Origin of the sequence: Micromonospora sp. CPCC 205554 (genome assembly GCF_036902745.1) — a bacterium.
Taxonomy (GTDB): domain Bacteria; phylum Actinomycetota; class Actinomycetes; order Mycobacteriales; family Micromonosporaceae; genus Micromonospora; species Micromonospora tulbaghiae.
Genome location: NZ_JBAKHP010000001.1, coordinates 55,689 through 112,171, shown reverse-complemented (window position 1 = coordinate 112,171; position 56,483 = coordinate 55,689). Strand labels below are relative to the sequence as shown.

Below are 56,483 nucleotides of genomic sequence, written 5' to 3'. Positions count from 1 at the left end.
CTGCGCGACCGGCTGCGTCGGCGCACCACCGAGCGGGAGGTTCGCCAGGTCATCTCGGACACCCGTGACCGGCTGACCGACCTGGTGCCGCAGATGCAGGAGATCACCGGCCCGGAGGGCGCGCTGAACCGGGCCCGCGAGGCCATCGACAGTGTCTCCATGGTGCGCGTGCTGCACGGCAGCGAGGTCGGGCAGGCGCTCGCCGAGGCGCGGCGGCACACCGACCAGTGGAGCTTCAAGGGCGGCACCGGCACCTTCCTGCGCGCGGTCACGCTGCCGGACTGCCTGGAACACGCCCGGCGGCGCAACGCCACGCTCACCGTCGCGATCGAGATCATCGACCCGACCGACGAGGAGGTCTGCGAGCGGTACGCGCGGTTCCGGCGCAGCCTCGACCCGGACGCGCCGGGCGAGCCGTGGACCGTCGACCGCACCCGCAAGGAGTCGTACGCGACGGTGCTGGCCGCCTGCTGGCACCTGCAACGTTCCGGCCTGCTCACCGTCGACGTCCGGCTCTCCGCGCAGATGACCACGTTCCGCTACGACCTCTCCTCCTCCTGTGTCGTCATCACCCAGGAGAACCCGCAGACGCCCGCGCTGCGCGTCGACCGCGGCGAGGTCTACTACAACCGTTTCAACATCGAGCTGGACTACAGCCGCCGGCAGAGCCGGCGCGTGCCGATCGAGGCGGCGGCCCAGGTCAAGCTCGACGACGAGCCGTCGGTCGAGCAGGTACGGCGGTTGTTCACCGCTCTCGGCCTGACGCTGCCCCGGTCCTTCGGCGACCGCGAGGTCGCCGACATCATCGGCAAGGCCGTCCAGGCGAGGAACCCCTACTCATGACCAGTTACGCCGACCTCGAACGGGAGATCGACCGGGGCACCCGGCCGGAGATGCTGCGCGGCTGGGTGCTGGACGTGCTCGGCGACGTGGCCGACGGGCGGCGGCCGCTGCGCGCGGTCCGGCACCCGCTCGGCTTCACCTGCCTGCCCGTGGAACGCGACGGCCCGGACGGCATCTGCGTGCACGCCTGGCCGGCCGACCCGCCGCCGGTGCGCCCGACCACCTCCACCATGCACTCGCACAGCTGGGACCTGCTCAGCCACGTGCTGCACGGCACCGTCCGCAACGAGCTGATCGAGGTCGACGACGCGCCGGCCGACCCGTCCTGGCGGATCTACGAGGTGCACAGCCTCGGCGAGGTGGACGAGATGGCCGCCACCGACCGGCTGGTCACCGCGATGACCGCGACGGTGGAGACGCACTCGGCCGGCGACTCGTACGCGCTGCGCGCCGGCGGCTTCCACACCTCGGAGGTCGACGCCGGTGAGCCGGCGGTGACAGTGGCGCTCGGCCGGACCACTCCCGGCGCGTGCGACCTGAGCCTCGGCGCGGTGGACGGGCGCAGCCACCGGGTACGCCGGGACCGCTGCGACGCGGCGGAGACCGCGCGAATGGCGCGGGAGATCGCGCGACTGGTGGCACGGGGCTGACTGGCTGGAGGAGCCATGGACGTGGAGCCGAGCAGAGGCGGGCCCGACCTGCGCGACGCGCACCGGTTCGCGGTGGAGGCCGCGCAGGCGGCGGGCCGCCTGCTGCGCCGGGGCACCCGGGGGGAGGTGCACGCCCGGGCCAAGAACGACACCGGTGACCTGGTCACCGACCTCGACCTGGCCGCCGAGCGGCTGATCGTCGACCGGATCCGGGCCCGCTGGCCGGAGCACGGCGTGATCGCCGAGGAGGGCGGCGAGTACGCCCCGGACACCACCTGGGCGTGGCTCGTCGACCCGCTGGACGGCACCAACAACGTCGCGATCGGGCTGCCCGCGTACGTGGTCGGGATCGCCCTGTGCGACCGCGGCTCGCCGGTGCTCGGCGTGGTGCACGATCCGGTCGCGGGCCGTACCTGGTCGGCGGTGCGCGGACGGGGCGCGTTCGTGCACGCGTCCGGCCCGGCCGCGCGGCCGCTGCGCGCCGCGCACCGCCCGGTGCCGTCCGCGCCGGTGCTGGCCTGGACCCAGGGGCACGAGGTACGCCGGGACGACAGCACCGCCCGGGCGCTGAAGGTGGTGCTCGACACCAGCGCCCGCCGGGTGCTGCAACTGTGGGCGCCGCTGCTGTCCTGGGTGATGCTCGCCCGCGGCGACATCGACGGCATCGTCGGCTACCGCCCCGAGGCGGTCGACCTGCCCGCCGGGATGCTGCTCGCCGCCGAGGCCGGCATGGCGGTACGCGCGCTCGACGGCGGCACGTTCGACGACCGGTACGGCTGCCCGCCCGACCGGCGCAGCTTCGTCGCCGGGCCACCGGAGACCATCGACCGGCTCGTCAAACTGGTCACCGCGGCACAGTGGATCGAACCGCAGGTGCGCCGGCTCACCCCGGTCGGCCTCGGCTCGGTCGGCTGGTGAGCCGGGTCCGCCAACCTCGGCCGGATGGCCGCCAGACAACTCAAGCTCGGGCTCCGGGTCCGTGACCTGGACCGCTCCCACCGGCTCTACCTGCGACTCGGCTTCTACGGGCTCGACCCGGACGGCTACGAGGTCATGTTCGAGCAGTTCCACGCGCCGACGCGCCCCGACGCCTGACCGGTGGCGAAGGTCGCCGCGGCGGGTCAGGCGGCCCGCCGCGACGGTGCCCGGTCGGCCAGGAAGTCGGCCCAGGTCCGTACGCCCCTCGCGGCGCCCGGCCGGGCCAGGTTCGCGCCCTCCCGGTACGCCCGCCCGGCCCGCCCGGGAAGGCGCACCGGCAGCCGTGCCCGGCGCTTTCCGGTGGCCGCCAGGTAGCCGGTCAGCAGGTCACCGATGCCGTACGTGTCCGGCCCGGCCAGGTCCGGCACCAGCCCGGCCGGTGCGCCCAGTGTCAGCTCGGCCAGCCGGGCCGCCACCTCGGCCGCGTCGACCGGCTGCAGCCGCAGCCCACCCGGCACCGGCACCACCGGCAGCCTCGTCATCGCCGCCAGCATGGTCAGCACCAGGTCGTGCACCTGCGCGGCACGCAGCACCGTCCACGGGATGCCGGAGTCGGCCACCGCGCGCTCGGCGTCGAGCTTGGACCGCGTCCAGGCCAGCGGTACCCGGTCGGCGCCGGTCACCGAGATGTGCACCAGATGCGTCACAGCGGCCCGGCGCGCGGCCCGGACCAGGTTGGCGGTGGCGCGGTCGTCGCCCTTCGCGCCACCGGCCAGGTGCAACACCGTGGACACCCCGCGGACGGCGTGGTCGAGGTCCGCGCCGCCGATCAAATCGGCGGTCACGTGGGTGACGCCGTCAGCGGACCGTCCGCCGCGCCGGCTGAGCACGCGCACCGGGTGCCCGGCGGCGCGCAGCAGCGGTACGACGTGCCGGCCGATCGTGCCGGTGCCGCCGGTGACCAGGATCTGTGGGTTCATCGTCCCGCCTTCCGTCGTCGGTGCTGCCGTATCGACCCGCGCCGGCCCGCCGACGTGACGGGTGTGATCGCCGTCACCTTCGGTCACGTCGCCGGCCCCCGGTGGGTCGAGACGGTGTGCGGGAGGGGAGGCTCAGGTGATGGACACCGGGCTGGCGGAGCGGTTCGAGCGGGAGCGGCCACGGCTGCGCGCGGTGGCGTACCGGCTGCTCGGGTCGCTCACCGACGCCGAGGACGCGGTGCAGGAGACCTGGCTGCGGTTGTCCCGTACCGATCCGGCAACTGTGGACAACCTGGACGCCTGGCTGACCACAGTGGTCGCCCGGGTCAGCCTCAACACGCTGCGGTCCCGCGCCGCCCGCCGGGAGGACCCGCTGGACGTACGCCTGCCCGACCCGGTGGTGGACACCGACGCCGACGATCCGGCGAAGGCCGCGTTGCTCGCCGACTCGGTGGGGCTGGCGCTGCTCGTGGTGCTGGACACGCTGACCCCGGCCGAGCGGCTCGCGTTCGTGCTGCACGACATGTTCGGCGTGCCGTTCGACGAGATCGGCCCGCTCGTCGACCGTTCACCGGCGGCGGCCCGGCAGCTCGCCAGCCGGGCCCGCCGCCGCGTACGCGGACAGGCCCCCACGCCCGATCCCGACCCGGCCCGTCAGCGCGCGGTGGTGGACGCCTTTCTCGCCGCCGCCCGCGACGGCGACATCGACGCGCTGATCGCGGTGCTGCACCCGGACGTCGTGCTGCGCTCCGACGCCGGGAGCGCCCACGCCCGCCACACCGTCGTGCTGACCGGCGCGACGACCGTGGCGGCGCAGGCGACCACGTTCGGCCGGCTGTTCCCGCACGCCCGGCCGGTGCTCGTCAACGGCGCCGCCGGGGTGCTGGTGGGCGCCGGCGACCGCCCGCTGTCGGTGATGGCGTTCACCGTCACCGGCGGCCGGATCGCCGCGGTGGACGTGATCGCCGACCCGCGCCGGCTGGCCGCGCTCGGCCTCGCCGGGTGACCGTAGGTCGCGGACCCTCTCAGTCACCCAGCGTCAGGTTGGCCATGTCGACCACCGGCCGGAAACCGAGCCGGGCGTAGAGCCGGTTCGACACCGGGTTGGCCTGGTCGGTGAACAGGCACACCCGCGCGCCCTCGGCGGTGAGCAGCCGGCACACCTCGGCGACCGCGTTGCCGGCCCAGCCGCGTCCGCGCTGCTCGGGTGGTGTGTAGACCGGTCCGACGCGGGCCACGCCGAACGACGTCGGGTTGGCGGCGGTGAGGTGCACGGCCCGGCCGGACTCGTCGGTCCAGAACCAGACCCGGCCGTCCCTGATCCGGCGCAGCAGTTCGGCGCTGTCGGGCGTCTCGTGGGCGCTCGTCCCGCGCGGGCGGCCCGCCTGCTCGTCGGCGTCGGCCATGAACGCGCCGGACCACGCGGCGACCAGGCCGACGTCGTCCGCGGTGGCGGTCCGCAGCGCGCCGGGCACCGGTGCGGGCGGCGTGAGGCGGTCGAGCAGGTGCAGCCGGGTGTGCTGGGCGACCTCGACCCGCCCGCCGTCGAGGCGGGCCACCTCGTCGGCGCAGGCGCGCGCGGCGGGCAGCGCGCCGTTGACCGCGCGGACCCGTTCGCCGCGCCGGTGCCACTCCCGGGCCAGCGCCACGGCGGCCTCGCGCGGCATCGGCAGCAGGAACGGCGGTCGCGGCGGGAACGGCGCGGCACGCATCGCTGCGCCCACCACCGCCCCGGAGGCGTCCCGGACGACGAGCCACCAGTCGTCCTCGGGCAGCGGGACGCCCTCGGCGCGGCGGGCCGCCATCCGGCGCGCGACGGTGGCGACGACCGTGCCGACCACCGGATCGGCGCTCAGGTACGCCTCGGCGGCGGCGAGGAACTCGCCCGGGTCGGCGCAGAAGTGCAGGGTGGGCGCGGCGGTCATGCGGGCCACGGTAGCCAGCCGCCGGGACCACGCCGTAGCGGTTTTCCCGCCCCGGCTCAGGGAGCGATGCGCAGCCGGCGGATGTGGGTGTCGTCGAAGTCCTCGAACCGGAACCGCAGCCCGGCGAACGGGCTGCCGGGGAAGTCGCCGCTGATCGTGGCGGTCACCACCGTCCCGGCCGGCGTCTGCTCGACGTCGGTGATCTCGTACGACACGAGCGGCGTGCCGCTGCGCCAGGCGCGGATCTCGTCGACCCCGCGGTGGGTGCGTCCCTCGTCCTCGACCACCGCGTCGTCGGCGAACAGCGCGAGGTAGGGCTCCTTGTCGGCCTGGCCGGCGAGCGCGAAGTAGCGGCGGACGATCTCGGGCGTGTCGCTCATGGTCGTGATGCTAGGCGCCGGGACCGACAAGAAGCGCCGTAACGGTGGCGGTGGTGGCGAGTACGGCGAGCGCGGCGCTGGTGGCCACGAACCGGCCCAGCGGCACGGCCACCCCGGCGGCCCGGCAACGCTCGTACCAGATCAGGGTCGCCAGCGACGCCCACGGCGTGGCCAGCGGGCCGACGTTCGTGCCGATGAGCAGCGCCAGCAACTGGGTGTGCCGGTCGGCCGCGATCACCGCCTCACCGGCCAGGTACGCGGGCAGGTTGTTGACCACGTTGCTGAACAGCGCGCCGACCGCGCCCGCCCGAAGTGCCCCCTCCGCGCCCGGGTCGGCGCCGATGAGCGTGCCCATCACCGTGTCCAGGCCGTACCGGCCGATGGTCTGCACCACCAGGAACAGCCCGGTCACGAAGACCAGCAGCCGCCACGGCACCAGCGCGAGCCGCAGCCGGTGCCGGGCACGCACCGCGAAGCCCGCGACCAGGATCGCGGCGGCCACCCCGGAGGCGACGCCGATCTCCACCCCGGCGAGGATCCCGGCGACGAACAGCAGGCAGGCGGCGAGCGCGGTGCGGTAGAGCACCCGGTCCGGCGGCACGTACGGCGGCGGCGGGACGAACGGGTCGACCCCGGCGCGCGCCGGACGCCAGTACCACCACCACAGCAGCAGCGCGGTCACCGCGACGGCGACCAGTTGCGGCCACCACATCCGCGCCGCCCACGGCACCGGGTCCAGGTCGACCCGGTCGCTGGCCAGGATGTTCGTCAGGTTGGACACCGGCAGCAGCAGGCTGGCCGTGTTCGCCAGCCACACGGTGGTCATCGCCAGCGGCGTCGGCGGCACGTTCAGCGCCCGGGCCAGCGCGATCATCACCGGCGTGAGCAGCACCGCCGTGGTGTCCAGGTTGAGCGCGATCGTGGTCACCGAGGCGAAGCCGACGCAGAGCCAGAACAGGGCCCGGAAACTGCCCCGCGCGGTCACCGCCACCCGGGTCGCCAGCGCGTCGAACACCCCGGCCACGGCGGTCAGCTCGGCCAGCACGACCACCGTGCCGAGGAAGATCAGGATCGGGACGATCCGCCGCATCGTGCCCTCGGCGTCGGCGCGGGGGAGCAGCCCGGTGAGCACGCACGCCACCCCGAGCACGGCCAGCCCGACCGCGATCCAGTCCAGCACGTGCAGGCGGCCCCAGCGGGAACGGTCGGGCACGGCGTTCGGCGGATCGCCGGGGGTCTCCACGAGGGATGATCCTCGCACACGCCGACGCGGGCGGAGGAGCCCGACGCGGTCGCGATCCGAGCTGCCGAGGGTGTCGATCTGTTGACCGTCGGTGGCCATAATGACCATGTGGTTGTAGGCGCGCACCCCACCCGGTCCGACCGCCCCATCGATTTCTTCATCAGCTACTCGCCCGCGGACGAACGCTGGGCCACGTGGCTGGCGTGGGAGTTCGAGGCGGCCGGCTATCGCACGCTGTTGCAGGCGTGGGACTTCGTGGCAGGCACCAACTTCATCGACTTCATGGACCGTGGCGTCCGTGAGGCCGAGGTGGTGGTGGCGGTGCTGTCCGAGCGCTACCTGCATTCGACGTACGGCAAGCTGGAGTGGCAGGCCGCGCTGCGCGCCGACCCGGACGGCACCGGCAACAAGCTCGTCACGGTACGTGTCGAGGACTGCCCGATCGACGGCCTGCTCGCCACCATCACCTATGTGGACCTGGTCGGCGTGGACGACCCGGTGCAGGCCCGCAACCGGGTGCTCGACCGCATCCGGGAGGCGCTCGACGGCCGGGCCAAGCCGATGCGGCAGCCGGCCTTCCCGCACCACCCGGCCGACCCGCACGGGGTGCTCGCCGCGCCCGCCGCCGGAGCGCCCGCGCCCCGCCGCGCCCGGCGTACCCCGATCAACCCGCCGCCGTTCCCGCCGGCCGCGGCGGCGCCACCGACCGCCCGGGACACCGTGACCGTGCTCCAGGTCGCCGGGCCGCGCTTCGGCCGGGGCGTGATCACCCCCGGCGCGCCGGTCACCCCGGGCGAGGTGCAGGAACATCTGATGGGCGACCTGACGCTGCTGATGAACGACGGCGTGCCCCGGCCCGACCTGCTCGTCGTCGCCGGCAACCTCACCGAGTCGGGCAGCCCGCGCGAGTTCTCCGACGCGCTGAGCTTCCTCACCGGCCTGCGGGTGCTGCTCGGGCTGGAACCGCACCGGCTGGTCGTGGTGCCCGGCCCGCGGGACGTGACGATGGCGGCGTGCCGCGCGTACTTCGCCACCTGCGAGGCCGACGACGTCGACCCGCAGCCGCCGTACTGGCCGAAGTGGCGGCACTACGCGCGCCTGTTCGACGACCTCTACCAGGGACTCGACGACCGGATCTTCGACAGTGAGCAACCCTGGACGCTGTTCCCGGTGCCCGACCTGCGGGTGGTGGTGGCCGGTCTGAACTCGACCATCGCCATCACCCATCGCGAGGAGGACCGGTACGGCTTCCTCGGCGAGGCGCAGTCCAGCTGGTTCGCCCAGCGGCTGCGCCACTACCAGCAGTCCGGCTGGCTGCGGCTGGGCGCGATGGCACACGCGCCGGGGGCGCGCAGCCCGTACGCCGACGAGGTGCCGCCGGACCCGGTGTCGCTGCGCGACCGGGGCTCGGTCAACCGGTTGGTCGGACCGATGCTCAACCTGCTGCTCTCCGACGCGGCGCCGTCGGCCCGGGTGGACCCGGTGGTGCCGCTGGCCGCCGCGCCCCGCGACGGCCGGGCGCAGGTGCTGCGGCTCGGCGCCGACGGGATGACCCGCTGGGTGCTCGGCCGCGACGACCGCCTGGACGGCGGCGCGGCGACCGCCGTGTCCTGGCCGCACGCGGAGGCCACCTTCGGCGCGTCCGGTCCCGCGCAGGTGCCCGATCCGCGCCGCCCGGCCGCCGTCGAGGGGGCCACCCAGGGCGTGGCGGCGGCCGCCGCGCCGGTCGCCCCGGTGCAGCGGCTGCTGGACCGGCTCGCCGAGGTCTGCGAGGCCCGCTACGACCGGGTGGTGGTGCGCCGCGTCGGCACCGACCCGCCGCACCTGTACATCAGCTACCGCTCCGACGGCGTGGTGCGTCAGCAGCGCGTCGGCGCGCACGTGGGCACCCCCACCGCCGCCGACGTGGACGTCTTCGCCCGCCGGGTGCACGCCACCGACCCGGACATCGCCTCCGAGCTGGTCTACGACGGCGACCGGGTGCCGCGCGGGCTGGCCGAGGAGGCACAGCGGCGCGGCGTCCGCGTGCTGCACCTGACCGAGTTCCAGGGCCTGCTCGACCTGCGCGAGTACGTCGCCGCGCAGACCGCCCGGCTGCAGGCCGACCGGCTCTACCCGCCCGGGCAGTACGTGCCGCAGCGCTACCGCCACCTCGTCGGCGCCGACCAGCGCGTCCGCGACGACGTGGTGGACGAGCTGCTGGAGACAGTCTCCGCGCCGGACGGCCGGTTCGTGCTGGTGCTCGGCGACTTCGGCCGGGGCAAGACGTTCGCGTTGCGGGAGGTGGCCCGGCGGCTGCCCACCGCCGCGCCGGACCTGATCCCGATCCTGGTCGAGCTGCGGGCGCTGGACAAGGCGCACTCCGTGGACGGCCTGGTCGCCGCGCACCTGGCGAACCACGGCGAGCAGGTGATCGACCTCAAGGCGTTCCGCTACATGCTGCGCCAGGGCCGCATCGTGCTGCTGTTTGACGGGTTCGACGAGCTGGTCGCCCGCGTGACGTACGACCGGGCGGCCGACCACCTGGAGACGCTGCTGCAGGCCGCCGAGGGCAACGCGAAGATCGTGGTGAGCAGCCGGACCCAGCACTTCAAGACCAACTCGCAAGTGCTGACCGCGCTCGGCGAGCGGGTCGGCCTGCTGCCGCACCGGCGCGTGCTCGCCGTGGAGGACTTCACCCCCGGGCAGATCGAGGCGTTCCTGCGCAACCGGTACGGCGGCGACGAGCGGGCCGCCCGCGAGCGGATGGACCTGCTCGCCGGCGTGAAGGACCTGCTCGGGCTCTCCCGCAACCCGCGCATGCTCGGCTTCATCGCCAACCTGGACGAGGGGCGGCTCGCCGCCGTGGCCGGGGCGGGCGGCACGTTCAGCGCCGCCGCGCTGTACCGGGAGATCCTGGAGTCCTGGCTGGACTTCGAGGAGCGCCGTACCCAGGGCATCCCGGGCGCGCCGGTGAGCCTGCGGCGGCCCGAGCTGTGGCAGGCGGTGAGCCGGCTGGCGTTCCAGCTCTGGGAGAGCGGCGAGGCGTACCTTCGGCTGGCCGAGCTGGCGGAGTCGACCGGCCAGCTCGCCGGGCGGGCCGACTCGCGGCTGTCCGGCCCGCAGGCGGCGCACGCGGTCGGCGCGGGCAGCCTGCTCGTCCGCACCGACGACGGGCTGTTCGGGTTCATCCACACCTCCGTGATGGAGTGGCTGGTCGCCGAGGGGGTGGCCGAGCAGCTCAACCGGGGCGAGGAGCCGGGCGCGCTGGCGGTTCGGTCGCTGTCCGCGCTCGCCGTGGAGTTCCTCGGCGACCTGGCCGACCCGGCCCGCTGCACCGCGTGGACCGCCCGGGTGCTCGGCGACGAGTCGGCGGGCGAGACGCTGCGCGCCAACGCGCTGCGGCTGTCCGCCCGGCTGCGCCTGCCCGACCGGGCCGACCTGCGCGGCGCGGTGCTGCGCGGCGAGGACCTGTCGCACCGCGAACTCGCCGGGGCCGACCTGACCGGTGCCGACCTGACCGACGCGCGGCTGGTCGCCACCAACCTGACCGAGGCGCGGCTGGAGCACGCCCGGCTGCGCGGCGCCCGCCTGGACCAGGCCCGCCTCGCCGGGGCGGACCTGCGCGACGCGGAGATGGCCGGCGCGCGCCTGTTCCGTACCGACCTGCGGGGCGCGCGCGTCGCCGGCAGCAGCTGGCACCGCACCGCGCTGATCGACGTCAGCGCCGACCCGGCGCTGCTGCGCGCCCCGGAACTGCGCGGCGCCGTCGTCGCGCCGGGCCGGCCGGTCGCGCCGGGCCTGGCCCCGCCCGCGGTGGGCGTCGGCTACGGCTTCGAGGTGGGCCGGCTGCCGGTGCCGGTGGCGTACAGCCCGGACGGCGCGGTCCTCGCCGTCGGCAGCGACGACGGGGGTGTGCTGCTCTGCGACACCGCCACCGGGCTGCCGGTGCGCACGCTCCAGGGACACCGCTCCCGGGTGTACGCCGTCCGCTACGACGCCGCCTCCCACCAGCTCGTCACCGGCTCGGCCGACCTCACCGTACGGCTGTGGGACGCCGACCACGGCGACGTGCGGCACGTCATCGAGGACGTCTTCACCGGCTGGGTGTGGCCGCTGCTCACCGACGGCCGCCGGGGCCGCCTGGTGGTCGGTGACGCCGCGGGCGTGGTGCGGCTGTACGACACGCGCGGCGCCCGGCTGCGCCACGAGTGGCCCGGCCACTCCGCGCCGATCTGGGGCACCTCGTTCAGCCCGGACGGGCGGCGGGTCGTGGTGGCCGACAGCGCCGGCACGGTCCGCGGCTGGGACATCCCCACCGGCAAGCTGGCGTTCGAGGTGCAGGAGCCGGAGGTGGTCTACCGGGTGGTGCACTCGCCGGACGGCCGGCTGCTGGCCGCGGTCGGGCAGCACGGCCGGATCTGGATCCGCCGGGCCATGGACGGCGAGCTGCTGCGCGCGCCGCGCGGCCACGAGGCCGACGTGTACGCCCTCGACATCCACCCCGACGGCACGTTGATGGCCACCGGCGACACGCACGGCGCGCTACGGCTGTGGGAGACCGAGACGGGCCGGCCGGTACGGGTGCTCGGGCGGCAGCGGGGCGCGATCTACAGCGTCCGGTTCAACGGCGACGGCAGCCTGCTCGCCACCGCCGCCAGCGACGGCGCGATCCAGCTCTGGGACACCGACGACGGGCAGGTGCGGCACGAGCTGACCCGGCACCGCGGCTCGGTCTGGCCGGTGGTCTGGCGGCCGGACCAGAACCAGGTGGCGACCAGCAGCAACGACGGCACCACCCGGCTGTGGGACGTCCGCGGCGGGCAGCTCCAGCACACGCTGCGCGGGCACGGCCGCCGCGTCACCGCGCTGTCCTTCCGCGACGACGGCGAGGTGCTGGCCGCCTGCGGCAACGACGGCGTGATCCGGCTCTGGGAGCCGCGTACCGGGCGCCTGCTGCGGCAGCTCGCCAGCCCGGCCGACCGGCTGCTGTCGGTGGTGTTCTGCCCCGAGGAGCCGCTCGTGGCCACGCCCAGCGGCGACGGCGGCGTGCACCTGTGGAACACCGACACGGGCGCCGACGAGCGCGAACTCAACGTGGACACCGACCACGTCTGGGCGGTCGCGTTCAGCCCCGACGGCGACGCCCTCGCGACCGCGAACGACGACGACACGGTACGCCTGTGGTACCGCCGTACCGGCCGGCACTTCGCCACGCTCACCCCGCACCGGGGGCGCGTGCGCACCGTCGCGTTCAGCCCCGACGGCGAGACCATCGCCACCGGCTGCGACGACCAGACGGTACGGCTCTGGGACGCCGCCACCGCCACCTGCCGGCTCACCCTCGAACACCACACCGACCGGGTCTACTCGGTCGGCTTCAACAGCGAGGGCACGCTGCTGGCCAGCGCCGGCAACGACGGCACGGCGGTGATCTGGGACGCGGTCACCGGCGAGCGGCGCCTGGTGCTCACCGAACACGACGGCCGGCTCTGGTCCTGTGCGTTCAGCCCGGACGGCAACCTGCTCGCCACCGCCGGGGACGACCTGGTGATCCGGCTCTGGGATCCGGTGACCGGCCGGCTGCACGGCACCCTGGCCGCGCACACCCGGCGCGTCTGGTCGGTGCACTTCAGCCCGGACAGCAGCCTGCTCGCCAGCGCCGGTGACGACGGCACGGTACGGCTGTGGGACGTGGCCGACCCGGAGCACGCCCAGTTGCGGACCACGCTCATCGGCCTGCCGGACGGGTGGGCGGCGGTCAGCCCGGACGGCCGGTACAAGCTGGACGGCGACCCGGGCGGCCAGTTCTGGCACGTCATCGGCACGTGCCGCTTCGAGGTGGGCGAGCTGGACCCCTACCTCACTAAGGTCCGCCGCCTGTCCGTGGACGCCCCCTTCTGACCTTCGCGCCTTCCGCCGGGGCAGGCGGGGGAGGCGTTGGGGTGGCAGGGCCGGTCCAGCGGACCTCGCCGTCCTGCCACACCTCCGTCGGGACCAGTCCGCAGGCCGTGGCCACCGCGGCCGACGCGCGGTGGTCGGGATGGATGTGGGCCATGAGGGTACGCACACCGCGCCGCCCCAGCCAGACGGCCATCCCGCGGGCGGCCTCGACGGCGATCCCGCGGCCCTGCCACTGTGTTCCCACCACCCAGGCGATCTCCGCGACCGGTCCCGCGACGGCCGGCGCCGCCTCGTCGAGGTGCCGGTGCCCGACTGCCCGCGCGCCCGCCGTGGCGGTGTCCGCCACCGTCCCGTGTGGCGCGGTGACCGTTGCCTGGACGAAGCCCGCCAGCCGGCCGTCGTCCCGGAGGTGGATGACCCAGTTGCACCACGACTCGGCCGGGTCGGGCGAGCCGGCGACCAGCCGTTCGTAGCGGGCCCGCAACGCCGCCGGGGCGGCGGGCTCGCCGCCGATGAACGTGTGCAGCGCCGGGTCGGCGAGAACCGCGGCCATCTCTTGGGCGTGCTCGACGGCCAGCGGCAGCAGGATCAGCCGTGCGGTGGGAATGGTCTCCGGCGTGAATCCGCTCGTCGACGTCGGCGCGCCGGTCAGTTCATCCATGATCGCGCTTCCAGGGAGATCGACGGTCTGGTCTCGCGGGAGCGAAACGGACCTCACGGTATCCCGGCCCGCAACGCCATTCGTGCCTCCCGGGGACGGCCGGCCCCGCTGATCTTGAAGTTTGTGCCCGGACGGATGGGACATTCGCGTCACCGCTCGGGCCGAAAGTGCAAGATCGCGGGGGAGGGGGCGGTGCGGGCGGGGCGGGGAGGGACGCCGGGGCGGGCGGGTGTGCCGCCCGCCCGCCCCGGCCTCGGGGGTGCCGGTCAGCGGCGCCACTTCTGGTTGGCGGCGCCGGTGCAGTCCCAGATCTGCAGCCGGGTGCCGTCGGCCGAGCTGGGACCGGTGGCGTCCAGGCACTTGTTCGCCTGGGGGTTCACGATGTCCCCGGCCGCGCTGAACACCCACTTCTGCGCGCCGGTGCCGTTGCAGTCGTAGAGCTGCACCTTGGCGCCGCTCGCGGTGGACCCGGCGGTCACGTCGAGGCACTTGCCCAGCGCGCGGACCGAGCCGTCGGCGTTCCAGGTCCAGCGCTGCGCGGCGGTGCCGTTGCAGGTCCAGAGCTGCACCGGGGTACCGTTGGCGGTACCGGCGCTCGCCACGTCGACGCATTTGTTTCCGTACCCGACGATCTGTCCCCCGGTGCCCCCGCCGCCGTTGTCCCAGGCCTGCACCCGGACGTAGTCGACGGTCATGGTCTGCGGGAACGTGGTGCTGCCGTCCGGCGAGCCGGGCCAGTTACCGCCCACCGCCACGTTCATGATCATGAAGAACGGGTGGTCGAAGACCCAGCGGTTGCCGCCGATGTCGGCGGGCGTCTTGCGGGAGTACGCCACGCCGTCGAGGTACCAGGTGATCGAGTCCGGCGCCCAGTCCACGGCGAACGTGTGGAAGGCGTCGGCGAGCGCCTGGCCGCCCGGGAGCGAGGTGGACGCGCCGACGCCGCTGCCACCGGAGTAGCCGGGGCCGTGCAGCGTGCCCCAGACCGTCGACGGCGCGTAGCCGACGTTCTCCATGATGTCGATCTCGCCGCTGCCGGGCCACGGGTTCGTGCCGATATCGTTGCCGAGCATCCAGAACGCCGGCCACAGCCCCTGGCCGCGGGGAACCTTGATGCGCGCCTCGAACCGCCCGTACGCCTGGGCGAACGTGCCGTTGGTGAGCAGCCGGGCCGAGGTGTACTGGCAGCTTCCGTACCAGCAGGAGTAGCCGGCGGGGTTCTCCTTTCGGGCGGTGATGACCAGGTTGCCGTTGCCGTCGAGCGCGGCGTTGCGGGTGCTGTTGGTGTAGTACTGCAGCTCGTTGTTGCCCCAGCCGCCGCCACCGATGTCGTAGCGCCACTTGCTCGCATCGGGGGCGGCGCCGGCCGGGCCGTTGAAGTCGTCGGACCAGGTGATCGCGCCGGGGGCGGCGATCGCGGGGGAGTGCGGGACGACGGCGAGGGCGGCGGTGAGGCCGACCGCCGTCGCCGCCAGTGCGGCGAGGGTACGGATGGTGCGCACGGGGCGCCTCCTGCGGGGGTGGTGGCCGTTACCGTCACGGCGGCCGGCCCCGCCCAACGGTTAACAAACCATACAAATAGACTTCGATGAAGGTATGAACGAAGTCGGTCGATGTCAAGAGAGCGTTTCCCGCTGGCGCTCCGATGTGGGCTCCGGTTCGCGCTGCCGCACCACGGTGGGCCGGCGCATGTCCCGCCACGGGCCGCCCAGCAGCGGCGTCAGCACCACCAGCAGGTAGCAGGCGCCCATCACGACGAGCGTGGACGTGGGGCCGAACCGGTCCGCGGCGAACCCCGCACCGATCGCGCCGGCCGGCATGGCCGCCCACGCGCCCGCGCCGATCACGCCGTACACCCGGGCCCGCATGGCGGGCGGCACCCGCTCCAGCTCGACGGCGCCCATCAGCGGATTGAGCGAGCCGGCGGCCAGCCCGGCCACCGCGACCACGGCGACCACCACCGGCAGCGGCGGCGCGGCGGCGAGCGCCCACAGTGGCGGCGCACCGCACAGCACGTACGCGGTGACGAACGTTGCCCGGCGGGGCAGCCGGTGCCCGATCGCGCTGAACACCAGCGAGCCGACCAGCGCCCCGCCGCCCATGACGCCCACCAGCAGGCCGAACGCGGCCGGTCCGCCGAGTTCCCGGTCGGCGACCACCGGCAGCAGCACCTGGCTCTTGGCCGCGTCGAACAGGTTGGTCACCAGCACCAGCAGGACCATGGCGCGCAGCAGTGGCTCGCGGACCAGGAAGCGCAGCCCGGCGGCGAACTGCCGCCAGTAGCCGCCGGTCTCCGGCTCGCTCTCCTCGCCGGACGGGCTCAGGCCGCGCGGCACCAGCAGCGCCACCACGAGCGCCGACACCGCGAACGTCACCGCGTCCACCGCCAGCACCGGCAGCGCGCCGAACACGCCGACCAGCAGGCCGGCCACCGGCGCGCCGATCATCCGGGCGCCCCGCGAGGTCGCCTCCGCCCAGCCGACCGCCCGCTCGATCGGCACGCCGGCCGCCTCCGCCGCCTCCGGCAGCAACGCCGTACGCGCGGTCTGCCCGGGTGTGTCCAGCAGCCCGCTGACGAAGACCAGGGCCAGCAGTGCCGGGAACGGCAGGCCGACGGTGGAGTGCAACAGGGGTACGGCGGCGATCGTCACGCCGGAGACCACGTCGGCGAGCACGCTGGACCGCCGGTAGCCGATCCGGTCGACGAGCACGCCGCCGAACGCGCCGCCGAGCACCACCGGCGCGGTGGCGAACGCGCCGGCCAGCCCGGTGGCCGCCGGTGAGCCGGTCTCGGCCAGCACGTAGAGCGGCAGCGCGATGAGCGTGAGCACGTTGCCGGTCAGCGAGACGGCGTGCCCGATCAGCAGTCCGGCCAGGGGCCGGCGGTCGCGGTTCACTGCGGCCCCCGGTAGGCCTGCCAGATCAGCGTGACCATCTCGGCGCCGGCTCGGCCGGGTGCGCCGCGCTCCTGCCAGCGCCGGCCCAGCGCGGACAGCTCGTCGCGCAGCTCGACCAGTTCCTCCGGTGTCAGGCGCAGCACGATGTCGCTGCTGGTGGTGCCGCGGACCCAGGCCGGGTCGAGGCTCGCCTCGGAGTCCAGGTACGCCTGGTAGCGGTCCACGTAGCGCTGCATGGCGGCCTGGCGCAGCAGGTTGCCGGCGAGCCGGCGCTCCGGGTCGTCGAGCAGTTCGAGGGGATCCCAGTCGGTGGTGGCGTGTGCGGCCCGCCACCACCGCTCGCGCCGGTCCCGCGCCAGGTCGGGGGCCTCGGTCACGAAGCCGTGCTCGGCCAGCTTGGCGACGTGGTAGCTGACCGAGCCGACCGCCTCGCCGGTCCGCTCGCTGAGCATGCCGACCGTCTGCGGGCCGCGCAGGCGCAGTTCGCCGAGCAGCCGCAGCCGGGTGGGATGGGCCAGTGCCCGCATGGCCCGCGGGTCGCTCACGCGCCGGTTGCCGGTTCCGTCCGTCATACCGACAGGCTAGACCTACAAGAGATGATGTACAAGAACCCTTGTATTCATCGGGCCGCCTGCGGCGTGTGCCGGTACAGGTCGCGCAGCAGGCACACCTCGGCCAGGTGGTGGATCACCTCCCGGTTGATGTGCAGCACGAGCGTGGCCATCGGGACGTCGGCGAACGGCCCCTCGGCCGGACCGCAGGGGCGCGCCAGGCCTTCCTCGCCGAGCGCCTCGACCCCGGCGGTCCAGGCCGCGTACTCCTCGTCGAGCTGGGCCAGCGCGCCGGCCGCGGTCGGGGAGTAGGGGAACGAGCCGTAGTCGGTGGGCGCGCGGCCGAAGTGCGACGCGTTGCGCATGGCCAGCACGCCGACGACGACGTGAGCGAGCCGCCAGGCGATGGTGGTGAACGGCGGCGGGTCCGGCTGCGGCATCGAGAAGTCGATCGCCGGAGTGCCGCCGTCGCCGCGTGGGCGCAGGCTCCAGCAGCCGGGGACCGGCTCCCAGAGGTATTCGGCGTCGGTGAGCCCGGCGAGGCGGTCGCGCACCTGGTGGGCCCAGTGCCAGGTGAGCTGCTCGCGGAGCAGCGGGTTCCAGGTCAGGTCGGTCATGTGGGCCAGCGTGCCACCGGCCTGGGACAGAAAACGGCGGCTCAGCCCCGCCGCGCCGCCGTCCGGCCCTTGAGGCGGCGGCCCATCTCCCGGGCGATCTCCCGCTCGGCGTCCCGCTCGGCGAGCGCCTGGCGCTTGTCGTACGACCGGCGGCCCCGGGCCAGACCCAGCTCCACCTTGGCCCAGCCGTCGGCGAAGTACATCGACAGCGGCACCAGCGTGACGCCGCCGTCGCGCAGCTTCTCCAGGATCCGGGCGATCTCCACCCGGTGCAGCAGCAGCTTGCGGGTGCGCCGGGGCGCGTGGTTGGTCCAGGTGCCGAAGCCGTACTCGGCGATGTGCAGGCCGTACAGCATGATCTCGCCGTCGCGCTCCTGGGCGAACGCGTCGACCAGCGACACCCGCCCCTCGCGCAGCGACTTCACCTCCGTGCCGGCCAGCACGATGCCCGCCTCGTACGTCTTGAGGATGTCGTAGTCGTGCCGCGCCTTCTTGTTCGAGGCGATCAGCTTGCGCCCGTTCTCCCTGGCCACGCGAGCAGGGTACCCGCCGGCGGCGGCTGCGGTCCGGTCGCCGGGCGCGCCGCGGTCACCCAGCCGGTGGTGATCAGCAGCAGCGCCGCGCAGTAGGTGACCATCACCAGCAGGCCCCGCCCGGGCAGCTCGATCCCGGTCGCGCCCACGCCGATGAGCAGGTCGGAGACGAGGAAGAACGCGCCGCCCGCGGCGACCCGCGCGGACACCCCGGTCGCGGCGGCGGCCATCAGGCACAGCGCCAGGCTGTAGCCGAGCACCGGCAGCCGCAGCGGCCCGAGCATGCCCCACAGCAGCGCGTTCGCGCCGGCCCAGGCGAGCAGGTAACCGGCCCACGCCACGACCGGCGCGCGCCGGTGCCGCACGAAGGCGGAGATGAACGCGAGCTGGGTGACCAGGAAGAAGCCCATGCCGGCCAGGAACGCGGTGTCACCGGGCAGGAGCAGGGCGACGTCGCCCGCGGTGGCGGCGACCAGGCCGACCGCCACCGCGTCGATGCGGCGCCGGTGCGCCCAGAGGTACGCCAGTAGCACCGGCGCGAGCAGCGGCTTGGCCAGCCACTGGAGCACCGTCGAGTCCAGCGCGACCCCGACCAGTTCGACGGCGGCGACCAGCCCGAACACCAGCAGCAGCCCGGAGCGCCTCATCGGGCCGGCTGCCAGCCGGGACGGCCGAACAGGTAGCCGAGGCGGTGCCGCCAGCAGTCGGCCCGGCGTACGTCGGACCAGATCGCGGCGAACTCGTGGGTGGCCACCCGCAGCGGGTTGTAGGTGCCGATGTTCTTGGTGAGCCCGTAGCGCGCGGTGGCGCGCTCCGGCTCGAACGTGCCGAACAGCCGGTCCCAGATGATCAGGATGCCGCCGTAGTTGCGGTCCAGGTATTCGGTGTTCGAGCCGTGGTGCACCCGGTGGTGCGACGGCGTATTGAAGATCCACTCGATCGGCCGGGGCAGCACCTTGATCCGCTCGGTGTGCAGGAAGAACTGGTAGAGCAGGCTGACCGACTGCTGGAGGAAGATCATCCACGGCGGGATGCCGAGCAGCGCCAGCCCCAGCCAGAACGGCAGCGAGGTCATCGGCGTCCAGCTCTGCCGCAACGCGGTCGAGAAGTTGTAGTAGACGCTGCTGTGGTGCACGACGTGGCTCGCCCAGAGCACGCGTACCTCGTGGTGCGAGCGGTGGAACCAGTAGTAGGCCAGGTCGTCGGCGAAGAACAGGATCACCCAGGTCCACCAGTCGCCGGGGGACAGGTGCACCGGCGCGACGGTCCACAGCGCCGCGAACAGGCCGACGGTGAGCAGCTTCCACGGGAAGCCGATGATCTGGCTGCCCAGCCCCATGGACAGGCTGGTGGTGGTGTCCCGCAGCTCGTAGCCGCGTTCGTCGTCGTCGGGCAGGAAGCGGTAGGAGACCGCCTCGACGACGATCAGGAGCAGGAACGCCGGGACGGCGTACAGCACGGCGGGGATCATGCGCGCGCTTCCCTTCCGGGGGTGGGGGTGGTGGGGGTGGTGACCGGCGCGGTCAGCAGCGCCCGGGCGTGCCGGGCCGCCGCCGCGCCCTGACCGGAGGCGACCGACGCGGCGAGCCGGCGGTGACCGGCCACGTCGAGCAGTTCGGCCGCGCGGGCGTCCGGGGGGACGTCGCCGACCGCGAACGTGCCGGCCACCAGGCTGTTGAACGCGAGCTGGTAGGCGGTGTTGCCACTGCCGCGCACGACCAACCGCCAGATGGCGATGTTGGCCTCGTTCATCCGGTCCAGGTCGGGAGCCAGGTCGCCGTACTCCTCGGCGGCCCGCACCAGGGCGGCGACCACCGCCGGGTCCGCGCGCTCGGCGCAGAGCCGGGCCGCGTCGATCCCGACGCAGGCCCGCATCTCCAGCATGTCGCGCACCAGCGTCTCGACCGGGAGTACGTCACCGGAGCGGGCGAGGGACAGCGCCAGGTCAAGCCCGGCGTGGACCCGCCAGTCCAGCACCCGGGTCGCACCGCCCTGGCTGACCCGGACCAGGCCGAGCTGTTGCAGGCGGCGCAGCGCCTCCCGGACCGCGTGCCGGTTGACCGCGAACGCGCCGGCCAGCTCCCGCTCGCCGGGCAGTGTCTCGTCCGGCGCGTAGCGACCGGACACGATCGCGTCCCGGAGCCGGCCGAAGACGTGGTCGGAGACCGACACACGGGGCGCGGGATCGAAGGTCATGCGCAGCAGTGTGGCCCCGAACACATCAACCCGTCAACTGGTTGTACCAGTGAATTTCGAGGGCGGCGGCCGGTGCGTGCCGTCCCGGTCACCCCTCGTATCCTTTCCGCCGTAGTGCCCGCCAGAGGGAAGGGAGTCGGTGTGAGCGACGGGGTCGAGACGCTGGAGTTCCAGGCCGAGGCCCGTCAGCTGTTGCAGCTGATGGTGCACTCGATCTACTCGAACAAGGACGTCTTCCTGCGCGAACTGATCTCGAACGCGTCCGACGCGCTGGACAAGCTGCGACTGGAGTCGCTCGTCGACAAGGACCTGTCGGCCGACACCTCCGACCTGCACATCGAGATCGAGGTCGACAAGGACGCCCGTACGCTCACCGTGCGGGACAACGGCATCGGCATGACCCGCGACGAGGTGGTCGGCCTGATCGGCACCATCGCCAAGTCCGGCACCGCCGAACTGCTGCGCAAGCTGCGGGAGTCCGCCGACGCCGCCGCCTCGCAGGAGCTGATCGGCCAGTTCGGCGTCGGTTTCTACGCCACGTTCATGGTCGCCGACAGGGTGACGCTGCTGACCCGCCGCGCCGGGCAGTCCGGCGGCACCCGCTGGGAGTCCACCGGCGAGGGCACCTACTCGATCGAGGAGGTCGGGGACGCACCCCAGGGCACCTCGGTCACGCTGCACCTCAAGCCGGTCGACACCGAGGACAACCTGCACGACTACACCGCCGAGTGGACGATCCGCGAGATCGTCAAGCGCTACTCCGACTTCATCTCCTGGCCGATCCGGATGACTGTCGACAAGCCCGGCGAGGACGGCGCCACCACCCGCGAGGAGCAGACGCTCAACTCGATGAAGGCGCTCTGGGCGCGCTCGCGGGACGAGGTCGACGAGGCCGAGTACAAGGAGTTCTACCGGCACGTCGCGCACGACTGGGCCGACCCGCTGGAAACCGTCCACATGCGCGGCGAGGGCACGTTCGAGTACGAGGCGCTGCTGTTCCTGCCCTCGCACGCCCCGCTCGACCTGTTCTCCCCGCAGGGCCGCCGCGGCGTGCAGCTCTACGTCAAGCGCGTGTTCATCATGGACGACTGTGACGCGCTGATGCCCAACTACCTGCGCTTCGTTAAGGGCGTGGTGGACGCGCACGACCTGTCGCTCAACATCTCCCGGGAGATCCTCCAGCAGGACCGGCAGATCCGCGCGGTGCGCCGCCGGCTGGTCAAGAAGGTGCTCGCCACGCTCAAGGACATGTCCGCCGAGTCGTACCGCACGTTCTGGACCGAGTTCGGCGCCGTGGTGAAGGAGGGTCTGCTGGAGGACCCGGACAACACCGAGACGCTGCTGGAGCTGGTCCGCGCCGCCAGCACCCACGACCCGGCCGAGCCGACCACGCTGCGCGCGTACGTGGAGCGGATGAAGGACGGCCAGACCGAGATCTACTACGCCACCGGCGAGAACCGGGCCACCATCGAGAACTCGCCGCACCTGGAGGCGTTCCGCGCCAAGGGCTACGAGGTGCTGATCCTCACCGACCCGGTGGACGAGGTGTGGGTCGAGCGGGTCGGCGCGTACGACGGGAAGACGCTGCGCTCGGTCGCCAAGGGACAGGTGGACCTGGAGACCGAGGAGGAGAAGGAGAAGGCCGAGGCGGAGCGCCAGGAGTACGCCGACCTGCTCACGTTCCTCGGCGGCGCGCTCGCCGACAGCGTCAAGGAGGTGCGCCTGTCCACCCGGCTGACCACGTCGCCGGCCTGCGTGGTGGGCGACGCGCACGACATGACGCCGACGCTGGAGAAGATGTACCGGGCGATGGGCCAGGAGGTGCCGCAGGTCAAGCGGATCCTGGAGCTGAACCCGGCCCACCCGCTGGTCACCGGGCTGCGCAAGGCGCACGGGGAGGGCGGCGACACCGCCGCGCTGACCGAGACCGCCGAGCTGCTGTACGGCATGGCCCTGCTGGCCGAGGGCGGCGAGCTGGCCGACCCGGCCCGGTTCACCCGGATCCTCGCCGACCGCCTGGCCCGCGGCCTGTAACTCTCTCCCGACCGACGCCGGATCCCGGTACGCACGTCCGCGTACCGGGATCCCCGGCGCGTTCGGTCAGGGGAGCGCGGGGTAGAGCGCGGCGACTCCGCCGGACAGGCCGGCCTGGACCCGGCGGGCGACGTCGTCGGCGAGAATCTCGTAGCTGTCGGACTCGATGCCGTCCACGGCGAGCCGGGCGACGTCGGCCGGGTCGGCCTTCGGGCCGGGAACGGCGGCGGCCATCTCGGTGTCCATGTAGCCCACGTGCAGCCCGGCGACCCGGACACCCCGACCGGCCAGTTCCAGGCGCAGCGCGTTCGTCATCGACCACTCGGCGGCCTTCGCGGCGCCGTACGCGCCGACGCCGGGGAACGTGAACCAGGACAGCGCGGACAGCACGTTCAGGATCGTCCCGCCGCCGTTGGCCGCGATCCGGGGCGCGAACGCCCGCACCACCGACAGCGTGCCGAGATAGTGCGTCTCCAGCTCCAACCGGATCTTGTCGAGGTCGCCGTCGAGCAGGTCGGTGCCGGTGCTCACGCCGGCGTTGTTGACCAGCAGCGTCACGTCACCGGCCCGCTCCGCGGCGGCGGCCACCGACGCGGGGTCGGTGATGTCGAGGCGTACCGGGGTGACGCCGGGCAGGTCCACGGTGTCCGGGTTGCGCGCGCCGGCCCAGACGGTGGCGCCGCGCGCGGCGAGTTCGGCGGCCAGGTGCCGGCCGAAGCCGCGGTTGGCGCCGGTGACCAGGGCGGTGCTTCCAGCGATCTTCATGTCTCGCTCCGAGAGGTGGTGGGGAAGGGAGGTCAGGCGGACAGCAGGCCCGGACCGGGCAGGACGGCCAGCTCGCCGGGGGGTACGTCGTGCCCGGCGTCGCAGCGCAGCCGGGCGTGCACCGCGGCGCCGCACTCCTCGTGGGCCACCCGGACCGCCGGGCCGGCCTCGTCGGCGGCGTACGCGTCGCCCCACTGCCGCAGCGCGACCAGCACCGGGATCAGGTCGCTCCCCTTCGCAGTGAGCACGTACTCGTCACGGGTGCGCTGCCCGGGCTCGCGGTAGGGACGCCGGTCGAGCAGCCCGTCGGCGACGAGCTGCTTGAGGCGGGCGGCGGCCACCGGCTCGCTGACACCGACCCGCCGGGCGAAGTCGTCGAAGCGGCGGGTGCCGAACGACGCCTCCCGCAGCAGGAGCAGCGTGGTGCGGTTGCCGACCACCTCCAGCGCCCGGGCGATCGAGCAGTTGGCGGTGGACCAGGAGTCACGCTGCGCGAGGAGGTCCGTCATGGCGTCGACGGTACCCACCTGACTTAGGAAAGCAAAAGTCAGCTACCTCACAGCTGGCCGGGGAAGAATCCGTGCCGGGCCAGCGGCTCCACGATCTGGTGCTCCTCGTACGACAGGTGCGACAGCAGCGTGTCGGTGAGCAGGTCCACCGCCTCCTGGAGGCCGGTGAAGTCGCCGGGCCGGCGGACCAGCTCGACGAGCGCCCGGTCGACGCTCTCCACCACCCCGTGGATCACCACGTGCTCCTCCTCCAGGCGGTCCAGCACGGCGGCCAGGCCGGCCTCGGAGCGGCGCAGGTGCGGGAAGATCGAGGCGTCCTCCAGCCCGTGGTGCTGGGTGACCATCGTGCAGTACGCCGCGCAGTACGCCCCGAGCGTCCAGTTGTTCTGCCGCATGGTCATCTCGTTGAGGGCGGCCCGCGCCCGGCCCGGCGAGACCGAGCCCCGCTTGACCTGTTCCAGCAGGTCGCGCACCTGGGCCAGCTCCTGGCGCAGGTGGTCGTGCACGTCCACCAGGTGCTGCCCGGCGGCCTGTCCCCGGGCCGGGTAGACGTGTCCGTCCGGCGGCGGCGGGGCGCTCGGGCGGGTGGACTCGTCCCAGGGGCGGCGCGCGCTCAGGCGTACCCCCGGGTCGGGGGTGGGGGTGACGCCGAGCGTGCTCGGGCCGCCGGCGGTGGTCTGCTCCTCGGCGGCCGCGCGGGCGCCGTCGCCGGGCGTGGCGCGCTCGGCGGCGACCAGCTCCCGCACCGCGGGCGCGACCTCCTGGCCGAATATCTGGATCGCGCGCGGCTCGTCGCTGCCGAGGATGAACGTGGTGATGCCGTGCTCCAGCGTGAGCCCGGCCAGCTCCTCCACCCACTGGTCCGGCGGCCCGGCCAGGAAGCCGGCCGACGAGCGGGCGAACGTGCCGGTCACGTTGAGCATGCGGCGGATCGCGGCCGGGTCGCGCCCGGCGGCGTGGGCGCCCTCGTCGACGAGCGCGTTCAGGGCGGGCAGCTCGTCGGGGCCCTTGGGCAGGTAGGACAGGGACGGCAGCCAGCCGTCCGCGGCGCGGCCGACCAGGCGCAGCATGCGCGGCTTGTACGCGCCGACCCAGATGCCCACCGGGTGCGCCGGCGCCGGCCCGCGCTTGGCGCCGACCACCCGGTAGTGCTCGCCGTCGACGCGGATCATGCCGCGCCGGTCGGTGTCCCAGACCTCGCGGATCACCCGGATCGCCTCGTCCAGGGCCTCGACGGCGGCCCTGGGGGACAGGCGCCGCCCGCCCGCGGCCTCGATCGCGTCCCAGAACGCGCCCGCGCCGAGTCCCAGCTCGACCCGGCCGCCGGTGAGCAGGTCCAGGCTGGCGATGCTGCGCGCCAGCACCACCGGCTGGCGCAGCGGCAGGTTGAGCACGTTGCCGGCCAGGCGGATGCGCTCGGTGGCCGCGCCCAGGTAGGACATCAGCGTCCAAGTGTCCAGGAAGCCCGGCTGGTACGGGTGGTCCTGGAACGTGACCAAATCCAGCCCGACCTGTTCGCAGAGCCGGGCGAGCGCCACCACCTGGTCGGGCTGCCCGGCGGCGGGGGTGAGGAAACCGCCGAAGGTCAGCTCGTGTCCGTGATCGGTCATCCGTCCCGCCCTCCCGTGATCTTGCCTGGCCCTGCCACCGTAGCGCCGCCGCCGGTAGCCCGGCCGGGTGAAGAGCATCACAAGAAGTGGACGATCGTCGCAAAACGTCCCTAGCGTCGGTTTCGTTCGCAGACGCGGACACCGCGGGCCGGAAACGCCAAATCCCGCCGCCGGCCCCGGTAACCGAACCTCGTGCGGGAGCGGGGGAACCACACGTTCCACGGTGCATCGTCACCTCGGGGTGAAGCCGCCACCGGCGGCCGGGCTCCTCGGCCCGAACCCGACAGCTCACCTCGTCGGCGTGGAGGAATCCACATGGCAACTGAATACTCAGCCCGAAGCCGCCGTACCGCTCTCGGAGCGGTTCTGGCCGGCGCCGCCGTCGGCGCCGCGACCCTGTTCGGCCCGGCCGCTCCGGCCAGCGCGGGCGTCAACTGGGACGCGGTCGCGCGTTGCGAATCCGGCGGCAACTGGAAGATCAACACCGGCAACGGCTACTACGGCGGGCTCCAGTTCTCCCGCGCCACCTGGAACGGCTACGGCGGGCAGAAGTACGCCGCCCGCGCCGACCTGGCCAGCCGGTCCGAGCAGATCGCCGTCGCCGAGAAGGTGCTGCGCGGGCAGGGCATCGGCGCGTGGCCGGTCTGCGGCAGGAAGGGCGGCTCGGCGAGCGCCGCGGCGACCCGGTCCGAGAAGGCCACCCCGCGCAAGGCCGCCCCGAAGCGGGCCGCCCCCCGCAAGGCCGCGCCGGAGCGGCCCGCGACGAAGGTCGCGCCGCAGCCCGCGACCGGTGCCGGGACGTACGTGGTCCGGCGCGGGGACACGCTGTCGGAGATCGCCGTGGCGCAGCGCGTCGACGGCGGCTGGCGTGCCCTGCACGAGCGCAACCGCGCCGTGGTCGGCGACGACCCGGGCCTGATCTTCCCCGGTCAGCGGCTGCGCCTGCGCTGACAGCGGTCCGGAGAACGCCCGGCCGGTCCGTCCGGCCGTCCGCCCGTGCGCGACACGCCGCGTCGCCGGTGTCCGGCCTGCTCCCGGCGCCGGGGCGCGGCCCGCGACGGCCGGTGACCGCGATTAGTCGGAGCCTGTTGCTAGGGTCACGGTGCTCGGCTAAGACGTGAAGAAAGCGCGGAAATGACCAACGACCCGTTCTCGGCGGCCGCGAGCCTCGACGAGCTGCTGACCCGCACGCAGCAGGCGCTCACCGCGATGCGCTCCCGGGCCTCGGCGCACGCCGACGGCGAGCCGGGCGACCTGCTCCGCGCCGAGGGCACGGCCGCCGGCGGGCGGGTCCGTGCGGTCGCCGTCCAAGGTGGCCGGCTGGATTCCGTGACGATCGACCCGGAGCTGGCCGGCGAGCCCTTCGACGTCCTCTGCGGACACCTCGTCACCGCCGCCAACGCCGCGCTGTCCGAGCTGGACGCCCAGGTCAGCGCATCGGCGCGGGCCGACGCCGACGCGCTCGCCGCCCGGCTCGGCAGCATGGGCGACCAGGCCGAACTGTTCGGCCGCGCGATGCACGAGGCGGCCGCGCGGATCCACCGCGACCGCGGCACCCCGTCCCGGGCCGGGCGCCCGGCCTGACCCGACCGCACACGCCCCGGCACGACGAGGCGCCGCCCCGGCGCGCGGCTCCGGCCACTCGCGGCGCGGCACCGGTCCGGCACGGCACCGGCCCCGCACGCGGCACCGGCCTGACACGGCGAGGCGGCCGGCCGCCGGGAGGACGACGACCGGCCGCGCACGCCACGGTCAGCTCAGGATGACCGCGGTGTCGTCGACGACGAAGGACGTCTGCAACGAGCTGTCCTCCACGCCGCTGAACGAGACGGTCGCCGTGGTTCCGGCCAGCGACGAGATGTCGAAGGACCGCTGCACGTAGCCGGTGGCCTTGTTCAGGTTGGAGTAGGTGGCCAGCGTGGTGCCGCCCGCCTTGACGGTGAGCTTGTCGTACGCGGTGCTGGTGGTCGACTCCGCGCTGTCGATGTGCAGCCAGAAGCTCAACGTCGCCCGGCATCCGGCCGGGATCGTCACCGACTGGCTGAGCGTGTCGGTGTGCGACGAGCCGTACCCGTCCAGCCACGCCTTGTACGAGCCACCGTGCGCGGCCTGGCCGCTGTCGGTGGTGATGACGCCGGACGAGGCGCTCCAGCTCACGTTGCCCGACTCGAAGCCCGGGTTGGCGAGCTTGTTGCCGGAGCAGCCGCCCGACGGCGGGGTGGTCGTGGTGCTCGGCGTGGGCGTCGGGGTGCCGCCGGCGCAGGTCGGGTCACCGGACTGGGCCGGCACGCTCACCGCGTCCCAGGCCGCCTTGACCGTGTTGAACTCCGCGCAGCCGCCCGGGTAGAGGTTCTTCGCCGCCTGGAGCGTCCAGGTGCGGTACTTCAGGTACGACGAGGACGAGGTCTTCAGCAGCATCGCGTTGTACATGATCTTCATGGCCTTCTGGATGCCGAGGCCGGTCACGCTGCTGCCGTTGCAGGTCGAGCTGGACGGCTGCCCGTTGGTCGGGCTGCTGCCGTTGGCCAGCAGGTAGAACCAGTGGTTGCCCGGGCCGGCCGCGGCGTGCACCTCGGTCGACGGGATGCTGCTGGAGTAGCAGTTCGGGTCGCCGAGCGCCGACGGGTTGTACATGTTGCGGATCGGGCCGGAGCCGACCAGGTTGATCTTCTCGCCGACCAGGAAGTCCGGCGCGTCGTAGCTGGACGGCTCGTTGGCGAACCACTCGGTGGCCGCGCCGAACGTGTCCGCCACGAACTCCTGCGTGCCGCCGCCGGAGATGCCGCCGGGGGTGTTGTCGTCGATGCCGTGGCCGATCTCGTGCGCCACCACGTCCAGCGAGCTGATCCACTGGCCGGCGGTGTTCTTGCCGATCTGCACCTGGCTGCCGTCGTAGTAGGCGTTCTGGTCGTTGAGGCCCACCCGGATCGGCCAGTATCCGCCGTTGCCGTTGGCGCCGTTGCGGCCCAGCCACTGGGAGAGCATCTTGTGCTCGGTCTGCGCGGAGAACAACGCGTCCACGCAGCCGGTCTCCTTGTTGGTCGCGGTGCCGTTGCCCCAGACGTCGTCGGAGCCGCTGAACGTGGTGTTGTTCGCCGCGTCCTGACAGCTCAGGTTCGTGACGGTCGGGTCCTTCATGGTGTACGTGGAGCCCGACTGGGTGGTGTTGAGCGTGAGCGGGCTGGGCCCGTTCCAGGCGCCGGTGCCGGTGCCGCGCACCACGTGCTCCTGCTTGCGCAGGACCGCGCCGGTGCGGGCGTCGACGTCGACTGTGAGCCGGCTGGGGCCGTCCGCGCCGGTGCCGCGTACCGTGGTCTCCCAGGCCAGCGCCGGTGCGGCACCGAGCGTGTAGACCACGAGCGTGGTGCCCTCGACCGCGTTCACGGTCGTGAGCTGGGCGCGCGCCGTCTTCGCGGCGGCGTCCCGGGTCAGCGCGGGCGTGGTGGCGAGGGCGCCGATGGGCCGCTGCTGGGCGACCGAGGCGTACTTGAGGTTGCCGGCCGCGTCCGTGGCGAGCACGAAGTCGCCACCGACCACCGGCAGGCCCTTGTAGGTGCGCTCGTAGGGCACGTACTGGGTGCCCTCGGAGGAGATGACCGGCTTCTGGACGAACGCGTCGTCGGAGCCGGCCTGCAGGTAGGCGGGGCGGTTCGCGACCAGCGCGCGGGCCGAGTCGGCGGCGGTCGCGCGGGCCTGCGCCGGGTCGGGGGCGGCGGGTCCGGGCGGCGCGGCCTGCACGGCGGCGGCGGTCCCTGCGGCGAGCAGGCCGGCCGCGGCCGCGCCGGTGAGCGCGGCGAGGCGAGGTGAGAGTTTCACGGGGGTTTGCTCCTGTTCTACAGGCGCGCCGCACGGAGCCCGGTGGGGACGGGCGGCGCGGTGGTGCGAGGCAGGGTGACGGCCGGTCACCGGAGCTGCCGGCGTGGCTCCGGGTCGACAGATCGACCGTCGCGATCCGCCGGGGGTCGGCGGCTCGCTGGTGCACGATCACACGCCGCGCGAGCCCGGAGCAATGGGTGACCTGGGCAACGACTGGCAGTCGGGCGTGTCGCCGCGCGCGTCGATTCAGGCAACCATGATCTTCAATAGGCGCTGATCAGGGCGAATATCGCCGACGGTGGATGAGCGGCGGTGCAAATTGCGGACGTTGCCGCTGTGTGCGAATGGCGCGCATAGACGCGAGGCCGCCGCGCGCGGCCGGGCGGCGGCCGAGCCGCCGCCCGGCCGGTCAGCGCGGGCCGCGGGTACGTGTCGGCGACACGGTGGGCAGCGGTGGCAGCGACGGCGTCAGCGTCGGCCGCGAGGTCGGCCGGCCGGTCGGGTCCGGGCTCGGGCTCGACCGGCTCGGGCTCGGGCTCGGCGACTCCGACGGCGAGGGTGCGGCGGTGGTCGGCGGCGGAGCCGACCGGGTCGGCGCCGGGGTCTCGCCGGGGAACGTCGGCTCGCCGAACCGGTACTTGCCCGGGTCGAGCTTCATCGCCGCGGTGGCCCGGGTCATGAACTGCCGCCAGATCGGCGCGGCGCCGGTCGAGCCGTACACCTCGTAGCTGCCGCCCTTCGTCCGCAGCGGCTTGCCGTCGGTGGTGCCCAGCCAGACGGCCGAGGCGAGCGCGCCGGTCCAGCCGACCATCCAGGTGTGCACGTTCTGCGTGGTGCTCTGCCCGGCCTGCCACGTGCCGGTCTTGCCGGCGGAGTCCCAGCCGTTGCCCAGCTCGGCGGCCCGCACCCGGCGCAGCGTCCAGTCGAGCTGGTCGATCGCCTCCCGGTCCAGGCCCAGGTCCGTCGTCCGCAGCTGCTCCGTCCACACCTCCTCGTCGTCCTTGGTCACCGATCGGACGAAGTGCGCGTCCGCACGCTTGCCGCCGGCCGCGAACGTCGCCATCCCGTTCGCGTGGTCCTGCACGGTGATGCCGTACTGCCCGATCCCGACCTCGGTGGAGAACCGCTTCGCCACCTCGTCGGCGGGATCGCTGCGCAGGTCGACGCGCTGCGGCCGGGGATTGCCCCGGACCGTCTCCCACATCGACTCCACGCCGGCCTGCCGGGCCATCTCGATCACCTTGTCGGTGCCCAGCTTCTCGGTCAGCTCGAAGTAGGTCACGTTCAGCGAGGCGACGGTGGCCTCCCAGAGCGCGCAGTCCGGCTGGCAGGGCGCGCGCTCGGCGTTGCGGATCGGCCCGGCCGCGCTGCCCCTGGTGCGTCCCGAGGCGGGGAACTCCTTGGTGTCCGGCGAGTCGAACCGCTGCTTCACCGAGATCCCGTCGCGTACGGCGGCGGCCAGGTCGTACACCTTGAACGACGACCCCGGCGGATGCTGGCCGAACCCGCGGGTCTCGCCGTTCTCGTCGTAGTACCAGCCGGCGTAGTCCGCACCCGAGCCGTTGTCGCCGCCGTAGTAGCCGAGCACCCGGCCGGTGCCCGGCTCCACCGCCACCAGCGCCGCCTGCCAGTTGCGCGGCTGGCCGCGTACCGCCTGCGGCGCGGTGTCGCGGCGGATGTCAGCCGCCGCCTCGGCGGCGTCCTGCACGCGCTTGTCGATGGTGGTGACGATCCGGTAGCCGCCGTCGCGGATCACCTCGTCGGGCTTGCCGCGGAACGGCTCGGTCTCGCGCAGTTCGGCGAGCACGTGGTTGACCACCAGGCCGGTCGGCCGGTCCAGGTCGGACCGGCCCGCGTCCTTGTCGATCGGCCGGACCGTGTCCGGGTACGCGAGATCCGCCGCCTGCTGCGGCGTCAGGTAGCCGAGCTTGACCATGCCGTCGCGGATGTAGTTCCACCTGTCGATCGAGTTCTGCTGGGCCAGCGCGTTGCGGCGCGGGTCGTAGCCGGGCGAGCCCTCCGGGTCGGCCGGGTCCGCCTCCGGCTGCTTCACCATCGCGCAGAGCACCATCGCCTCGGCCGGCGTGAGCTGCCGCGCGGCGGGCGCGTCCCGGCGTACCGTCTTGCCGAAGTACGTCTGCGCGGCCGCCTCGATGCCGTACGCGCCCCGCCCGAACGGCACGGTGTTCAGGTAGAAACCGAGGATCTCCTCCTTGGAGTACGCGTCGTCGAGCTTCCACGCGATCACCGCCTCGCGCAGCTTGCGGGAGTAGGTGACCCCGCGCAGGTCCGCGGCGATGCGCGCGTACTGCTGGGTGAGGGTGGACGCGCCCTGCCGCTGCCCGCCGCTGATGTTGGCCCAGGCCGCCCGCAGCACACCCTTGACGTCGATGCCCTGGTTCGTCCAGAACGTACGGTCCTCGGCCGCCACGATCGCCTGCTTCGCCGAGTCGTTCATCTGGTCGTACGGCACGATCGTGCGGTTCTGCGCGCCCAGCTTCGCCATCGGCGTGCGCCCGTCGGCGTAGTAGACGGTGGTGGACTCGGGCAGCTTCAGGTCGCTGGGCGTCGGCACGCTGTCGAAGTAGTAGCCGCCGGCGACCAGCCCACAGCCGGCCAGCAGCGTGCAGACCGCGAGGACGACCAGCAGACGCCGCCGCTTGCGCCTGGGGCGCACCTGGGCCGCGCCGCCCGGTTCCGGGGTGGATCCGCTGTTCCGCACGCGTTACCTCCGACTGCTCGGCTGAGTCGTGCCCGGCTCGCAGGCTAACCGAGCTGCGCCGACGGCACCGGCCGACGAACCCGGACGGTGTGGCGCGGGTTCGGGCCGGGGCGGACGGCTGCCGCCCCGGCCCGGGGGCTCACCAGGTCAGCGCGCCGCCCACCCGGCGGCCCGGTCGTCGCGTTCCCGGCGGGCGGCCCGGCGGGAACGCCACCTGTCGTTGCCGCCCGCGTGGAACGGCGCCGACCGCCACAACGACCGCACCGGCGTGCCGTCCGGGGCGGCGAACGTCTCCCGTTCGGCGTAGCCGAGCCGCCGCAGCAGCTCCTCCTCCTGCTCACCGGCGCACGGGTGCGCGTACGTGGGCAGGCTCAACGTGTCCATCCGGCGCTGCGCGGCGGACAGCGCCTGCGTCGCGCCGCCCCGGGGCGCGGCCAGCAGCGCCAGATGGTTGTGCGGCTCGGCCGGGCGGCGTGCCGCCAGTTCCGCGCCGAGGCGGCGGAACCGGTCCTCGTCCGGTCCGGCGGCGCCGGCGAGACGGTCGGCGTACCGGTGGGGAGCGGGGATCGGGCGGTAGCGGTGGAACCACACGGTGGCGGCACCGCCGTCGGGCAGCAGGAACGCGTCGCCGAACAACAACGCGTGTTCGGTCCAGATCCGCGCCACGGCGGCGAGGACCGGCAGGCGGCGGGACGTGTCGGGGACGAGCCAGGCGGCCAGCGCGGTGGGCGCGAGGGCCTCGGCGACGAGATCGGCGATCCGGCCGATGTCGCACCACCGGGCGCGGACGACGGGCAGGGCTGTGCTCATGAACGGGCTCCTGTTTTTCCAGGCGTGATCGGGTCGGTTGCGGGCGCCGGACGACAGTCGGCGGCGCCGCCGCGGCATGCGGCAGTCGGGCGGGACGCCCGTGCTCCGGATCGGAGATGGTGCCTGTGGAGTCCGCTCAGGCGGGTCTGGTGCCGGGGCGCGACGTGCGGGACGGCGGCAGCGGGTCGGCCGCCGGCCGCGCGTACCGCTGGGTCGGCGCCGGCAGCCGCCAGCGGTTCGTGTCCGCGTCGGCCGGCTCGCTGTGCACGGCGCCCGCGCCGTGGGTGACGCCGTCGCGCGGCAGCGGCAGGGCGGGCGTGGTGGTGACGTGCACGGCCGGACCGACCGCCGCCGGCGCCCGGCTGCGTACCGGGTCGGCCCACCGCGTGCCGACGACGGCGAGAGTGCGCGCCGCCGGGGCGGCGAGGACCGGCCCGCCGAGGCGGGGCGGCGTGTCGTGCGCACGCCCGGGAGCCGGTGCCGGCGTCGCAGCCGGGTCGGCCGGGGTGACCGGGACGCCCGGATCGGCCGGCCCGGGCACGGGCTCGCCGGGTGCCGAGGGTGATCCGGGTTCCGGCGCGGCCGGGGGATCGAGCAGATCGGTCACCGGGCTGAGCGGGTCGAGCACCGGGTCCAGCGGGTCGAGCACCGGTTCCAGGCCCCGCCAGACCGGGCCGAGGATCGGGCGCAACGGCTCCACGACCGGGGACAGCAGGTCCGCCACCGGGTTGAGGACGCCTGCCTTCACCGGGTCGGTGACCGGGCTCAGGCCCTCGGCGACGGGCGCGAGCAGGTGGTCGCGCAGCGGGTCGGTGACCGGGCGCAGGCCGTCGGTGACGGGCATGAGCACGTGGTCCCGGACCGGTGTCACCACCGCCTCGACCACCCGGCCGGTGACCGGCGCCGTGACGGACGGGCGGCCCGGTGCCGGCTCGGCGGGCGCGGCCGGAACCGTCTCCGGCGCCGCCGGTTCGGCCGCGGCCGGTGCCACCGAACCGGCCTTGCCGGGCGCTGCCGGCTCTGCCGGGCCCGGCGTCGGCGAGGTGGCACCCGGCGTCGGCGCGGGCGCGGCGGAGTCGGGGGCAGGCGCTGGTGCGGCGGGCGTCGCCGGCTCCGTCGCGGCGTCGCCGGAGCCGGACGGGGGCGCGCCGCCGTCGTCGGTTCCGGACACGGGCAGGCCGAGCACCGTCCCGAGCGTGTCGGTGAGCACCCCGACGGTGGCCGTCAGCGGACCGGGCGGCTCGCGGTCGGCGGCGTGGGCGGCCGAGCCGGATGCGGCCTCGTGGGCGCCCCAGACGACGGCCACGGCGCCGAGCAGCAGGCCGAGGCGCAGCGTGCCGCGCGCCATCCACCCGGTCCGTTCCGACATCCCGCACCCTTCGGACCCGTGCCCGGCGGCACGGATCGACGCCCGCACTGTACCGAACGTGGCGGCCCGGGCACAGTACGCCGTTGATCCGAATCGGGCGCGTCGCGCCGGGCCACAGGCGTGGGATCCGCGGTGTCCGGGTACCAGCCGGGCCATGGACACGCGCACTGCCGAACGCCCGGACACCGCCCCCGCTCCCGCCGCGCCCCCGGCCGGTGTGGTCGCTGTCGTCGCCCACCGGAAGAAGACGTTCGGGGGTGGGCTCGACGAGCTGCGCGCCCGGCTCGTGGCCGCCGGGGTCGGGCGGCTGCTCTGGTACGAGGTGCCCAAGAGCCGCAAGGCGCCCAAGCGGGTGCGCGCGGCGCTGGACTCCGGCGCCGAGCTGGTGCTGGTGTGGGGCGGCGACGGCATGGTGCAGCGGTGCGCCCACGCGCTGGCCGGCAGCGGCGTGCCGATGGGCATCCTGCCCGCCGGCACCGCCAACCTGTTCGCCGTCAACCTCGGCATCCCGGTCGACCTGCCCGAGGCGGTACGCATCGCCCTGCACGGCCGCCGGCGCGAGCTGGACCTGGGCCGGATCAACGGCGAGCACTTCGCGGTGATGGCCGGCGCCGGGTTCGACGGCGACCTGATCCGCGACGCCGACCGGCAGCTCAAGGGCCGGTTCGGCCGGATCGCGTACGTCTGGACCGGGCTGCGGCACGTGCGCGGGGAGTGCGTACGGACCCGGATCCGGGTCGACGGCGCCGACTGGTTCGACGACGAGGCGAGCTGCGTGCTGTTCGGCAACGTCGGCACCATCACCGGCGGTATCCCGGCCTTCGACGACGCCCGCCCCGACGACGGGGCGCTGGAGGTCGGCGTGTCCACCGCCAGCGGCGCCGTGGACTGGGCGCGCACGCTGGGCCGGATGGCCGCCGGGCGCTCCGAGGAGTCGCCGTTCGTCCGGATCACCCGGGGCCGCAAGATCAAGGTGCGGTTCGACGCGCCGAAGACGTACGAGCTGGACGGCGGCGCCCGGGGCAAGGCGAAACGGCTCAAGGTCAAGGTCGTGCCGGGCGCGTTGACCGTGTGCTGCCCGGACCCGGCGGACTGACCGCGCCCGGGCCGGGGCAGGATGCCGGAATGCGCGACGACATCCGCGACTACCTGGCCGAACTGGTCCGCCGCTCCCGGGACGTACTCGGTGACGACATGGTCGGCGCGTACGCGGCCGGATCGGTCGGGCTCGGCGCGTACCAGCCGGGACGCAGCGACGTGGACGTGGCGCTGCTGGCCACCGGGCCGCTGCCGGAGGCGGACAAGCGCCTGCTCGTGGACCGGCTGCGGCACGAGTCGCTGCCCTGCCCGGCGCGCGGCCTGGAACTCGTCGTCTACCGCCGTGACGTGGCCGCTTCCGGCACCCCCGAGCCGGGCTTCGAGGTCGAGCTGAACACCGGCGCCACCATGCCGTTCCGCGCCACCTACGACCCGGCGGACCGGCCCCCCGCCGACGGGCGGTTCTGGTACGCGCTGGACCGCAGCATCCTGCGCCAGTCCGGCCTGGCGCTGCTCGGCCCGCCCGCCGCCGAGGTGTTCGCCGACCCGTCACCCGAGGCGCTGCGCGCGCTGCTGGCCGACGCGCTGCGCTGGTGGCTGGCGCTGCCCACCCCGCCCGGCGACGAACCGGCCCCCGGCGCGGAGGACGCGGTGCTCGGGGCGTGCCGGACGCTGGTGCGCCACCGCGACGGCGTCTGGCTGGGCAAGGTCGACGCCGGGTTGCGGGTCGCCGCCGACGACCCGGACGCCGCGCTGATCCGGGCCTCGATCGCGGCCCGCCGGGGCGGTACGCCGCCGTCCGGTCCGGCCGCCCGCGCGTTCCAGCGGCGGGTGCTGGACCGGATCACCGCGGACTGAGCCCGGCCGTGCGTGACTACTGTGGGCCGGGGAGGTGCGGTGATCATGTTTGAGCTGAGCGCGTCCGCGCGGGCCGGGCTGGAGTCGGTGGTGCCCGGCGGTGTGGCGACCCGGGCCGCGGACCGGCTGAGGATGGCCCACGACGCCTCGCACTACCTGCTGCATCCCGGCGCGGTGATCACGCCGCAGGACGCCGGTCAGGTGGCCGCGCTGCTGGCGTACGGCCGCCGCACCGGCACCGCGCTGACGTTCCGTTCCGGCGGCACCAGCCTCAGCGGCCAGGCGGTCACCGACCGGCTGCTGGTCGACGTGCGGCGGCACTTCCGCGACCTCACGGTGCTCGACGACGGGCGGCGGGTGCGGGTGCAGCCGGGGGTGGTGCTGCGGCAGGTCAACGCGCGGCTCGCGCCGTACGGCCGCAAGCTCGGCCCCGACCCGGCCAGCGAGTCCGCGTGCACGGTCGGCGGTGTGGTCGCCAACAACTCCAGCGGCATGACCTGCGGGACCGAGTTCAACACGTACCGGACGCTGGAGTCGCTGGTCCTCGCGCTGCCCAGCGGCACCGTGCTGGACACCGGCGCCCCCGACGCCGACGCCCGGCTGCGCGCCGCCGAACCGGAGCTGCACGCCGGGCTGCTGCGGCTGCGCGACCGGGTACGCGGCAACACCGAGTCGGTGCGCCGCATCCGCGCCCAGTACGCCATGAAGAACACCATGGGCTACGGCGTGAACGCGTTCCTCGACCACGACGACCCGGCCGGCCTGCTCACCCGGCTCGTGGTGGGCAGCGAGGGCACGCTCGCGTTCGTCGCCTCGGCGACGTTCCGGACCGTACCCGTGCACCGGCACGCCGCGACGGGCCTGCTGGTCTTCGACTCCCTGGGCGCGGCGACGGCCGCCATGCCGGCGCTGGTGGCCGCCGGGCCGGCGGCGGTCGAGTTGCTCGACGCCGCCGCCCTGCGGGTGGCCCAGCGTGACCCGAAGGCGGACGCCGCGCTGCGCGGCCTGGCCGTGCGCGGGCACGCCGCGCTGCTCGCCGAGTGGCAGGAGTCCGACCCGGAGGCGCTCGCCGACCGGGTCGCCGACGCCGGTCCGGTGCTCGCCGGTCTGCCGTTGAGCGCACCGGCCCGGCTCAGCGGCGAACCGGCCGCCCGCGCCGCGCTGTGGCACATCCGCAAGGGCCTGTACGCGGCCGTGGCGGGCGCCCGCCCGTCCGGCACCACGGCGCTGCTGGAGGACATCGCCGTGCCGGTCGAGGCGCTGGCCGGCACGTGCGCGGCGCTCGCCGACCTGTTCGACCGGCACCGGTACGCCGACAGCGTCATCTTCGGCCACGCCAAGGACGGCAACCTGCACTTCATGCTCAACGAGCGGTTCGACGGTGGCGAGGCGCCGGCGCGCTACGCCGACTTCACCGAGGAGATGGTCGACCTGGTGCTCGGCCACGGCGGCACGCTCAAGGCCGAGCACGGCACCGGCCGGGTGATGGCCCCCTACGTGCGCCGCCAGTTCGGCGACGAGCTGTACGAGGTGATGCGCGAGCTGAAGACGCTCTGCGACCCGGACGGCGTGCTCAACCCGGGGGTGCTGCTCAGCGACGACCCGGAGATCCACATGCGGCACCTCAAGACCGTGCCGGCGGTGGAGGAGGAGGTGGACCGCTGCGTCGAGTGCGGCTACTGCGAGCCGGTCTGCCCCAGCCGCGACCTCACCACCACGCCCCGGCAGCGCATCGTGCTGCGCCGGGAGATCGCCGCCGCGCAGGCCGCCGGCGATACCGCGCTGGCCCGGGAACTGACCGACGACTACGACTACGACGCGGTGCAGACGTGCGCGGTCGACGGCATGTGCGCCACCGCCTGCCCGGTGCTGATCAACACCGGTGACCTGGTGAAGCGGCTGCGCGCGCGGGAGCACGGCCGGGCGGCGGGGACCGCCTGGCGCGGCGCGGCCCGCCGCTGGGGCGCCGCCACCCGCGGCATGGCCCGCGGGCTCGACCTGGCCGGAGCGCTGCCGCCCACGCTGCCGGAGGCCGCCACCCGGGCCGCCCGCGCGGTCCTCGGCGCGGACCGGGTACCGCGGTGGCAGCGGGACCTGCCGCGCGGCGGCACCCCGCGCCGCCCCCACCCGGCCGACGACCCGGACGCCGTGTTCGTGCCGTCCTGCCTCGGCACGCTGTTCGCACCCGCCGAGGGCGGCACCGGCGTGGCCGCCGCGCTGCTCACGCTCGCCGAGCGGGCCGGTGTACGCCTGCTCGTGCCGGACGGCATCGGTGACCTGTGCTGCGGCACCCCCTGGTCGTCGAAGGGACTCACCGACGGCTACCGGGCGGTGCGCGACCGCGTGCCGCCGGTGCTGCGCGCGGCCTGCCGCGACGGCGCGCTACCCGTGGTCAGCGACGCCGCGTCCTGCACCGAGGGCTTCGAGCGGCTGCTCGACGGCGCCGGGGATCTGCGGGTCGTCGACGCGGTCGCGTACACCGCCGGCACGCTGCTGCCCCGGCTGACCGTGCGCCGCCGGATCGGCTCGCTCGCGTTGCACCCGACCTGCTCGTCGGTCCGGCTCGGCCTGGACGACGCGCTGCTCACCGTGGCCCGCGCGGTCGCCGACGAGGTGGTGGTCCCGGAGGGCTGGCAGTGCTGCGGCTTCGCCGGTGACCGGGGACTGCTGCATCCGGAGCTGACCGCGTCGGCCACCCGGGCCGAGGCCGCCGCCGTCACGGCCCGGCCCTTCGACGGGTACGCCTCGGTGAACCGCACCTGCGAGATCGGGCTGGCGCGGGCCACCGGGCAGCCGTACCGGCATCTGCTGGAGCTGCTGGCCGAGGTGACCGCGTGATGCGCAGCTGGCGATTCGCCGCGCTGATGCTGGTCGTCGGCGTGGCGGTGGCCGCCGGCCAGGACACGCCGGTGTCGGCGACGGTGGGGTTCCTGGCGTTCGCCGCGCTGGCGGCGGTCTTCTCGCCGCTGGCGTTCCCCCGGTCGCTGACCGCTGCGCAGGCGCGTCGGCGCAGCGCTGACGACGGCCGGCCGGTGATCTACTGGCGGCCCGGCTGCACGTACTGCCTGCGGTTGCGTCTCCGGCTGGGCGGGCGGGCCCGGCGCGCGTACTGGGTGGACATCTGGCGCGACCCGGAGGCCGCCGCCGCCGTCCGGGCGGTGACCGGCGGCGACGAGACGGTCCCCACAGTGGTGCTGCCGGACGGGGCGGTGGTGAACCCCGACCCGGCGTGGTTGCGGACGCGGCTGCGAGCCTGACCGGGCGAACCCCGGCTCGGGGCCGGACCGGGCGAACCCCGGCACGGGGCGGCCCGCCGGGCATACCGTGCGGAGAGGGCGTCGCGGACGGCGCCCGCGGAGGGGGAACGATGCCGGCCGGGATGTTGTCGGGGCGGGTCGCCGTGGTCACCGGTGCCGCGCGGGGGATCGGCCGGGCCGCGGCGGTGGCGCTGGCCGAGGCGGGCGCGGACGTGGCCGGGATGGACGTCGCCGGGCCGGTCAGCCCGATCCTGGACTTCCCGCCCGCCACGCCGGAGGACCTGACCGAGACCGGCCGGCGGGTGACGGCGGCGGGCGCCCGCTGGTCGCAGCACGTGGCCGACCAGCGCGACATCGGCGCGGTACGCGCGGTGGCCGAGGCGGTGCGACGGGAGCACGGCGGCGTGGACGTGCTGTTCGCCAACGCCGGCATCCAGGCGTTCGCGCCGCTGCTGGAGATGACCGACCGGCACTGGCACGACCAGATCGACGTGAACCTCACCGGCGCCGCCAACGTGCTGCGGGTCTTCGCGCCGCTGCTGGTACGCCGCGGCGGCGGCCGGATCGTCGTGACGTCGTCCACCCAGGGGCAGCACGGCACCACGAACGGGTCCGCGTACTCGGCGTCCAAGTGGGGACTGATCGGGCTGGTCAAGTCCGCCGCGCTGGAACTCGGGCCGCACGGCGTGACGGTGAACGCGGTGATCCCGGGCCTGGTCGACACCGCGCTGACCCGCCACCGGGACCGCTACGCGCAGGCGCTCGCCGAGGCGGGGAAGCCGGCCTCCGGTGACCTCGCCGAGGTGGAACAGGCGGCGGTGGCGGCGCTGCGGGCGAAGACGCCACTGGGCGTGCCGTGGGTGGAGCCGGAGGACGTCGCGCCGCTCGTGGTGTTCCTCGCCTCCGACGCGGCCCGGATGGTCAGCGGCACGTCCTTCGCCGCGACGGCGGGCGACAGCGCGCACGTGACCGCCTGACCGCACCGGGCTGCCGGCGAGGGCGGTCGCGGTTAGTCTCGGGCGATGCATCGATCGCGGTTGTACGCTCTGATCATCGACGCGCCGCAGGACGAGGCGGGGGAGGCGGCCGCGTTCTGGTCCGCCGCGCTCGGCTCGGAGCTGCGCACCGATCCGGCCGAACCGGAGTTCACCGGCCTGGCCGACGTGGTGCCCGGGCTGGTCACCGCCGTGCAGTCGGTCGACGACGCGCCCCGCTACCACCTCGACATCGAGACCGACGACGTGACGGCCGAGGTCGAGCGGCTGCGCGGGCTGGGCGCCACGCCCGTCTCCCGCTGGGGCGACTGCCACGTGCTGCGGGCGCCGGGCGGGCACCTGCTGTGCGTCATCCCGGTGGCGAGCGACAGCGAGCTGTTCGAGACCACCGCCACCCGGTGGCCGTGACCCGAACCGGCGTCCCGGCCACCGGGGCCGGGACGCCGGAACCGCGGGTCAGGAGCCGTACGGCAGCGTGACGGTCGAGCTGCTGCCGACGCCGAGGATCGTGGGCGCGCCGCCGATGGCGTTCCACACCTCGACGCGTACCGTGCCGCCGGACAGGTTGCCCAGCGTGCCGGTGGACGAGAGCAGGCCCTGGGTCTGCCGGTAACGCTCCGCGCCCGGGATCGGGTCGGTGGCGAAGTACCGGTAGGTCTCCACCCGCTCGACGCTGCCGTTGCCGGTCAGGTCGTAGGAGACCCGGATCTGGACGCCGTTGCCGATCGCGGTGCCCGCGTCGACGGCCAGGTCGAACGCGGTCGCCCCGCCGGTGTACGTGCCGGTCAGCCCGGTGGCGGTGAACACCTGCGGGTTGGTCGGCGTGCCGTCGGAGTTGCCGTTTGCCGCCGCCACGTTCACCGTGCCGGCGGTGCCGGCGGTGCCGTCCAGCCCGCCGCCCGAGCGCAGGTACCGGAGCGGCGTCAGCGTCGACGGGCTGCTGGTGCTCGGGCTGGGGCTCGCGGTGGTCGGCGTCGGCGTGGGACTGGCGGTGGTCGGCGTCGGGGTGGGCGTCGTGGTCGGCGGGGGACCGGTCGGCACGGTTCCGCCGCCGGTGGCGTCGCCGCCGCTCCACGTGTAGGCCCCGGAGGTGGCCGTCTTCCCGGCCGGCACGGCGAGCGTGGTGCCGTCGGAGAACGTGACGGTCAGCGGCCGGGCGGTGATGTTCGACGCCACGTAGGTGCGGGCGCCGTTCTTGACGAACACCTTCGCCAGCGGGTGGTTCGCGGTGACGGTGGTGTCCACGGTGCCGAGCGCGGCCAGGTTGCGGATCCAGTGGAACGTGTGCGCCTTGCTCTCGCCCTCCTCGCTGGTGAATCCGCTGTTCGCCCGGAAGTTGCGCAGCGCCTGCTCGCCGTCGCCGAGGGCCAGGAACTCCCAGATGATGTCCTGCCAGACCGTCGGCGGGCCGCCCTTGTTGGTGACCAGCTCGGCGTAGTTGGCCTTGACGTACTCGGGGAAGTCACCCAGGTAGAGGTGCCCGCCGGTGATCGGCAGCATGTTGATGCCCTGGATCATCTCCGGCGCGGCGGAGAACCAGGTCGAGTACGCCCCGCCGTCGCCCCACACCATGCCGACCGTCTTGTGCCCGAACGCGGCCGGGAAGTTCTGGTCGTACACGTCGAACCAGTACTCGGAGATGGCCGCGGACTGCGTGGTCCACAGGTAGACCCCGGCGTCGCGGACGGCGGTGTCGCCGGTGGCCTGGCCCCACTGGATCAGCGCGTTGGCGAAGTTCATCCCCTCCGAGGAGGACTCCTGGTTGTTGCCGGCGAAGAACGGTGCCAGGCCGGAGGCCCAGTCGTGCCCGGCGTAGATGTCGAAGTCCCGCAGGTAGGGGAAGCGGCTGTCGGCGCGGTCGTAGTTGTTGGCGTCGCGGATGAGCAGGTCGATCATGCCGCCGTAGCGGCTGTCGTCGGCCCAGCCCGGGTCGAACTTGGCCAGCGTCGCGGCGGCGGCGATGAAGTAGCCGTAGTGGAAGTGGTGGTCGTTGAGGTCCTCGTCGGAGCCGTACGACGCGGGGTAGCCGATCAGCGTGCCCCAGTTGCGGTCGTAGTAGAACAGCTGGCCGGTCTCGCCGGAGCCGGCGGTGAGCCAGTTGGTCAGCCGGTTCCGCATCGCGGTCAGCGCCGCGTCGCGGACCGAGGTCTGCCCGAGCTGGTCGGCGATCTCGGCGATCCGGGCGGCCCGGCCGAGTCCCTTGCCGGCCCAGTAGGTGTCCGTGCCGCTGACGCCCTCCGGGTTGCCCTGCTCGGCGTTGAGGTAGCCGGTGACGGTGGACAGGTCCGCGCCGCTGGAGTCGCCCACGGCCGGCACCTCGGGCAGGACGCCGGTGAACCGCATCGTGGTGGTGAACGACGGCGCGCCGGTGAGCACCCGCATGGCGCCGCGCGCCGAGACGTACGTCGGGGAGATCGGGGTGGCGCCGGTGAGGCTGCGCCACTGGTGCGGGTAGAGCGCCACCACGGTCTTCGTCTCGCTGCCCTCGCGGGGCGTGGTGGTGAACGCGTACGTGGTGCGCACCGTTCCCGCCGACGGGTCGTACGTGTAGCTCATCCGGGTGCCTGTCACGTGCGCGTGGGCGTACCGGCCGTACGTGTCGGCCAGGGCGGCCCGGTCGCCGCCGCCCGGCAGCACCGCGACCGAGAAGTACCCCTTGCCGGCCAGTGTCGAGCTGATGCCGGCGCCGTTGACGGTCCAGGTCGCGCCGGTCGGGGCGTACGCGACGTAGTCGTGGCCGTTGACCGTGAAGCCGATGGTGGCGCCGGAGTTGCGCCACACGGTGGGCGTGGCGGTGGTGGTGAGCTGGGCGGTGCCGCCGCTGACCGTGTAGTAGCCGAACGGCAGTCCGTGGCCGATGGTGGCGCGCATGGTGCGGCTGCCGTCGCTCCAGTCGGCGGTGACCGTCCAGTCGCTCCATCCGGCGGCCTTGACCACCGGCGCGGACAGCCCCGGCATCCCGACGCGCACGTCCTCGCCGTACGGGTAGTGGAACTCGCCGACGCCGGTCGCGGTCCCGCTGATCGCCGGTGTGGTGGTGTACGACAGCCCGAGCCCGTTGTTCTCGGCCTTGAACGCCAGCGGGTGGGCGTGCAGGACCTCGCTGCCCGTGCAGTTGTTGCGCTTCCAGATCAGCGACGACCACCAGTCGTTGGTGGGGATCGCGCCGGCGGGTGCGTCGGCGGTGGTGAAGATGCGCGGGTCGGTGCTGATCGCGCCGCAGCCCTTGGGCAGCAGCGCGCCGGCGGGCCGCGTCTCGGTGAAGCTGCCCGCGCCGACGGCGCCGGCGGTGGCCGTGCCGCCACCGCCGACCACGACACCCAGCAGGCCGGCGGCCAGCACTGAGGCGGCGACGAGGGCGGTCGCCCGCAGGCCGCGCCGGCGGGCCGGGGACGGGACGGGTGCGGTCGGGGGTACGGGGTCGGGGGAGAAGTCCCGCAGATGGGTCATGGAGGTCCCCTTCACGAGGAGAAGGCGGGGGTGACGGAGTGGTGGTCCGGAGTCGTGAGAGCGCTCTCTTGAGAAGGGACAGTAAGGTTCGGGTTACGGATCCGTCAATGTCCTGTTATCAAAGAGAGCGCTCTCCCGCGCTGACGACCGACTCCCCAGGCACCTCACGAGCCGCGCTGACCAGCGCCGACGGCGCACACGAGCGCCGCCCCCGGCCGAGACGGCCGGGGGCGGCGCGAGAACGCCTGCGCCTACGCTGAGTCAGGCGGCGGTGGCGGCGAGGCTCCGCGCGCCGCTCCGCGCGCCCACAGTGCCCGGCTCACCGGCGGCACCGGCCTGACCGGCGTCCGGCTGCCCGGCGGCGACCGGCCGCGGCGAGGCGGACTGCGGCGAGGTGGCGGGCTGCCGGGACGCGGCGGACCGCCGCGGTGCCCGGGCGGCGCTCAACCCCACCTGCGCGTTGTTCCAGGCGGCGCACGGCCACGCCGCCCCGGCGCAGCTCGGGCTGGCGCAGACGCGCTCGGCGTCCGGCTGGTGCGCGTCGGCCACCGCGGCGGCCAGGTCCCACAGCAGCGGATCGGTCACCTCCGCGGGGCGGTCGGCGACGCGGTCTGTGCTGGCTTCGGACATGATTCGGTCCCCCTGTCGTGAACGGCCCCCACCTGTTTCCGGAAACCGCCCCGGCCAAACCTGCGCCCGCCGGAACGCGGACATAGGCTGACCGGCGTGGCGAGGTACTACGACCTGCATCCGGACAACCCCCAGCCCCGCGTGATCCGGCAGGTGGTGGACCTGCTGCGCGCCGACGGGGTGATCGCCTACCCGACCGACTCCTGCTACGCGCTCGGCTGCCGGATCGGCAACCGCGACGGCGTGGAACGGATCCGGGAGATCCGGCGGCTCGACGACCGGCACCCGTTCACGCTGATGTGCGCCGACTTCGCCCAGCTCGGCCAGTTCGTCAAGCTCAGCAACGCGGTCTTCCGGCAGGTGAAGTCCGTCATCCCGGGCAGCTACACGTTCCTGCTGCCGGCCACCGCCGAGGTACCCCGCCGGTTGCAGGACCCGCGGCGGCGGGTGGTCGGGGCACGCGTACCCCGGCACACGGTGACCCAGGCGCTGCTCGCCGAACTCGGCGAGCCGCTGCTGACCAGCACGCTGCTGCTGCCCGGTGAGGACGAGCCGATGACGCAGGGCTGGGAGATCAAGGAACGGCTCGACCACCTGGTCGACGCCGTGGTCGACGCCGGGGACTGCGGGCTGGAGCCGACCACCGTGGTCGATCTGTCCGGCCCGGAGCCGGAGATCCTGCGCCGTGGCGCCGGCGACCCGGCCCGCTTCGAGTAACGATCACCCGTTCCGCCCCGCCGGGCCGCCGCCGTAGGGCACCGTGATTCCCGGCAGACGGTGACGGGGGTACGGCGTGGAAGCACTCGTGCTGATCACGGTGCTGGGCGCCACCGTGCTCGTCGGCACCACGATCGGGGGGCGCTACAGCGTCGCGCCGCCGGTCCTGCTGATCGCCATGGGCGCGCTCATCGGCCTGCTGCCGCCGTTCGACAACCTGATCCTCGAACCCGAGGTCGTGCTGGTGCTGTTCCTCCCGGCGATCCTCTACCGGGAGAGCCTGGTCATCAGCCTTCGCGAGATCCGGGCCAACCTCACGGTGATCGTCGGGCTCGCGGTCGTGCTGGTGATCGTCACGATGGTCGCCGTCGCGTACACCGCGCAGGCTCTCGGCGTGCAGCCGGCCGCCGCGTGGGTGCTCGGCGCGGTGCTGGCGCCGACCGACGCGGCCGCCGTGGCCGGCCTGGCCAAGCGGATGCCGCGCGGCATCCTCACCACGCTGCGCGCGGAGAGCCTGGTCAACGACGGTACGGCGCTCGTGCTGTTCGCCGTGGCGGCCGGCGTGGTCGCGGGCGGGACCGTGCCCGGTGCGCTGACGCTCACCGGCGAGTTCGTCGGCAAGTCGCTCGGCGGGGTGGCCGCCGGCCTGCTCGTCGGCGCGGTCGTGGTGCTGATCCGCAAGCACGTCGACGACCCGATGCGTGAGGGCGGCCTGAGCATCCTCACCCCGTTCGTCGCGTTCCTGCTCGCCGACGCGGTGCACGCCAGCGGCGTGCTCGCGGTGGTCGTGTCCGGGCTGCTGCTGTCCTACGCCGCGCCGAGGGTGATCCGGGCGCGTTCCCGGGTCACCGCGTTCGCGTTCTGGGACCTGTCCACCTTCATGATCAACGGTGGGCTCTTCGTGCTGCTCGGAACGCAGGTGCCGCGTTCGCTGCGCAGCATCACCAGCCACTCGCCGGCCGCGTCGCTCGGCATCGCGGCGCTCGTGTCGTTGGTCGTCGTGGTGATCCGGCTGGTCTGGGTGCACCTGTCGGTGTCGGCGCTGCAACGCGTGGACCGGCGCGAGTCGAGCCGGGCGCGGCACTTCGACGGCCGGATGCGTACCGCGGTGGGCTGGGCCGGATTCCGCGGCGCCGTCTCGCTCGCCGCCGCGCTCGCCGTGCCGGTCACCATGCACGACGGGAGCCCGGTGCGCGAACGCGACCTGATCATTTTCGTGACCGTCGTGGTGATCGTGCTGATCATGCTGGTGCAGGGCACCACGCTGCCCGCTGTCGTGAGCTGGGCGGGCCTGGTGGGCGACCGGGAACGCGACGACGAGGTGCGCTGGGCCCGGATCCGGGCCACCGAGGCCGCCCTGGAGGCGCTGCCCCGGGCGGCCAGCGACGTGGGCGCCACGCAGGACACGGTGGACCGGTTGCGGGCCGACTACGAGGATCATCTGGCCGACGCCCGCGACCCGCGCGGCGAGGACGCGGAGGGGGAGCGGGAGATGGCCCGGCGGCTCCGGCTGCGGGTGCTCGACCACAAGCGGCAGGAGATCACCCGGCTGCGCAACACCAGGCAGATCGACGACGCGGTGCTGCGGCAGCTCCAGGCGGCCATCGACATCGAGGAGATCCGGCTGCTCGGGCCGGAGATGGAGGAGTGAGCCGGCCGGCCGCCACCCGTCCGGGTGGCGGCCGGCGTAACTCAGCGCGCGTCGACAGCGACCACCGTGTACGGGGTGGTCGGCGTCGGCGGGGTGGTGAACCGGCCGTTCGGCAGGTAGAGCCGGCCGAGCGCGGTGGCGACGGTGGTCGGCACGTCGAAGCCGGGGTCGGTGACGATCCGGTGCAGCGCGCCCCTGGTGCCGGCACGGTTCAGCTCGACCACGGCGACCTGGTTGAGGAAATTCTGCACCACGTACAGCGTGCGGCCGAGCAGCAGCAGGCCGTCGCCGTTGAGGAACGTGGCGCCCGGCACGTCGACTGCGGTGGTGACGCCGGTGGCCGGGTCCACCCGGAACAGCGTGCCGGTGTTCGACTGCACGACGATCAGCGCCCGCCCGTCCGGGGTGGGCACGATGCCGTTGAGGTTGACGCCGGTGCCGCTCTGCTGGAAGTCGCCGGTCAGCGGCAGCGTGGTGAAGCCGTCGGCGGGCGGCAGTGTGCCGCCGCGTCCCAGCGGCAGGCGGTAGAGCACCGGCCGGTTCGAGTCGGTGAACCAGGCGGCGTCGCGGGTGAGCGTCACGTCGTTGACGAACGTCGGCGCCTCGGCGAACCGGTAGCGGGCGAGCACGGCGCCCGTGCGCGTGTCGATCACCCGGGCGTCACCGGCGGTGCCGCCGGCGACGAAGAGCCGGCCCCGCGGGTCGATCTTCAGGCCGAGCGAGGGGGTGCCGGTGGCGGGACTGACCTGCTTGCCCGCGCCGGTGATCAGGTCGGCGCGGTAGATCTCGCCGGTGGCCCGCGACCCGAACCAGGCGTACCGGCCGGCGGCGGCGACGCCTTCCGGCTGGAAGCCGTCGGGCAGCGCGATGACGCTCGGGCGGCGGTCGTGGGCGGTGGCGGGGGCCGGGGCGGCGGTGGTGACGAGGGCGGCGGTCAGGGCGACGCCGAGGGCGGTCCTGATGCGTCGGTTCACTGTGGTCCTTCCGGCGAAACGGTGGAACAGGACCTACCCCACTGTACGGTCGCCGGCCGGTGCCCGCCGGGGACGCGACCCGGCACGGTGGTCCCGTGCCGGGTCGCGCCGGCGGTCAGCCGGCCGCGCAGGCCGGCGTGCCGGAGGGCGCCGTGCCGGTGCCCTGGAATCCGAACTCGGTGGTGCCACCGGCACCGACCTGGCGGTTGTAGTCCACGTTGCGGAACGTCACCGCACCGGTGGTGCCGCTGGCCTGGGCGCTCCAGGTGTTCGTGACGGCCGAGCCCGAGGGCACGGTGAGCGACACGGTCCACCCGTTGAGCCCGCTGGAACCCGCGGTGATCCGGACGTTGGTGACGAAGCCGCCCGGCCACTGGTTGGTGGTGAACGTCGCGGTGCAGGCGCCGGTCGGCGGGGGAGTCGTCGGCGGCGCGCTGGTCGGCGGCGTGCTGGTCGGCGGCGTCGACGTGGGCGGGGTGCTGGTCGGCGGCGCGGTGGTGGGCGGCGGGGTGCCGCCCTCGTTGAGCGCGTTCAGCACGGCCGTGTACGCCTGCTTCTTGTTGCCGCTGCCGTCGAACAGCAGCGGGGTGCCGCTGGCCCGCCAGGAGTCGGTGTCCCGGATGCCCCAGACGGTGATGCCGTTGCAGCGCGGCACGGCCAGGCAGTCCCGGGTCACGTTGCCGTACGTGGTGGCCTGGCTGCTCCCGGAGCCTTCGATGTCCAGCTCGGTGATCTGCACGTCGACGCCGAGCGCGGCGAAGTTCTGCAGCGTGGTGCGGTAGTTGCTCGGGTACGGCGACCCGCTGTTGAAGTGCGACTGGAGGCCGACGCAGTCGATCGGCACGCCGCGGGCCTTGAAGTCCCGGACCATGTTGTAGACGCCCTGGGTCTTGGCCCACGACCAGTTGTCGGTGTTGTAGTCGTTGTAGCAGAGCTTGGCACCCGGGTCGGCGGCGCGGGCGGCGCGGAACGCGGCCTCGATCCAGTCGCTGCCGGTGCGCTCCAGGTTGGAGTTGCGGCGGGCGCCGCTGTTGCCGTCGTCGAACGCCTCGTTCACCACGTCCCAGGAGTGGATCTTGCCCCGGTAGTGGGTGGCGACCTGGGTGACGTGGTTGAGCATCGCCTGGCGCAGCGCGCTGCCGGACATGTTCTGCGCCCAGCCGGGCTGCTGCTGGTGCCAGAGCAGCGCGTGGCCGCGTACCCGCATGCCGTTGGCCTGGGCGTGCGCGACGAGGCGGTCGCCGCTGCTGAAGTTGAACTGGTTCTGGGACGGCTCGGTGGCGTCCCACTTCATCTCGTTCTCGGCGGTGACCATGTTGAACTCGCGGTTCAGGATGCCGACGTACGTGCTGTCGGACAACTTGTTCACCGCCACCGCCGTGCCGAAGTACCGGCCCTGCTCCGCCGCCGACGCGCCGAGCGTCGTGCCGGCGCTGGCACTGGTCGCCACCGCTATCGTGGCGGCGACCACCGCGGCCCCCGCCACCATCGCGACCACAGCGGTCCGCGGGCGTGACCGGGCTGCCGCGCTCCCGCTGCCGCGGGCGAGCACCTTGTCCATCTGAACGCCTCTCTAGCCTGTCAATGGGATCGGCTCGCCTCGGCCACCGCCCGCCACGACGTCGGCTCCGCGCGGCCGCCCGGTGGCCGCGCCAGGTCAGGGAGTGACTCCCCGGCACATCGTGAGTGGATCGAAGCGAATCTCTGCCCGGAGCCTACCGGAAGCGTTCCGAAAACTTAATCACCTCGATGCGTCGACATCGGGGCACGCGGCGCCGGGCGGACGGGCGGGAATCGCGTGCGGGCACGGCCTGCGTGCACGCCGTACCGCCCGCCCTGACTCCGAAAGTTTCGGAGACCGCCGGTTCTGCCGCTTGAGTCGATCGCGCCCGCGGGCCGATGCTTGACGAATCGACCGTAGACGATGGAGGAGGTCCTGGAGGATGCGCCGACCAGCGCTCGTCGTACTCGTCCTCGCCGCGCTGCTCGCCGGCACCCCGGCGGGCGCCCGGGCCGGCGCCGCCGCACCGCCGCCCGGCCCCGCCGCGCTCGCCGACCTCCGCACGCCCGGCACCGCCTGGGGGCACGACCCGGCCAGCGGCCGGCTCACGGTCACCGCCGACAACACGGTACGCGGGCGCGAGCTGGCCGCGTTGCGACGCACCGCCGACCGGGCCGGCGCGGTGCTGCGCCACGAACCCGGGCGGCTGCGCACGCTCGTCGCCGGCGGACAGGCGATCTACGGCGGCAGCGGGCGCTGCTCACTGGGGGCCAACGTACGCAGCGGCACCACCTGGTACTTCGTCACCGCCGGGCACTGCACCCGCCTCGCCGCCACCTGGTACGCCGACAGCGCCCGCACCACCGTGCTGGGCAGCCGGACCGGCAGCAGCTTCCCCGGCAACGACTACGGCGTGGTCCGCTACACCGGCACCGTCGCCCATCCGAGTGCGGTCCACACCTACCCCGGGCAGATCACCGTCACCGCCGCCGGCAGCGCGTACGTCGGGCAGGCGGTCTGCCGCAGCGGGGCCACCACAGGCGTGCGGTGCGGCACCGTCACCGGGCTGAACGCGACTGTCAACTACGCCGAGGGCAGCGTCACCGGGCTCATCCGGACCAACATCTGCGCCGAGCCGGGCGACAGCGGCGGCCCGCTCTACGTGGCCGCGACCGGCACCGTCATCGGCGTCCTCTCCGGCGGCAGCGGCAACTGCGCGAGCGGCGGTACCAGCTACTACCAGCCGATCCTGGAGATCCTCGCCGCGTACGGCCTGACCGTCCCGTGACCGGCGGTGCGGCCGGGGCGCCCGACGCGCCCCGGCCGGTGGTCAGCCCGCGCAGTTGTTGTTGCGCACCGGCCGGGTCAGCCGCTCCTGGTCCCCGAACGCCGCGTACACCCGCAGGTAGCACGGCAGGTCCACGTCACCGTAGTAGCTGACGACCTGGTCGTCGTAGTGCGTGGTGCCGCTGTCGGTCACCTGCCACGTGCCGCCGTCACCGGACTGGATCTCCCAGTAGACGTCGCCCGAGCAGCCGTCCAGGCCGCGCGACCAGGCGATCAGGTTCGCCCCGTTGTAGACCTCCGACTGCACCAGGGTGCAGGCCGCGGCCTGGGCCGGTGTCGTGACCGCGAGCAGGCCCGCGGCCGTCATCGCCCCGGCGCCGAGCGCCGCCATCAGCTTGCGCATGCTTCAGCTCCTCCACGGTGGATGGTGGATCTTTCCGCCGAGGGTAGCGGGAGGTGAAAACAAGCTTCAATGCCTGAGCGGTAAACCGTGGGAAATCTTCAGCTCGCGGTGTCGCCGGGCACGGCCATCTCGCCCAGGCGCGACCAGTCCTGCTGCGGCACCGTCACGTTGACGATCCTGGGCGTCTCGGCCAGGTGCGGAGGCAGCGTGCGCCGGGCGGTCCGGAAGTGCTCCGACTGCACGTGCGCCGCGCCCGCCTCGTCGTCGCGGAACGCCTCGACCAGCACGTACTCGGTCGGGTCGTCCAGGCTGCGGGACCAGTCGAACCACAGGCAGCCGGGCTCGGCCCGGGTCGCGGCGGTGAAGTCGGCGGCGATCTGCGGCCAGTTGTCGGCGTCCTCCGGACGGACCCGGAACTTCGCGGTAATGAAGATCATGGGATCAGGCTACCCAGGCCGGACAGGCCGCCGTGCGGCATCAGCTCTTGGCCGCCGGCCCGAGCAGTTCGGCCGCCCGCCGGTCGGCGAACGCGGTGACCGCCTGCTGCCCGGCGCCGAAGACGATCGCCAGGCCCAGCAGCGCGGCCGTGCTGCTCACGCTGGTCTCCACCAGGCCGCCGATGACCAGCATGATGCCGACCACCGCCACCAGCGGGCCGATCGCGAGCTTCAGCAGCCCCTGCTGGAACGGCAGCTTGTAGGGCAGCCCGCCGGACCGTGAGGTGATCATCGAGGGCAGCGCGCTGAGGAACGCGCCGAGCGCCCCGGCGATCAGCACGAAGAACAGCAGCCGCCAGGCCGGCACGCCACCGGCGTCGGTCGGCGCCTCCAGCAGCCGTACGTCGTGGCTGCGCCACTGCACCAGCACCACCAGGATCTCCGCCACCAGCGCGAACACCGACAGCCCCAGCATCCGGTTGCGCAGCCGGCGGGCCGACTCGTGGAACTCGTCGGACGCGGAGTGGTAGCGCAGCAGCAGTGCCTGCACCCGGGCGCGCAGCAGCGCGTCGGACGGGGTGCCGGCCGACGGGTCGAGATCGGTGAGCACCTTGTCGTCGGCCGGCAGCACCTGCGCCGCCGCGCTCCGGTACGCCGGCAGCAGCCCGGTCAGCTCGTCCGGGCTGCGCAGCGCCACCATCCCCCGCTCCACCGAGTGGATCGTCTGCCACGCGTACTCCAGGTTGCCGCCGCGCAACCACTCGACCACGCCGCTGCGTCCGAGCACCCCCTCCACCCCGGACAGCTGCGCGCGCAGCGCCCCGGCCCGCTCCGGGTCGCGCGCGGACAGCACCGCGAGCTGCTGGTACAGGTCGTCGAGTTTGGTCCGGACGCGGACCTGCCACACCGCGCCGGGAACCGGCGCGGCGGGCCGGACCAGCCGGTCCTCCGGCGCGTTCCGCGGACCGGGTACGGCCTCCGGCTGGGTCTCCTGTCCGATCATCGTGCCCCACCTCTTTCCCCCCACCCGGCGCGGGGCGCGCGCGAGCCTGCCACCAGTATTCGCAGGTCAGAGGCATAATGGCTAGCGCACAACGGACAGTCGGCCGGGTCGCGGCGGCGGTGGCGCCGACCTGACGGACGACACCGCGGCGCTCGGGCGGTCGGTAGCCTGAGCCGGTGACCGTCTACGCCCTCGCACAGCTCACCATCCACGACCGGGCGCGCTACGACAGGTATGCCGCCGCCTTCCCGCCGGTGCTGGCCCGCTACGGCGGGAAGCTGCTCGCCGCCGACACCGCCCCCCGCGTGGTCGAGGGCGACTGGCCGCACCAGAAGGCGGTACTGCTGTCGTTCGACAACCGCGAGGACTTCGAGCGCTGGTCCACCTCGCCGGAGTACCGGGAGATCTCCCGGGACCGGGAGGCGGCCACCGAGGGCGTGGTCCTGCTGCTCGACGGGATCGGTCACGCCTGGCCGGCCTGAGCCGTCAGAGCCGGTGGCGCACCCACACGTTGGGCTCGACGTACGCGGCGTGGTCGTGGTCGACGTCGACGAGCACCGGCGTCAGCGCGCCCGGCACGCGTACCGGGCCGGAGGTGTCGAACGGCAGCCCGGTCCAGCGCCGCCAGTCGGCGAGCGTGCCGGTCACCGTCATCGACCGGGGCGCGATCCGCTCGACGACCCCGCCCGCCCGCACGTGCACCCGCAGCCACGGGTCGGCCGGCAGCCCGTCCGGGCCGCGCCGGGCCACGTACTCGGTCATCGGCACGTCCGGGACGGCGGCCTTGCCGTTCGGGCGCACCGGCGCCACCAGCGTGTCGAAGCCCGCGCGGGCCACCGCCGCGCGCATGGCCGCGAGCATCAGCCCGGACAGCCCGCCGCCGCGCCGGTCCGGGCGCACGCAGATCTCCAGCGCCGACACCAGGTTCGGAGTGGACCCGGTGAGCCGGCCCAGCGTGGCCCGCTGGATCACCCGGTCCCAGCCGCCGTCGGGCAGCTCGTCCTCGGTCCAGCGCAGCGGCACCGCGTACCCCCGGGCCACCGCCCGGCCCGGCTCGGCCGGGTCGACGGCGGCGAAGACGAACTCGGGGTACGTCTCGTGCGCGACGCCGTAGTAGATCGCGCCCATCGGGTCCCAGAGCATGAACGGCGGCCAGGCGCCGTCGAAGTCGGCGTCCAGCAGCGGCGCCAGGTCGGGCCGCTGCGCCAGGGTCACGATCTCCACTGTCACGCCGGGCAGGCTAGAGCCGCGCGGCCCGGACCGCACGCCCTTTTGTCGGCGCCGGTGGCTAGGCTGCCGGCATGGCAGATCCGTTCCGGGTGCGCGTCACCGTGCGCGGCTACGAACTCGACACGCAGGGGCACCTCAACCAGGCGGTCTACCTCCAGTACGCCGAGCACGCCCGCTGGGAGTGCCTGCGCGCGTCCGGCATCGGCCAGGACCGGCTGCTCGCCGGCGGCGTCGGGCCGGTCGCGCTGGAGGTGACGGTGCGCTACCTGCGGGAGCTGCGCGGCGGCGACGAGGTCGACGTGACCTGCGAGTTCCACTGGGGCGAGGGCAAGACGTTCCGGATCGGCCAGGAGTTCACCCGTGCCGACGGCACCCCGGTCGCCTCGGTGACCGGCGTCGGCGGGCTGCTCGACCTCACCGGGCGGCGGCTCGTGGCCGACCCGCGCGAGCGGTTCCGGGCGCTGGCCACCGATCCCGTGCCGATGAACCTGTGACGCCCGGTCAGCCCGCCGCGCGCAGGTAGGCGAGCACGGCGAGCACCCGCCGGTTGGTGTCCTCGTCCGGCGGCAGGCCGAGTTTGGCCAGGATGTTGCCCACGTGCTTGCCGACCGCCGCCTCGGTGACGTACAGCCGGGCCGCGATGGCCGCGTTGGAGTGGCCCTCGGCGACCAGGCCCAGCACCTCCCGCTCACGGGGGGACAGCGTGCCGAGCGGGTCGCGCGGACGCCGCAGCAGGTGCCGCACCACGTCCGGGTCGACGGCGGTGCCGCCGGCCGCCACCCGGCGCAGCGTCGCGGCGAACTCCGCGACGTCGGCCACCCGGTCCTTGAGCAGGTAGCCGACCCGGTTGCCGTCGCCGCTGTCGAGCAGCGCGGCGGCGTACCCGCTCTGCACGTGCTGGCTGAGCACCACCACGGCGAGGTCCGGGCGTTCGGCACGCAGCGTGACGGCCGCGCGCAGGCCGTCGTCGCGATGCTGCGGCGGCATCCGGATGTCGGTCACCAGGAGGTCGGGCCGGTGCGTGCGCACCGCGTCGAGCAGCTCCGGGGCGGAGCCGACCGCGGCGTCCACCGCGAAGCCGAACCGGGTCAGCAGGCCCACCAGGCCCTCCCGGAGCAGCACCTCGTCCTCGGCCAGGACGACCCGGGTCACGGACGGCACGGCAGCTCCACCCGCACGAGGGTAGGCCCACCGGGCGGGCTGGACAGCAGCAGCCGCCCGTCCGCCGCGGCCACCCGGTCCGCGAGCCCGGTCAGGCCGGTGCCGCGCGCCGGGTCGGCGCCGCCCCGGCCGTCGTCGCGTACCTCCACCACCAGCAGGCGGTCGGTACGGGTCAGCCGCACCTGCGCCCGAGTGGCCCCGGCGTGCCGGGCGACGTTGCCGAGCGTCTCCGAGACCACGTACCAGGCGGTGGTCTCCACCAGGTCGGGCACCGGGCGGGTCAGGTCGGCGTGCACGGTGACCGGGACGACCGACCGGGCGGCCAGGTCGCCGACGGCGGCGGCCAGACCGAGTTCGGTGAGCTGTGGCGGGCGGATGCCCTGCACTATGCCGCGCAACGTCACCATCAGCTCCTTGGCCTGCTCGTGCGCCGCCGCGAGCGGCTTCGCCACCGGGGAGTCGTCCGGCACGTCCAGGCGGGCCAGCCCGAGCTGGAGGGTGAGACTGGTCAGGCGTGGCTGCACGCCGTCGTGCACGTCCCGCTCGATGCGGCGCCGCTCCGCCTCGTAGGCGCTCACCAGGCGGGCACGGGACCGGGTCACCTCGCGCAGGGCCGTCCCGGCGGGCGCGTCGTCGAGCAGCAGGCGGGTCACCGCCGCCTGCACCGCGACGAGCAGGCCGGCCAGGTAGACCAGTGCCGGGGCCGCCAGCAGGCCGGCGAAGGCGTACGGCACCGCCTCGGCCGGGGAGTCGACAGTGGCCCAGACCAGCACGATCCGGTCCTCGCCGCCGGCCAGCCAGGGACCGGCGACGAGCGCCGCGTCCAGCAGCACGAGCAGCCCGAACATCCCGTACGCCAGCGGCACCGCCGCACCCAGCACGGCCAGGTACGCGCCCTCCCGCCACCCGGTGGCGGTGGTGAAACGGGCGGCGAGCCCGCGCCACCTCGGCGCGGTCACCGGGCGGTCGTCGACCAGGCCGAGGCGCCACCGCTCGAACGCGGCCAGCGGCGCGCCGGCCAGCGGAGCGAGCGCCACCACCGCCAGCGCCACCACGGCCAGCGCCGCCAGCGCCCCGGCGTCGACCGGGCGGCCCCGCCGCAGCGCGGCGGCCACCAGCAGCAGCGGCGCGGCGACGACCGCCGCGCCGAGCGCCGCCGCGCCGGCCAGGGGCAGGGTCGTGACGGCGTACGCCAGGGCCCGCCACGGCCACGCGGAGAGCAGGTAGCGGCGGCGGCGCAACGCGACGGCCAGCCCGTGATCAACTGTCATGGCCCGACGCTAGCCAGACCACGCCGCCCGGCCCAGCCGGTTGGACCCCGCTCTCCGGGTAGGTCTGGCCCTACCCCGAACCGGCCCGCCACGCCCCGTGCGCCGGGACGCCCTCGGGCGGTGCACTCGGCGGATGAGAAACCGCCTCGCGGGCGCCTGCTGGCTGCTCGCCACCGTGTCGTTCCTGGTCGCCAACGTGGTCGTCGGCCTGGCCTGGGACCAGCCCCGGTTCAGCTGGGCCGAGCACAACATCAGCGACCTCGGCAACGTCACCTGCGGCGTGTGGGACACCAGCCGCCCGCGTCCGGTCTGCTCGCCCTGGCACCCCGCGATGAACGCCGTATTCGTCGGCGCCGGGCTGCTGCTCGCGCTCGGCGCGCTGCTCGCACACCGCGCGCTGCGCCCGGGCCGCGCCGCGGCCGTCGCCGTCGCATCGATCGTGGCCGCCGGGTCCGGGTACGTGCTGGCCGGCCTCCACCCGGCGGACGTGGACGAGAACCTGCACGTGCTCGGCGCGCTGCTGGTCTTCGCGCCCGGCAACGCCGCGCTGCTCGCCGCCGCGCTCGCCCGCCGGTCGCCGCTGCCGCGCGAGCTGCGGAGCGTCAGCGCCCTCCTGGGTCTGCTCGGGCTCGCCGCCACCGTGCTGTTCCTGTCCCGGGTGGACGCCGGCATCGGCGTGGGCGGCATGGAACGCGTCGCCGTGTTCCC

The 56,483-nt window shown here is 74.2% G+C and carries 50 protein-coding genes, 1 pseudogene and 1 riboswitch (2 of these 52 cut by a window edge); of the genes and pseudogenes, 21 read left to right on the top strand and 30 right to left on the bottom strand.

All coding sequences use genetic code 11. From position 1 onward, the window contains the following. The 4 genes and pseudogenes from V6U82_RS00530 to V6U82_RS31535 form a co-directional block, all read left to right on the top strand. Window positions 1-843 carry the 3' portion of a hypothetical protein gene (locus tag V6U82_RS00530; RefSeq protein WP_128139110.1) on the top strand. Its footprint begins 159 nt before the window's first position, so 843 of the gene's 1,002 nt are visible here — the last part of the coding sequence; its start codon lies beyond the left edge, outside the window; its stop codon occupies window positions 841-843. Then, on the top strand, window positions 840-1,493 hold the full coding sequence (locus V6U82_RS00525) for a hypothetical protein (RefSeq protein WP_334458515.1): 654 nt from the start codon (window positions 840-842) through the stop codon (window positions 1,491-1,493). The genes V6U82_RS00530 and V6U82_RS00525 overlap by 4 nt, the downstream gene beginning before the upstream one ends. Window positions 1,494-1,508: 15 nt before the next feature. Continuing rightward, the gene (locus V6U82_RS00520; RefSeq protein WP_334458514.1) at window positions 1,509-2,411 is read left to right on the top strand and encodes an inositol monophosphatase family protein; all 903 of its coding nucleotides are present in this window, start codon (window positions 1,509-1,511) and stop codon (window positions 2,409-2,411) included. Between the two features lie 24 nt (window positions 2,412-2,435). After that, window positions 2,436-2,516, top strand: a pseudogene (locus V6U82_RS31535) (VOC family protein); the annotation flags it as partial. A gap of 98 nt (window positions 2,517-2,614) precedes the next feature. On the opposite strand, the gene V6U82_RS00510 reads toward V6U82_RS31535, so the two are convergent. Then, window positions 2,615-3,391, bottom strand: coding sequence for an SDR family oxidoreductase (locus tag V6U82_RS00510; RefSeq protein WP_334458512.1), 777 nt, complete (start codon window positions 3,389-3,391; stop codon window positions 2,615-2,617). A 139-nt stretch (window positions 3,392-3,530) separates the two neighbouring features. Here V6U82_RS00510 and sigJ point away from each other — a divergent pair, with 139 nt between their 5' ends. Next, a complete protein-coding gene (gene sigJ / locus V6U82_RS00505; RefSeq protein ID WP_334458511.1) occupies window positions 3,531-4,397 on the top strand; it encodes an RNA polymerase sigma factor SigJ in 867 nt (288 codons plus the stop codon). 19 nt (window positions 4,398-4,416) lie between these two features. Here the strand turns inward: sigJ and V6U82_RS00500 are convergent, their stop codons facing one another. From V6U82_RS00500 to V6U82_RS00490, 3 genes are read right to left on the bottom strand one after another with little or no spacing between them, the layout of a single operon-like run. Next, window positions 4,417-5,316: a GNAT family N-acetyltransferase gene (locus V6U82_RS00500; protein WP_334458510.1), complete on the bottom strand. Its 900-nt coding sequence runs from the start codon at window positions 5,314-5,316 to the stop codon at window positions 4,417-4,419. A 56-nt stretch (window positions 5,317-5,372) separates the two neighbouring features. Continuing rightward, window positions 5,373-5,696: a nuclear transport factor 2 family protein gene (locus V6U82_RS00495; RefSeq protein WP_128139021.1), complete on the bottom strand. Its 324-nt coding sequence runs from the start codon at window positions 5,694-5,696 to the stop codon at window positions 5,373-5,375. A gap of 10 nt (window positions 5,697-5,706) precedes the next feature. Continuing rightward, window positions 5,707-6,939: an SLC13 family permease gene (locus V6U82_RS00490; protein ID WP_334458509.1), complete on the bottom strand. Its 1,233-nt coding sequence runs from the start codon at window positions 6,937-6,939 to the stop codon at window positions 5,707-5,709. Window positions 6,940-7,047: 108 nt separating this feature from the next. Here V6U82_RS00490 and V6U82_RS00485 point away from each other — a divergent pair, with 108 nt between their 5' ends. Continuing rightward, the gene (locus V6U82_RS00485; RefSeq protein ID WP_334458508.1) at window positions 7,048-12,822 is read left to right on the top strand and encodes a TIR domain-containing protein; all 5,775 of its coding nucleotides are present in this window, start codon (window positions 7,048-7,050) and stop codon (window positions 12,820-12,822) included. On the opposite strand, the gene V6U82_RS00480 is transcribed toward V6U82_RS00485, so the two are convergent. The 9 genes from V6U82_RS00480 to V6U82_RS00440 form a co-directional block, all read right to left on the bottom strand. Further along, window positions 12,785-13,483 (bottom strand): GNAT family N-acetyltransferase, encoded by a 699-nt coding sequence (locus V6U82_RS00480; protein WP_334458507.1) that lies wholly within the window; start codon window positions 13,481-13,483, stop codon window positions 12,785-12,787. The two genes, V6U82_RS00485 and V6U82_RS00480, sit on opposite strands and share 38 nt — an antisense overlap. A 266-nt stretch (window positions 13,484-13,749) precedes the next feature. Then, window positions 13,750-14,985 (bottom strand): ricin-type beta-trefoil lectin domain protein, encoded by a 1,236-nt coding sequence (locus V6U82_RS00475; RefSeq protein ID WP_334458506.1) that lies wholly within the window; start codon window positions 14,983-14,985, stop codon window positions 13,750-13,752. Between the two features lie 114 nt (window positions 14,986-15,099). Beyond that, window positions 15,100-16,380 (bottom strand): MFS transporter, encoded by a 1,281-nt coding sequence (locus V6U82_RS00470; protein ID WP_334458505.1) that lies wholly within the window; start codon window positions 16,378-16,380, stop codon window positions 15,100-15,102. Continuing rightward, on the bottom strand, window positions 16,377-16,952 hold the full coding sequence (locus tag V6U82_RS00465; protein ID WP_128137847.1) for a helix-turn-helix domain-containing protein: 576 nt from the start codon (window positions 16,950-16,952) through the stop codon (window positions 16,377-16,379). The genes V6U82_RS00470 and V6U82_RS00465 overlap by 4 nt, the downstream gene beginning before the upstream one ends. 47 nt (window positions 16,953-16,999) lie before the next feature. Continuing rightward, on the bottom strand, window positions 17,000-17,548 hold the full coding sequence (locus tag V6U82_RS00460; protein WP_334458503.1) for a DinB family protein: 549 nt from the start codon (window positions 17,546-17,548) through the stop codon (window positions 17,000-17,002). A gap of 41 nt (window positions 17,549-17,589) precedes the next feature. After that, window positions 17,590-18,081, bottom strand: coding sequence for an SsrA-binding protein SmpB (gene smpB, locus V6U82_RS00455; RefSeq protein ID WP_128137849.1), 492 nt, complete (start codon window positions 18,079-18,081; stop codon window positions 17,590-17,592). Further along, entirely contained in the window at window positions 18,054-18,728 is a 675-nt protein-coding gene (locus V6U82_RS00450) for a lysoplasmalogenase (RefSeq protein ID WP_334458501.1), read from the bottom strand. The genes smpB and V6U82_RS00450 overlap by 28 nt, the downstream gene beginning before the upstream one ends. Further along, window positions 18,725-19,552 carry a sterol desaturase family protein gene (locus V6U82_RS00445; RefSeq protein WP_334458500.1) on the bottom strand — a complete coding sequence of 276 codons (828 nt, stop codon included), beginning with the start codon at window positions 19,550-19,552 and terminating at the stop codon, window positions 18,725-18,727. The genes V6U82_RS00450 and V6U82_RS00445 overlap by 4 nt, the downstream gene beginning before the upstream one ends. After that, window positions 19,549-20,277, bottom strand: a complete 729-nt coding sequence (locus V6U82_RS00440; protein ID WP_128137852.1) for a FadR/GntR family transcriptional regulator — start codon at window positions 20,275-20,277, stop codon at window positions 19,549-19,551. Before V6U82_RS00440 ends, V6U82_RS00445 begins: the two co-directional genes overlap by 4 nt. A 141-nt stretch (window positions 20,278-20,418) precedes the next feature. Between V6U82_RS00440 and htpG the strand changes: the two genes are divergently transcribed. Then, a complete protein-coding gene (htpG, locus tag V6U82_RS00435; RefSeq protein WP_334458499.1) occupies window positions 20,419-22,311 on the top strand; it encodes a molecular chaperone HtpG in 1,893 nt (630 codons plus the stop codon). Window positions 22,312-22,377: 66 nt separating this feature from the next. On the opposite strand, the gene V6U82_RS00430 is transcribed toward htpG, so the two are convergent. The 3 genes from V6U82_RS00430 to V6U82_RS00420 are packed head-to-tail and all read right to left on the bottom strand — an operon-like array spanning window position 22,378 to window position 25,195. Then, entirely contained in the window at window positions 22,378-23,076 is a 699-nt protein-coding gene (locus tag V6U82_RS00430) for an SDR family oxidoreductase (protein ID WP_334458497.1), read from the bottom strand. A 32-nt stretch (window positions 23,077-23,108) separates the two neighbouring features. Beyond that, window positions 23,109-23,585, bottom strand: a complete 477-nt coding sequence (locus tag V6U82_RS00425; protein ID WP_334458496.1) for a winged helix-turn-helix transcriptional regulator — start codon at window positions 23,583-23,585, stop codon at window positions 23,109-23,111. A gap of 47 nt (window positions 23,586-23,632) precedes the next feature. Next, on the bottom strand, window positions 23,633-25,195 hold the full coding sequence (locus tag V6U82_RS00420) for an LLM class flavin-dependent oxidoreductase (protein ID WP_334458495.1): 1,563 nt from the start codon (window positions 25,193-25,195) through the stop codon (window positions 23,633-23,635). A 171-nt stretch (window positions 25,196-25,366) separates the two neighbouring features. Next, window positions 25,367-25,512, top strand: a riboswitch (cyclic di-AMP (ydaO/yuaA leader). Between V6U82_RS00420 and V6U82_RS00415 the strand changes: the two genes are divergently transcribed. Beyond that, entirely contained in the window at window positions 25,511-26,146 is a 636-nt protein-coding gene (locus V6U82_RS00415; RefSeq protein WP_334458494.1) for a transglycosylase family protein, read from the top strand. It overlaps the preceding riboswitch by 2 nt. Window positions 26,147-26,329: 183 nt before the next feature. Continuing rightward, entirely contained in the window at window positions 26,330-26,779 is a 450-nt protein-coding gene (locus V6U82_RS00410) for a YbaB/EbfC family nucleoid-associated protein (protein ID WP_334458493.1), read from the top strand. 168 nt (window positions 26,780-26,947) lie between these two features. On the opposite strand, the gene V6U82_RS00405 is transcribed toward V6U82_RS00410, so the two are convergent. The 4 genes from V6U82_RS00405 to V6U82_RS00390 all read right to left on the bottom strand — a co-directional run bounded on the left by V6U82_RS00405 (window position 26,948) and on the right by V6U82_RS00390 (window position 33,912). Then, entirely contained in the window at window positions 26,948-29,011 is a 2,064-nt protein-coding gene (locus V6U82_RS00405) for a M4 family metallopeptidase (RefSeq protein WP_334458492.1), read from the bottom strand. Window positions 29,012-29,420: 409 nt separating this feature from the next. Next, on the bottom strand, window positions 29,421-31,733 hold the full coding sequence (locus V6U82_RS00400; protein WP_334458490.1) for a transglycosylase domain-containing protein: 2,313 nt from the start codon (window positions 31,731-31,733) through the stop codon (window positions 29,421-29,423). A 147-nt stretch (window positions 31,734-31,880) separates the two neighbouring features. Next, window positions 31,881-32,543 carry a hypothetical protein gene (locus tag V6U82_RS00395; RefSeq protein WP_334458489.1) on the bottom strand — a complete coding sequence of 221 codons (663 nt, stop codon included), beginning with the start codon at window positions 32,541-32,543 and terminating at the stop codon, window positions 31,881-31,883. Window positions 32,544-32,679: 136 nt separating this feature from the next. Next, window positions 32,680-33,912, bottom strand: coding sequence for a hypothetical protein (locus V6U82_RS00390; protein WP_334458488.1), 1,233 nt, complete (start codon window positions 33,910-33,912; stop codon window positions 32,680-32,682). A gap of 154 nt (window positions 33,913-34,066) precedes the next feature. Between V6U82_RS00390 and V6U82_RS00385 the strand changes: the two genes are divergently transcribed. From V6U82_RS00385 to V6U82_RS00360, 6 genes are all read left to right on the top strand, one after another. Continuing rightward, a complete protein-coding gene (locus V6U82_RS00385; protein WP_128139209.1) occupies window positions 34,067-35,008 on the top strand; it encodes a diacylglycerol/lipid kinase family protein in 942 nt (313 codons plus the stop codon). Window positions 35,009-35,037: 29 nt separating this feature from the next. Further along, window positions 35,038-35,808 (top strand): nucleotidyltransferase domain-containing protein, encoded by a 771-nt coding sequence (locus V6U82_RS00380; RefSeq protein WP_334458487.1) that lies wholly within the window; start codon window positions 35,038-35,040, stop codon window positions 35,806-35,808. Between the two features lie 45 nt (window positions 35,809-35,853). After that, window positions 35,854-38,646, top strand: coding sequence for an FAD-binding and (Fe-S)-binding domain-containing protein (locus V6U82_RS00375; RefSeq protein WP_334458486.1), 2,793 nt, complete (start codon window positions 35,854-35,856; stop codon window positions 38,644-38,646). Beyond that, complete coding sequence (locus tag V6U82_RS00370) at window positions 38,646-39,065, top strand: glutaredoxin domain-containing protein (RefSeq protein WP_334458485.1); 420 nt, start codon at window positions 38,646-38,648, stop codon at window positions 39,063-39,065. The genes V6U82_RS00375 and V6U82_RS00370 overlap by 1 nt, the downstream gene beginning before the upstream one ends. A gap of 110 nt (window positions 39,066-39,175) precedes the next feature. Further along, a complete protein-coding gene (locus V6U82_RS00365) occupies window positions 39,176-40,042 on the top strand; it encodes an SDR family NAD(P)-dependent oxidoreductase (protein WP_334458484.1) in 867 nt (288 codons plus the stop codon). Between the two features lie 45 nt (window positions 40,043-40,087). Beyond that, complete coding sequence (locus V6U82_RS00360; protein WP_128138414.1) at window positions 40,088-40,468, top strand: VOC family protein; 381 nt, start codon at window positions 40,088-40,090, stop codon at window positions 40,466-40,468. Between the two features lie 48 nt (window positions 40,469-40,516). On the opposite strand, the gene V6U82_RS00355 is transcribed toward V6U82_RS00360, so the two are convergent. Both V6U82_RS00355 and V6U82_RS00350 read right to left on the bottom strand, forming a co-directional pair. Beyond that, window positions 40,517-43,510: a glycosyl hydrolase gene (locus V6U82_RS00355; RefSeq protein ID WP_334458483.1), complete on the bottom strand. Its 2,994-nt coding sequence runs from the start codon at window positions 43,508-43,510 to the stop codon at window positions 40,517-40,519. A 261-nt stretch (window positions 43,511-43,771) separates the two neighbouring features. Continuing rightward, the gene (locus V6U82_RS00350; RefSeq protein WP_334458481.1) at window positions 43,772-44,140 is read right to left on the bottom strand and encodes a hypothetical protein; all 369 of its coding nucleotides are present in this window, start codon (window positions 44,138-44,140) and stop codon (window positions 43,772-43,774) included. Window positions 44,141-44,236: 96 nt separating this feature from the next. Here V6U82_RS00350 and V6U82_RS00345 point away from each other — a divergent pair, with 96 nt between their 5' ends. Continuing rightward, on the top strand, window positions 44,237-44,857 hold the full coding sequence (locus tag V6U82_RS00345) for an L-threonylcarbamoyladenylate synthase (protein WP_013286492.1): 621 nt from the start codon (window positions 44,237-44,239) through the stop codon (window positions 44,855-44,857). 76 nt (window positions 44,858-44,933) lie between these two features. After that, window positions 44,934-46,508: a Na+/H+ antiporter gene (locus V6U82_RS00340; protein WP_181726756.1), complete on the top strand. Its 1,575-nt coding sequence runs from the start codon at window positions 44,934-44,936 to the stop codon at window positions 46,506-46,508. Window positions 46,509-46,549: 41 nt separating this feature from the next. On the opposite strand, the gene V6U82_RS00335 is transcribed toward V6U82_RS00340, so the two are convergent. Together V6U82_RS00335 and V6U82_RS00330 are read right to left on the bottom strand one after the other, a co-directional pair. Further along, window positions 46,550-47,482, bottom strand: coding sequence for a superoxide dismutase (locus V6U82_RS00335; protein WP_334458477.1), 933 nt, complete (start codon window positions 47,480-47,482; stop codon window positions 46,550-46,552). Between the two features lie 115 nt (window positions 47,483-47,597). After that, window positions 47,598-49,043 (bottom strand): endo-1,4-beta-xylanase, encoded by a 1,446-nt coding sequence (locus tag V6U82_RS00330; protein ID WP_334458475.1) that lies wholly within the window; start codon window positions 49,041-49,043, stop codon window positions 47,598-47,600. 382 nt (window positions 49,044-49,425) lie between these two features. Here V6U82_RS00330 and V6U82_RS00325 point away from each other — a divergent pair, with 382 nt between their 5' ends. Beyond that, on the top strand, window positions 49,426-50,271 hold the full coding sequence (locus V6U82_RS00325; RefSeq protein WP_334458474.1) for a S1 family peptidase: 846 nt from the start codon (window positions 49,426-49,428) through the stop codon (window positions 50,269-50,271). Between the two features lie 42 nt (window positions 50,272-50,313). Here V6U82_RS00325 and V6U82_RS00320 read toward each other — a convergent pair whose 3' ends face one another. The 3 genes from V6U82_RS00320 to V6U82_RS00310 all read right to left on the bottom strand — a co-directional run bounded on the left by V6U82_RS00320 (window position 50,314) and on the right by V6U82_RS00310 (window position 52,113). Continuing rightward, a complete protein-coding gene (locus V6U82_RS00320) occupies window positions 50,314-50,673 on the bottom strand; it encodes a hypothetical protein (protein WP_120569752.1) in 360 nt (119 codons plus the stop codon). Window positions 50,674-50,771: 98 nt separating this feature from the next. Beyond that, complete coding sequence (locus V6U82_RS00315) at window positions 50,772-51,110, bottom strand: putative quinol monooxygenase (RefSeq protein ID WP_334458472.1); 339 nt, start codon at window positions 51,108-51,110, stop codon at window positions 50,772-50,774. Between the two features lie 40 nt (window positions 51,111-51,150). After that, entirely contained in the window at window positions 51,151-52,113 is a 963-nt protein-coding gene (locus tag V6U82_RS00310; protein WP_187690116.1) for a hypothetical protein, read from the bottom strand. A gap of 176 nt (window positions 52,114-52,289) precedes the next feature. Between V6U82_RS00310 and V6U82_RS00305 the strand changes: the two genes are divergently transcribed. Then, entirely contained in the window at window positions 52,290-52,595 is a 306-nt protein-coding gene (locus tag V6U82_RS00305) for a DUF1330 domain-containing protein (protein ID WP_121684686.1), read from the top strand. Between the two features lie 4 nt (window positions 52,596-52,599). Here V6U82_RS00305 and V6U82_RS00300 read toward each other — a convergent pair whose 3' ends face one another. After that, a complete protein-coding gene (locus tag V6U82_RS00300) occupies window positions 52,600-53,343 on the bottom strand; it encodes an N-acetyltransferase (RefSeq protein WP_334458470.1) in 744 nt (247 codons plus the stop codon). A 71-nt stretch (window positions 53,344-53,414) separates the two neighbouring features. Between V6U82_RS00300 and V6U82_RS00295 the strand changes: the two genes are divergently transcribed. Further along, window positions 53,415-53,837 carry an acyl-CoA thioesterase gene (locus V6U82_RS00295; RefSeq protein WP_121684684.1) on the top strand — a complete coding sequence of 141 codons (423 nt, stop codon included), beginning with the start codon at window positions 53,415-53,417 and terminating at the stop codon, window positions 53,835-53,837. Between the two features lie 7 nt (window positions 53,838-53,844). Here V6U82_RS00295 and V6U82_RS00290 read toward each other — a convergent pair whose 3' ends face one another. Together V6U82_RS00290 and V6U82_RS00285 are read right to left on the bottom strand one after the other, a co-directional pair. Next, window positions 53,845-54,504: a response regulator transcription factor gene (locus V6U82_RS00290; RefSeq protein ID WP_334458468.1), complete on the bottom strand. Its 660-nt coding sequence runs from the start codon at window positions 54,502-54,504 to the stop codon at window positions 53,845-53,847. After that, the gene (locus V6U82_RS00285) at window positions 54,492-55,775 is read right to left on the bottom strand and encodes a sensor histidine kinase (protein ID WP_334458467.1); all 1,284 of its coding nucleotides are present in this window, start codon (window positions 55,773-55,775) and stop codon (window positions 54,492-54,494) included. The genes V6U82_RS00290 and V6U82_RS00285 overlap by 13 nt, the downstream gene beginning before the upstream one ends. 133 nt (window positions 55,776-55,908) lie before the next feature. Here V6U82_RS00285 and V6U82_RS00280 point away from each other — a divergent pair, with 133 nt between their 5' ends. Continuing rightward, window positions 55,909-56,483 carry the 5' portion of a DUF998 domain-containing protein gene (locus V6U82_RS00280; protein WP_334458465.1) on the top strand. The gene runs 70 nt beyond the window's last position, so 575 of the gene's 645 nt are visible here — the first part of the coding sequence; the start codon lies at window positions 55,909-55,911; its stop codon lies off the right edge, out of view.

Excerpts from the sequence above, each read along its gene's own strand:
- V6U82_RS00390 (WP_334458488.1), bottom strand. The coding sequence starts at position 33,912 with ATGTCGGAACGGACCGGGTGGATGGCGCGCGGCACGCTGCGCCTCGGC.
- V6U82_RS00520 (WP_334458514.1), top strand. The coding sequence starts at position 1,509 with ATGGACGTGGAGCCGAGCAGAGGCGGGCCCGACCTGCGCGACGCGCAC.
- V6U82_RS00310 (WP_187690116.1), bottom strand. The coding sequence starts at position 52,113 with ATGATCGGACAGGAGACCCAGCCGGAGGCCGTACCCGGTCCGCGGAAC.
- V6U82_RS00320 (WP_120569752.1), bottom strand. The coding sequence starts at position 50,673 with ATGCGCAAGCTGATGGCGGCGCTCGGCGCCGGGGCGATGACGGCCGCG.
- V6U82_RS00295 (WP_121684684.1), top strand. The coding sequence starts at position 53,415 with ATGGCAGATCCGTTCCGGGTGCGCGTCACCGTGCGCGGCTACGAACTC.
- V6U82_RS00460 (WP_334458503.1), bottom strand. The coding sequence starts at position 17,548 with ATGACCGACCTGACCTGGAACCCGCTGCTCCGCGAGCAGCTCACCTGG.
- V6U82_RS00510 (WP_334458512.1), bottom strand. The coding sequence starts at position 3,391 with ATGAACCCACAGATCCTGGTCACCGGCGGCACCGGCACGATCGGCCGG.
- V6U82_RS00415 (WP_334458494.1), top strand. The coding sequence starts at position 25,511 with ATGGCAACTGAATACTCAGCCCGAAGCCGCCGTACCGCTCTCGGAGCG.
- V6U82_RS00425 (WP_334458496.1), bottom strand. The coding sequence starts at position 23,585 with ATGACGGACCTCCTCGCGCAGCGTGACTCCTGGTCCACCGCCAACTGC.
- V6U82_RS00315 (WP_334458472.1), bottom strand. The coding sequence starts at position 51,110 with ATGATCTTCATTACCGCGAAGTTCCGGGTCCGTCCGGAGGACGCCGAC.
- V6U82_RS00285 (WP_334458467.1), bottom strand. The coding sequence starts at position 55,775 with ATGACAGTTGATCACGGGCTGGCCGTCGCGTTGCGCCGCCGCCGCTAC.
- V6U82_RS00430 (WP_334458497.1), bottom strand. The coding sequence starts at position 23,076 with ATGAAGATCGCTGGAAGCACCGCCCTGGTCACCGGCGCCAACCGCGGC.
- V6U82_RS00350 (WP_334458481.1), bottom strand. The coding sequence starts at position 44,140 with ATGTCCGAAGCCAGCACAGACCGCGTCGCCGACCGCCCCGCGGAGGTG.
- V6U82_RS00410 (WP_334458493.1), top strand. The coding sequence starts at position 26,330 with ATGACCAACGACCCGTTCTCGGCGGCCGCGAGCCTCGACGAGCTGCTG.
- V6U82_RS00500 (WP_334458510.1), bottom strand. The coding sequence starts at position 5,316 with ATGACCGCCGCGCCCACCCTGCACTTCTGCGCCGACCCGGGCGAGTTC.
- V6U82_RS00360 (WP_128138414.1), top strand. The coding sequence starts at position 40,088 with ATGCATCGATCGCGGTTGTACGCTCTGATCATCGACGCGCCGCAGGAC.
- V6U82_RS00380 (WP_334458487.1), top strand. The coding sequence starts at position 35,038 with ATGCGCGACGACATCCGCGACTACCTGGCCGAACTGGTCCGCCGCTCC.
- V6U82_RS00325 (WP_334458474.1), top strand. The coding sequence starts at position 49,426 with ATGCGCCGACCAGCGCTCGTCGTACTCGTCCTCGCCGCGCTGCTCGCC.
- V6U82_RS00355 (WP_334458483.1), bottom strand. The coding sequence starts at position 43,510 with ATGACCCATCTGCGGGACTTCTCCCCCGACCCCGTACCCCCGACCGCA.
- V6U82_RS00395 (WP_334458489.1), bottom strand. The coding sequence starts at position 32,543 with ATGAGCACAGCCCTGCCCGTCGTCCGCGCCCGGTGGTGCGACATCGGC.
- V6U82_RS00375 (WP_334458486.1), top strand. The coding sequence starts at position 35,854 with ATGTTTGAGCTGAGCGCGTCCGCGCGGGCCGGGCTGGAGTCGGTGGTG.
- V6U82_RS00465 (WP_128137847.1), bottom strand. The coding sequence starts at position 16,952 with ATGACGGACGGAACCGGCAACCGGCGCGTGAGCGACCCGCGGGCCATG.
- V6U82_RS00365 (WP_334458484.1), top strand. The coding sequence starts at position 39,176 with ATGCCGGCCGGGATGTTGTCGGGGCGGGTCGCCGTGGTCACCGGTGCC.
- V6U82_RS00385 (WP_128139209.1), top strand. The coding sequence starts at position 34,067 with ATGGACACGCGCACTGCCGAACGCCCGGACACCGCCCCCGCTCCCGCC.
- sigJ (WP_334458511.1), top strand. The coding sequence starts at position 3,531 with ATGGACACCGGGCTGGCGGAGCGGTTCGAGCGGGAGCGGCCACGGCTG.
- V6U82_RS00445 (WP_334458500.1), bottom strand. The coding sequence starts at position 19,552 with ATGATCCCCGCCGTGCTGTACGCCGTCCCGGCGTTCCTGCTCCTGATC.
- V6U82_RS00330 (WP_334458475.1), bottom strand. The coding sequence starts at position 49,043 with ATGGACAAGGTGCTCGCCCGCGGCAGCGGGAGCGCGGCAGCCCGGTCA.
- V6U82_RS00440 (WP_128137852.1), bottom strand. The coding sequence starts at position 20,277 with ATGACCTTCGATCCCGCGCCCCGTGTGTCGGTCTCCGACCACGTCTTC.
- V6U82_RS00480 (WP_334458507.1), bottom strand. The coding sequence starts at position 13,483 with ATGGATGAACTGACCGGCGCGCCGACGTCGACGAGCGGATTCACGCCG.
- V6U82_RS00370 (WP_334458485.1), top strand. The coding sequence starts at position 38,646 with ATGCGCAGCTGGCGATTCGCCGCGCTGATGCTGGTCGTCGGCGTGGCG.
- V6U82_RS00525 (WP_334458515.1), top strand. The coding sequence starts at position 840 with ATGACCAGTTACGCCGACCTCGAACGGGAGATCGACCGGGGCACCCGG.
- V6U82_RS00450 (WP_334458501.1), bottom strand. The coding sequence starts at position 18,728 with ATGAGGCGCTCCGGGCTGCTGCTGGTGTTCGGGCTGGTCGCCGCCGTC.
- V6U82_RS00420 (WP_334458495.1), bottom strand. The coding sequence starts at position 25,195 with ATGACCGATCACGGACACGAGCTGACCTTCGGCGGTTTCCTCACCCCC.
- V6U82_RS00495 (WP_128139021.1), bottom strand. The coding sequence starts at position 5,696 with ATGAGCGACACGCCCGAGATCGTCCGCCGCTACTTCGCGCTCGCCGGC.